General features: G+C 70.4%; 43 protein-coding genes and 3 tRNA genes (1 of these 46 running past the window's edge). 29 read left to right on the top strand and 17 right to left on the bottom strand.

The genetic code is table 11. From position 1 onward, the window contains the following. Both H590_RS15855 and H590_RS17940 read right to left on the bottom strand, forming a co-directional pair. Positions 1-3,346, bottom strand: the 5' portion of a protein-coding gene (locus tag H590_RS15855) for a UvrD-helicase domain-containing protein (protein WP_084149405.1). It extends 122 nt beyond the left edge of the window; 3,346 of the gene's 3,468 nt are visible here — the first part of the coding sequence; its start codon is at positions 3,344-3,346; the stop codon falls past the left edge of the window. Continuing rightward, positions 3,343-6,663 carry an exodeoxyribonuclease V subunit gamma gene (locus H590_RS17940; RefSeq protein WP_084149400.1) on the bottom strand — a complete coding sequence of 1,107 codons (3,321 nt, stop codon included), beginning with the start codon at positions 6,661-6,663 and terminating at the stop codon, positions 3,343-3,345. The genes H590_RS15855 and H590_RS17940 overlap by 4 nt, the downstream gene beginning before the upstream one ends. A gap of 167 nt (positions 6,664-6,830) precedes the next feature. On the opposite strand from H590_RS17940, the gene H590_RS0109040 reads away from it, so the two are divergent. Next, entirely contained in the window at positions 6,831-8,924 is a 2,094-nt protein-coding gene (locus H590_RS0109040) for an ATP-dependent DNA helicase UvrD2 (RefSeq protein WP_028703299.1), read from the top strand. A 20-nt stretch (positions 8,925-8,944) separates the two neighbouring features. Here H590_RS0109040 and H590_RS0109035 read toward each other — a convergent pair whose 3' ends face one another. After that, complete coding sequence (locus H590_RS0109035; RefSeq protein ID WP_028703298.1) at positions 8,945-9,736, bottom strand: hypothetical protein; 792 nt, start codon at positions 9,734-9,736, stop codon at positions 8,945-8,947. Between the two features lie 330 nt (positions 9,737-10,066). Here H590_RS0109035 and H590_RS15850 point away from each other — a divergent pair, with 330 nt between their 5' ends. Then, the gene (locus tag H590_RS15850) at positions 10,067-10,723 is read left to right on the top strand and encodes a M48 metallopeptidase family protein (protein ID WP_084149399.1); all 657 of its coding nucleotides are present in this window, start codon (positions 10,067-10,069) and stop codon (positions 10,721-10,723) included. 123 nt (positions 10,724-10,846) lie between these two features. Here H590_RS15850 and H590_RS0109025 read toward each other — a convergent pair whose 3' ends face one another. After that, positions 10,847-12,253 carry a zinc-dependent metalloprotease gene (locus H590_RS0109025; protein ID WP_028703297.1) on the bottom strand — a complete coding sequence of 469 codons (1,407 nt, stop codon included), beginning with the start codon at positions 12,251-12,253 and terminating at the stop codon, positions 10,847-10,849. Between the two features lie 130 nt (positions 12,254-12,383). Here H590_RS0109025 and H590_RS0109020 point away from each other — a divergent pair, with 130 nt between their 5' ends. From H590_RS0109020 to H590_RS0109005, 4 genes are all read left to right on the top strand, one after another. Beyond that, positions 12,384-13,550, top strand: a complete 1,167-nt coding sequence (locus tag H590_RS0109020; RefSeq protein WP_414973637.1) for a YlbL family protein — start codon at positions 12,384-12,386, stop codon at positions 13,548-13,550. 98 nt (positions 13,551-13,648) lie between these two features. Then, positions 13,649-14,269 carry a PPA1309 family protein gene (locus tag H590_RS15845; protein ID WP_232021121.1) on the top strand — a complete coding sequence of 207 codons (621 nt, stop codon included), beginning with the start codon at positions 13,649-13,651 and terminating at the stop codon, positions 14,267-14,269. Further along, positions 14,266-17,256 (top strand): UPF0182 family membrane protein, encoded by a 2,991-nt coding sequence (locus tag H590_RS0109010; protein WP_232020983.1) that lies wholly within the window; start codon positions 14,266-14,268, stop codon positions 17,254-17,256. Before H590_RS15845 ends, H590_RS0109010 begins: the two co-directional genes overlap by 4 nt. Positions 17,257-17,319: 63 nt before the next feature. Further along, positions 17,320-19,752 carry a glycoside hydrolase family 3 C-terminal domain-containing protein gene (locus H590_RS0109005; protein ID WP_028703294.1) on the top strand — a complete coding sequence of 811 codons (2,433 nt, stop codon included), beginning with the start codon at positions 17,320-17,322 and terminating at the stop codon, positions 19,750-19,752. A 134-nt stretch (positions 19,753-19,886) separates the two neighbouring features. Here H590_RS0109005 and H590_RS0109000 read toward each other — a convergent pair. Continuing rightward, a tRNA-Met gene (locus tag H590_RS0109000) sits at positions 19,887-19,960 on the bottom strand. 144 nt (positions 19,961-20,104) lie between these two features. Then, positions 20,105-20,178 (bottom strand) — tRNA-Met (locus H590_RS0108995). A 103-nt stretch (positions 20,179-20,281) separates the two neighbouring features. On the opposite strand from H590_RS0108995, the gene H590_RS0108990 reads away from it, so the two are divergent. The 7 genes from H590_RS0108990 to serA all read left to right on the top strand — a co-directional run bounded on the left by H590_RS0108990 (position 20,282) and on the right by serA (position 27,506). Further along, positions 20,282-21,025, top strand: a complete 744-nt coding sequence (locus H590_RS0108990; RefSeq protein WP_028703293.1) for a M50 family metallopeptidase — start codon at positions 20,282-20,284, stop codon at positions 21,023-21,025. A 205-nt stretch (positions 21,026-21,230) separates the two neighbouring features. Next, a complete protein-coding gene (locus tag H590_RS0108985; protein WP_028703292.1) occupies positions 21,231-22,724 on the top strand; it encodes an ABC transporter substrate-binding protein in 1,494 nt (497 codons plus the stop codon). Then, on the top strand, positions 22,721-23,695 hold the full coding sequence (locus H590_RS0108980; RefSeq protein ID WP_028703291.1) for an ABC transporter permease: 975 nt from the start codon (positions 22,721-22,723) through the stop codon (positions 23,693-23,695). Before H590_RS0108985 ends, H590_RS0108980 begins: the two co-directional genes overlap by 4 nt. After that, positions 23,692-24,504: an ABC transporter permease gene (locus H590_RS0108975; RefSeq protein WP_028703290.1), complete on the top strand. Its 813-nt coding sequence runs from the start codon at positions 23,692-23,694 to the stop codon at positions 24,502-24,504. The genes H590_RS0108980 and H590_RS0108975 overlap by 4 nt, the downstream gene beginning before the upstream one ends. Continuing rightward, a complete protein-coding gene (locus tag H590_RS0108970; RefSeq protein WP_084149397.1) occupies positions 24,501-25,379 on the top strand; it encodes an ABC transporter ATP-binding protein in 879 nt (292 codons plus the stop codon). The genes H590_RS0108975 and H590_RS0108970 overlap by 4 nt, the downstream gene beginning before the upstream one ends. After that, entirely contained in the window at positions 25,376-26,197 is an 822-nt protein-coding gene (locus H590_RS0108965; RefSeq protein WP_051238361.1) for an ABC transporter ATP-binding protein, read from the top strand. Before H590_RS0108970 ends, H590_RS0108965 begins: the two co-directional genes overlap by 4 nt. A 118-nt stretch (positions 26,198-26,315) precedes the next feature. Then, complete coding sequence (serA, locus tag H590_RS0108960) at positions 26,316-27,506, top strand: phosphoglycerate dehydrogenase (protein WP_028703287.1); 1,191 nt, start codon at positions 26,316-26,318, stop codon at positions 27,504-27,506. 99 nt (positions 27,507-27,605) lie between these two features. Here serA and H590_RS0108955 read toward each other — a convergent pair whose 3' ends face one another. Then, on the bottom strand, positions 27,606-28,400 hold the full coding sequence (locus H590_RS0108955) for an inositol monophosphatase family protein (RefSeq protein ID WP_028703286.1): 795 nt from the start codon (positions 28,398-28,400) through the stop codon (positions 27,606-27,608). A 29-nt stretch (positions 28,401-28,429) separates the two neighbouring features. On the opposite strand from H590_RS0108955, the gene H590_RS15840 reads away from it, so the two are divergent. Then, a complete protein-coding gene (locus tag H590_RS15840) occupies positions 28,430-29,911 on the top strand; it encodes a S10 family peptidase (RefSeq protein WP_084149396.1) in 1,482 nt (493 codons plus the stop codon). Between the two features lie 57 nt (positions 29,912-29,968). On the opposite strand, the gene rsgA is transcribed toward H590_RS15840, so the two are convergent. From rsgA to H590_RS0108935, 3 genes are read right to left on the bottom strand one after another with little or no spacing between them, the layout of a single operon-like run. Next, a complete protein-coding gene (gene rsgA, locus H590_RS0108945) occupies positions 29,969-31,036 on the bottom strand; it encodes a ribosome small subunit-dependent GTPase A (RefSeq protein WP_028703285.1) in 1,068 nt (355 codons plus the stop codon). Continuing rightward, complete coding sequence (aroA, locus tag H590_RS0108940) at positions 31,033-32,316, bottom strand: 3-phosphoshikimate 1-carboxyvinyltransferase (protein ID WP_028703284.1); 1,284 nt, start codon at positions 32,314-32,316, stop codon at positions 31,033-31,035. The genes rsgA and aroA overlap by 4 nt, the downstream gene beginning before the upstream one ends. Next, positions 32,309-32,881, bottom strand: a complete 573-nt coding sequence (locus tag H590_RS0108935) for a DoxX family protein (protein WP_028703283.1) — start codon at positions 32,879-32,881, stop codon at positions 32,309-32,311. The genes aroA and H590_RS0108935 overlap by 8 nt, the downstream gene beginning before the upstream one ends. Positions 32,882-33,137: 256 nt before the next feature. Here H590_RS0108935 and H590_RS0108930 point away from each other — a divergent pair, with 256 nt between their 5' ends. Both H590_RS0108930 and H590_RS0108925 read left to right on the top strand, forming a co-directional pair. After that, positions 33,138-33,803, top strand: coding sequence for a sigma-70 family RNA polymerase sigma factor (locus H590_RS0108930; RefSeq protein WP_051238359.1), 666 nt, complete (start codon positions 33,138-33,140; stop codon positions 33,801-33,803). Further along, the gene (locus H590_RS0108925) at positions 33,800-34,072 is read left to right on the top strand and encodes a zf-HC2 domain-containing protein (RefSeq protein WP_028703281.1); all 273 of its coding nucleotides are present in this window, start codon (positions 33,800-33,802) and stop codon (positions 34,070-34,072) included. Before H590_RS0108930 ends, H590_RS0108925 begins: the two co-directional genes overlap by 4 nt. Before the next feature lie 129 nt (positions 34,073-34,201). On the opposite strand, the gene H590_RS19425 is transcribed toward H590_RS0108925, so the two are convergent. After that, positions 34,202-34,276, bottom strand: coding sequence for a 50S ribosomal protein bL37 (locus tag H590_RS19425; protein ID WP_373887156.1), 75 nt, complete (start codon positions 34,274-34,276; stop codon positions 34,202-34,204). A gap of 213 nt (positions 34,277-34,489) precedes the next feature. On the opposite strand from H590_RS19425, the gene H590_RS0108920 reads away from it, so the two are divergent. Next, the gene (locus H590_RS0108920; RefSeq protein WP_028703280.1) at positions 34,490-35,980 is read left to right on the top strand and encodes a sensor histidine kinase; all 1,491 of its coding nucleotides are present in this window, start codon (positions 34,490-34,492) and stop codon (positions 35,978-35,980) included. A 9-nt stretch (positions 35,981-35,989) separates the two neighbouring features. Here the strand turns inward: H590_RS0108920 and H590_RS0108915 are convergent, their stop codons facing one another. After that, entirely contained in the window at positions 35,990-36,241 is a 252-nt protein-coding gene (locus H590_RS0108915) for a WhiB family transcriptional regulator (protein ID WP_028703279.1), read from the bottom strand. A 329-nt stretch (positions 36,242-36,570) separates the two neighbouring features. Here H590_RS0108915 and H590_RS15835 point away from each other — a divergent pair, with 329 nt between their 5' ends. Then, a complete protein-coding gene (locus tag H590_RS15835; protein WP_051238356.1) occupies positions 36,571-36,975 on the top strand; it encodes a hypothetical protein in 405 nt (134 codons plus the stop codon). 119 nt (positions 36,976-37,094) lie between these two features. On the opposite strand, the gene H590_RS15830 is transcribed toward H590_RS15835, so the two are convergent. The 4 genes from H590_RS15830 to H590_RS0108890 form a co-directional block, all read right to left on the bottom strand. Next, positions 37,095-40,847, bottom strand: coding sequence for a multifunctional oxoglutarate decarboxylase/oxoglutarate dehydrogenase thiamine pyrophosphate-binding subunit/dihydrolipoyllysine-residue succinyltransferase subunit (locus H590_RS15830; RefSeq protein ID WP_245569818.1), 3,753 nt, complete (start codon positions 40,845-40,847; stop codon positions 37,095-37,097). 181 nt (positions 40,848-41,028) lie between these two features. Then, positions 41,029-42,267 (bottom strand): glycosyltransferase 87 family protein, encoded by a 1,239-nt coding sequence (locus tag H590_RS15825; RefSeq protein ID WP_084149403.1) that lies wholly within the window; start codon positions 42,265-42,267, stop codon positions 41,029-41,031. A gap of 234 nt (positions 42,268-42,501) precedes the next feature. Continuing rightward, complete coding sequence (locus H590_RS0108895; protein ID WP_028703278.1) at positions 42,502-43,563, bottom strand: LOG family protein; 1,062 nt, start codon at positions 43,561-43,563, stop codon at positions 42,502-42,504. A 46-nt stretch (positions 43,564-43,609) separates the two neighbouring features. Then, positions 43,610-43,681: transfer RNA gene (locus H590_RS0108890), tRNA-Arg, on the bottom strand. A 131-nt stretch (positions 43,682-43,812) separates the two neighbouring features. On the opposite strand from H590_RS0108890, the gene lysA reads away from it, so the two are divergent. The 10 genes from lysA to H590_RS0108840 all read left to right on the top strand — a co-directional run bounded on the left by lysA (position 43,813) and on the right by H590_RS0108840 (position 55,822). Continuing rightward, entirely contained in the window at positions 43,813-45,237 is a 1,425-nt protein-coding gene (gene lysA / locus H590_RS0108885; RefSeq protein WP_028703277.1) for a diaminopimelate decarboxylase, read from the top strand. A gap of 97 nt (positions 45,238-45,334) precedes the next feature. After that, complete coding sequence (locus H590_RS0108880; protein ID WP_084149394.1) at positions 45,335-46,699, top strand: homoserine dehydrogenase; 1,365 nt, start codon at positions 45,335-45,337, stop codon at positions 46,697-46,699. A gap of 4 nt (positions 46,700-46,703) precedes the next feature. Next, a complete protein-coding gene (thrB, locus tag H590_RS15820) occupies positions 46,704-47,666 on the top strand; it encodes a homoserine kinase (RefSeq protein WP_084149393.1) in 963 nt (320 codons plus the stop codon). A gap of 284 nt (positions 47,667-47,950) precedes the next feature. After that, positions 47,951-49,963, top strand: a complete 2,013-nt coding sequence (gene rho, locus H590_RS17635; protein WP_071161732.1) for a transcription termination factor Rho — start codon at positions 47,951-47,953, stop codon at positions 49,961-49,963. Positions 49,964-50,138: 175 nt separating this feature from the next. Continuing rightward, complete coding sequence (rpmE, locus tag H590_RS0108865) at positions 50,139-50,357, top strand: 50S ribosomal protein L31 (RefSeq protein WP_028703275.1); 219 nt, start codon at positions 50,139-50,141, stop codon at positions 50,355-50,357. Positions 50,358-50,550: 193 nt separating this feature from the next. After that, positions 50,551-51,600, top strand: a complete 1,050-nt coding sequence (prfA, locus tag H590_RS0108860) for a peptide chain release factor 1 (protein ID WP_414973647.1) — start codon at positions 50,551-50,553, stop codon at positions 51,598-51,600. Then, on the top strand, positions 51,597-52,499 hold the full coding sequence (gene prmC, locus H590_RS0108855; RefSeq protein WP_051238350.1) for a peptide chain release factor N(5)-glutamine methyltransferase: 903 nt from the start codon (positions 51,597-51,599) through the stop codon (positions 52,497-52,499). The genes prfA and prmC overlap by 4 nt, the downstream gene beginning before the upstream one ends. 5 nt (positions 52,500-52,504) lie before the next feature. After that, a complete protein-coding gene (locus H590_RS15810; RefSeq protein ID WP_414973636.1) occupies positions 52,505-53,338 on the top strand; it encodes an L-threonylcarbamoyladenylate synthase in 834 nt (277 codons plus the stop codon). Continuing rightward, positions 53,339-54,454, top strand: a complete 1,116-nt coding sequence (locus H590_RS0108845; RefSeq protein ID WP_028703272.1) for an MraY family glycosyltransferase — start codon at positions 53,339-53,341, stop codon at positions 54,452-54,454. Between the two features lie 132 nt (positions 54,455-54,586). Further along, positions 54,587-55,822 (top strand): rhamnosyltransferase WsaF family glycosyltransferase, encoded by a 1,236-nt coding sequence (locus H590_RS0108840; protein WP_028703271.1) that lies wholly within the window; start codon positions 54,587-54,589, stop codon positions 55,820-55,822. Here H590_RS0108840 and H590_RS15805 read toward each other — a convergent pair. Continuing rightward, on the bottom strand, positions 55,819-57,282 hold the full coding sequence (locus tag H590_RS15805) for a lipopolysaccharide biosynthesis protein (protein WP_051238344.1): 1,464 nt from the start codon (positions 57,280-57,282) through the stop codon (positions 55,819-55,821). The genes H590_RS0108840 and H590_RS15805 overlap by 4 nt on opposite strands. Before the next feature lie 149 nt (positions 57,283-57,431). Between H590_RS15805 and H590_RS15800 the strand changes: the two genes are divergently transcribed. Next, positions 57,432-57,671 (top strand): leucine zipper domain-containing protein (locus H590_RS15800; protein ID WP_154655317.1); only part of this gene is annotated, 240 nt, incomplete at its 3' end.

Below are 57,671 nucleotides of genomic sequence, written 5' to 3'. Positions count from 1 at the left end.
TGGGGGTGTCCCGGGCCGAGTCGCCCTGGAGCGAGCTGCCCGAGGTTGAGCTGCCCTGAACAGAGCCGCCCAGCACCGGGGCTGCCGGTGCAGGGGTGTCGCCGGTCATTCCCCGGACGAACAGATAGCCCACCCCGCCGAGGTGGCGCGCGGGATCGTACCCGGGCAGTCGGGCCGCCAGGAAGCGGTGCAGCGCGGCGCTGTAGAGGATCGCCTGGAGGGGATAGTGCGAGTCGATCATCATCTGCGTCATCGTCGCGTGGCCGTAGTGCCGAGGCTCCAGCGACTCCCCGGGAGGCAGCGGGACCCGGTTCGTCTTGTAGTCGACGACGACATGGCGCTGGTCGGGCAGTCTCAGCACGGCGTCCAGGGAGCCGGTGAGGAATCCGGCCAGGACCCGGTCGGAGGCGGGGGAGTCGGCCAGCACGCGTCCGTAGTCGGCCAGCGGATCCTCGGGGGACACCAGACCGGGGTCGTTCAGGGCGGCCGCGATGTCGGCCAGCACCGAGGCGTGCCGGGAGTCGGGCGCCATCGCCAACTCGAAGCCGAGCTCGGCGAGCCGGTTCCCCTCGCCGATGTCGCACAGTCTCAGGCCCGAGGTGAGCTCGCCCAGCGGGGTGCGCATCACGTCGACCAGGCCCCGGGCGAGATCCTCGGGGCTCACCCCCGGAAGGGGGGTCTGGGCCAGAGCCGCCGAGGTCTGGTCCGCAACATCGGCGGACAGCCCCTCGCCGACCGGACGGACCCGCTCCAGAATGGCGTGCACCAGGGTGCCGAAGGCGGTTCCGCCGGGCATCGCGCACAGCCCCGACCCCGGGTCCTGCCCGCCGATGGCCTCGGTCGTCTGCGTCGAGGTCTCGGCCTCCTGCGGCTCATCGGTGCCTGCCGGTCGGTCCGCACCACTGGCCCGGGGATCGACACCGAAGGTGTGCAGACCGTCCGTCAGACCGGAGTAGGAGGTGCGTCCCCAGGAGCGGTCGATCCGTCGGTCCAGGCTGCGAGGAGCCGCCACCGCGGACTCCGCCGCCCGGTCATGGCGGGTCAGCAGCATCTGGCGAGGCACCTGGGCCACCTCGATGAGGGAGGGATCGAGCCAGCTCAGCCGGGCCGGATCGACGTCCTGCTGGCCGGGGCCGGGGGTCTGCACCGACAGGTGGTCGAAGGCGAGCAGCCGGTGCAGCGGCGAACCACGGTGCTGTCGCCGGTCCGGGGCCCACCACAGCCGCAGGGCGGACCGGGCCCGGGTGAGTCCGACGTAGAGGGTGCGCAGGTCCTCGGCCCGCTGGTCGGCCAGATGCGACTCCCACGCCTGCTCCCGGCGGTGGCCCTGGCCTCCTCCCAGGTCGAGGACCCGTCGGGCCCCGTCATGCCAGACCAGCGGCTCGTCCCTGTCCCTCATGGGCCAGCTGCGGGCCGCGTCGGGCAGCAGGACGACCGGGAAACCCAGCCCCTTGGCCTGATGAATGGTCATGATCGTCACCGCCCGCCGATCGGTCTCCAGGCGTCGCGGGGACTCCACCGAGGCCGAGTCCCGTTGGTCCCGCAGCCACCCGGCGAGCTCGGCCGGGCCTGGCCGGCCGGCTCCCTCGGGGCCGGCTAGGGAGCCGTCCGCCCGGTCCCGGGACTCGGTGGCCGACAACTGGGCCGCCTGGCGCAGGTCGGTGAGATACCGCTCGCCGCGAGGATCGGAGAGCATCGAGGGCATCACCCCGGGTCGTCGCACCGCCTCGTCGACCAGCCCCCAGGGGCCCAGCTGGTCCCAGCGCCGGGCCCACGATCCGATCGACACCGCGAGATCGGGCCTGACCCGTGAGTCGGGACGCACCATCTCCTCGGGACGACCCCCACCCAGTGGCGACAGGGCCAGTCGTGCCATCACCGCCGGTTCGGGTCGCGACAGAGCGTCCAGCAGGTCGATCAGGTCCGCGGTGGCGGCACTGCTCCACACCGACTCGTCCCCGCTGAAGACGGCCGGCTGGCCGACCGAGGCCAGCGCCGCCCGGATCTGGGAACCCCGCCGTCGGGTGCGCACCAGAACGGCGATGTCGGGGGCGCTCAGGGGACGCACCCGGCCGTCGTCATCGGTCCAGGTGGAGCCTCCCTCCAGCATCATCACCACCTGGTTGGCCAGGTCCTCGGCGATCCGCCGGTCGGCGGTGGCACCGTCCATCGAGCCCCGCTCTGACCGGATGCAGCGCAGCTGAACCGGTCGCTCCCAGCTGTAGCGGTGTCCATCGGTGGCCCGGCATCCCAGCCGGCTGCCGGTGTGCCAGGCCTCCACCGGTTCCAGGCGGATCCTGGAGTCGCCCAGCAGGGCCGGGCCGAAGAGGTGCGAGATGCCGGCCACCACCGGCTGGTCGGCGCGCCTGTTGACCCTCAGCGCCAGCACCCGGTCGACCCGTTCGGTGGCCTCCAGGTAGGAGTGGATGTCGGCTCCCCGGAAGGCGTAGATGGACTGCTTGGGGTCGCCGATCAGCCACAGGTCGACCCTGCCCCGGAAAGCCAGGTCGAGGGCCGCCCACTGGAGCGGGTCGGTGTCCTGGAACTCGTCGACCATCACCAGGCAGAAGCGCGTCGACAGCGTCCGGACCGCCGCCGGACCGCGGTCCGGATCGGCCAGTGCGTGGGCCAGGTCGGCGATCAGGTCGTCGAAGGTGTGCCAGCCCTGAGCCCTGCTGCGCCGGTCCACCTCGGCCCGCACCGCCCGGGCCCACCGCGTCCGGTCCAGGGATCGGGGGGTCCCCGAGGGTTCTGCGATCTCCACCTCGCGGTACTGGACGGCGACCTGTCGGGCCAGTCGAAGAGAGGGTGCGGGGGAGGGCGGCCTGTCCTGGTCCAGATTCGCCCTCAGGTACAGGTCGGCGGCCACCTGGTCGGTGAGAGGTCCCGCGTCGGCCAGCAGCCGTGAGGACCGGTCGTGGTCGGCCAGCACCCCCAGCTCGTCGAGCATCCTCGAGGCGAACTCGTGGGTGGTGGTGATGGTGGCGTCCTCGAAGGCGTCCAGACCCGCCCGCAGCCGGTCCGCCATCTGGGCGCGCTCGCCGTCGGGTCGCGACGCCAGGACGGTGTCCAGTTCGTCTGCGGCGTCCCGCCCCCCGGTGAGCAGCCGGTGGGCCGAGACCAGTCTCGCGTGGACCCGCGACCTCAGCTGTCGCGCCGCCGACCGGTTGAAGGTCACCAGCAGCACCCGGTCCATGCTCACCTGACCGGAGGCGACCGCGCGGGCCACCACAGCGGCGATCGCCCAGGTCTTCCCGGTGCCGGCACTGGCCTGGAGAAGGGTGGTGCCGTGGGGCAGGTCGGCGGTGATGTCGAAGGGTCGGCCCGTCTGAGGGATGTCCGTCATCGAGACCCCCCGGGAGAGCCGACGGCAGGGCGACCGGAGGCGGCCTGGACGGGTTCGAAGAGCCACCGGCCAAGATCCTCCGCGGTCGTTCCGCGGGCCAGGCAGGTGGCCCGGAGGCTCTGCTCGTCCTCGTCGAGGAAGACGGCCCAGTCGTCGTCGAACTCACGGGCCCACTGGACGCCCACCCCGGACCTCTCGGTGGCCCACTCGGCACGGGGGCCGCGGGTCAGGCCACCGATCACCGCCATCGTGCGCAGCGGCAGGGGCACCAGCTGCTGTGTCGACCACCACGCCAGTCGGGCGAGCCCGGCGAGCAGGTCGGCGGCCCGCTGCGGGTCGGGCGCCGCCAGGATCCAGGGCTGGGAGTTCGACGCCAGCACAGCCCGCCACTGGCCGGGCCGCCCGTCCGCAACGCACAACAGCTCGATCCAGCTCCTCAGCAGGTCCCGGGCCGAGGCGCGCGAGGGACTGGCGTGCACCACCGCGTCGCCCCACACCGGGACCCGACCGGCGACCCGCAGCCGGCGATCCGGCTCGGTGAGGGCGCCCTGGGGCCATGACAGCGGAGGAAGATCGCCGCCGGACAGCGCCACATCGACGTCGACCAGCTGCTCGGAGCCCGCCGCGCGGGCGCGTTGGGCGGTGGCCCGGATCGCGGTGGCCCGGTCGAGCTCGGTGGCCAGCGCATCCAGGCCGATCCGGCCCGGCGGGGTGGAACCGCGCAGCCGCTCGGCGGTCCGGGCGTCCTCGGGACTGGCGCCCCGTTCCAGATCGGCCAGCAGCCGGGCGCGCACCCCGTAGCTGTCCAGCGGCCCCAGGTCCAGCGGGAGCTCGTCGGCGGGCTCCTCGCGCCAGCTGCGGGTGTCGGTGCCCAGCCGGGCGCGCAGCAGGGCCCTCGCCGGGTTGAGCAGCACACCGGCGAGATCGGCGGGCGACCACACGCCGGCGCCCACCGAGGCGGGAGCCGGCAGCAGCGGGGCGATGCGCGGTTCGGCGGTGATGACGCCGGGGGCCAGGCACGAGGCGGTGGCTCCGGCTGCACACGCCGGGTCGAAACTACGGCGCTGCCGGTCAGGGTCGAACTCCGTGCGGGAGAAGGGTTGCAGACCGTGGTCGAGATGAACGGCGGCCGCATCGACGCCCAGCCGGTCGATGGCGGCGTCCAGGGTGGCGGAGAAGGGGCCGGGAAGGACCGGCGCGTTGGTCACCGGGTCGTGGGCCTGCCGCACCACCACCAGACGCTGCCGGGCGGAGGCCACCGCGTCGAACAGCAGCTGGCGGGCCAGGGCGCCGGGGTCGCGCTCGGGATCGCCGGGATCGCGCAGCCCGCGCAGCTCGTCGGGCGGCTCGCCGCCGCCGTCGGGGTCGAGCAGGATCACGACCCGGTGGGCGATCCCGTCCAGGTCTCTCGGTCCGCACACGTGGGTGCTGCCGTCGAACCAGATCGGGGGTCGGGCCGCCGGGACCCGATCCTCCAGCAGCGCGATGACCTCGGTGACGCCCAGTCGGACCTCGGGGCCCGCGGCCAGTCGTGCCAGGGTGCCGACCGTGGCCGGCCCCTGCCAGGCTCCGGCGGCTGGTGAGGCGGTGAGCTCGGCCACCATCCGGGCGATCCGACCGGTCCACTGCTCGACGGTGGCGGGCTGCGTGCTGTCCAGGACGGCGCGCCGCACCCGCGAGATGAGCTCGGCGAGCCGCCCGACCAGGTCGATGTCGGCCGATCCGACCCCCTCCACCGGGGTGACGGTGGCCAGCCATCCCGGCGGGGTCGATGACATCGCCGCCCCGAGCAGCATCCGCTCCACCCCTGCCAGCCAGGTCGACTGCCGGACCTGCGGCAGCCCGGCGCGGGCCCGCGACCCGGCGTCCAACCCCCATCGGATCCCGGCATCGGTGACCAGCCGGGCGATCTCGGCGAGCTCGTCGGGGGAGAAGGAGAACCTCCGTGCGACCGCCGGCATGGCGCACAGCTGGATCAGTCCCGAACCGCCGGCCCTGGCCGATCCCAGTCCCAACACCCGCACCACCGCCTCGGCGACCGGATTGGTCGTCTGGTGGGCGGGACCCTGAACGCGCAGGCTGCGCGCCGGATGGGCGCCCTCGGCCGCCGGGTCGGCCGGGCAGACCAGGGCCGCCAGCATCTGCTCGACCTGGGGATCGGGGCAGACGACGACGATGTCCCGCGGCTCCAGGCCGGGCAGTTCGGCGATCGCCTCGCACAGCACGTCGCGAACCACCTCGACCTGTCGGTCCGGGCCGTGGCAGTCGTGGATGCGCACGGTGCCGTCGGGCGCGGGTCGTTCCCCGGTCGAGCCGCCGACCAGGGCCGCGAGCAGAGTGGTGGGGCCACCCGCCCCTGCGCTCGCTCCCGGTCCCTCCTCGGAGCCTGAATCGGGTCCTGAATCCGCTCCGGTGTCGGACCCGGTGCCGGGACGGGGACCGGTCGTCGCCGGCTGGCCGTCGAGGCGACGCTGCCAGGCCGTGCGGGAGGCTGTCCTGACGCGGTTGAAGGATCCCCAGGCACCATCGGTGGTGGGAAGTGTCTGGTCCCCGACAGTGCGGCAGGCGGTGTCCAGATGGATCACCCGGCAGCCGAGACGCCGTCCCAGGTTCGCCGCCAGATCGCGATCGGCCGGGGTGCTGGAGGGTCCGGTCAGCCAGGCGCAGCGCGACCATGGCAGCACGGTCGACGGATCGGCCAGGGCGTCGGCCAGCAGGTCGCGACGGCGGGCGGGGTCCGGGACGTCGTGATCCTGGTCCAGCAGCCTGCGCCACAGCGGCGCCCACCAGGCGTGGGCCGGGTCCAGCGGGCGTCCGGCGGCGTCGACATCCTCTCCGCGGGCCCAGCTGGTGAGGATCTGGGGCCACTGCCCCGCCACCGTCTCGAGATCGGCGGCGGTGCGCCTGGCAAGATCCCAGGCCGGACTGGGCACCCCACTGGTCACCAGGGCGGTCAGGTGCTGGCGGACCGGCAGCGCCCACGGCTGATCGACGTCGTCGAGGACCCCGGCGATGCGCAGGGCCAGAGCCGCTCCGCGCCAGGGGTCGTCGGCGGTGTGCAGACCCAGCAGCAGGCTCTCCAGATCGGTGCGCAGCCGAGCCGGCGTCACCCCTCCGATGCCCGCCGCGATCCCGTCGCGGAGGGCCAACTGCTGGGCGATGGCCCGGCCGTGGGCCCGCGACGGAGCCACCAGCAGAGGGAGCCGGAAGGGGTCGACGTCGGGATCGGCGGGCGGCTGCAGGGCGTCCAGGACCTCCCGGACGGCACACTCCCATGAGTCGACGACCGTCACGGTCGCGCTCCGCTGAGTGCTCATCTGCTGGCCTCCCGTCCTGGCCAGACCATATCGTCACGCTCCCGGTGGACCGGTCCCGACGGGCCGTTGCATCCGGGTCCGGCAGGGACTGCCGATCGGGGGCGGTGGGACCGTCGCAGACCCGGCGGGCTGGGAAACCGTCGTGGGCCGCGCCTAGTGTTCACCCCGTGACACCCGATGAGACTGCCGACCGGATACTCGACGCCCTGGATCCCGAGCAGCGCCAGGTCGCCACCACCTTCGGCGCCCCGGTCTGCGTGGTGGCCGGGGCGGGGACCGGCAAGACGCGGGCGATCACCCACCGGATCGCCTGGGCGGCCGCCACCGGGCGGGCCGACCCGCACCGGACCCTGGCGGTGACCTTCACCACCCGGGCCGCCGGCACGATGAGGGGCAGGCTCGCAGCCTTGGGAGTGCGGGGAGTGCAGGCGCGAACCATCCACTCGGCCGCACTGCGTCAGGTGCGGTACTTCTGGCCGAGCGCCTACGGCTGCGAGTTGCCGCGAGTCTCCGACGCCCGGTTCCGGATGCTCGCCGAGGCCTCCCGCAGAGTCGGCCTGGGGGTGGACACCGCCCTGCTGCGCGACCTGTCGGCCGAGGTCTCCTGGGCCAAGGTCTCCAACGTCGGAACGGAGCAGTACCCGGCACTGGCCAGGGCCGAGGGACGAGTCGTCGCCGGGGCCTCGGCGGCGGTCGTGGGCCGGGTGCTGTCGGGATATGAGGCCGTCAAGAGGGAGACCGGGGTGATCGATCTCGACGACATCCTGCTGTGCGCGGTCGGCCTGCTCACCGACCATCCCGAGATCGCCGCCCGGGTGCACGACCAGTACCGCCACTTCGTGGTCGACGAGTACCAGGACGTCTCCCCGATCCAGCACACCCTGCTGGAGCTGTGGTTCGGGGGACGCGACGACGTGTGCGTGGTGGGGGACCCGCACCAGTCCATCCACGCCTTCGCCGGAGCCAGGGCCGAGTACCTCACCGGCTTCCTCGCCGAGCATCCCGGCGCCACCCGGATAGAACTGATGCGCAACTACCGCTCCACCCCGCAGATCGTGGCCCTGGCGAACACCGTGCTGCACCATGGCGGGAAGAAGGACAACCAGATCGGCGAGGACCAGGGGGTGCGTCTCGTCGCCCAGGCCGAGGACGGCCCGCAGCCGCGCTTCGCAGCCTTCGCCGACCAGGTTGCGGAGGCCGCCGGGGTGGCCGCCTGGCTGAGCGAGCTGCACGGCAGGGGGATCGGCTGGGCAGATCTGGCCGTGCTGCACCGGGTCAACTCCCAGGCCCCGGCCCTGGAGACCGCGCTCACCGAGGCCGGGATCCCCTACCTCATCAAGGGGGCCGAGAGGTTCTACGACCGTGCCGAGGTTCGCCAGACCCTGGCGGCGGTCTCCCGGCGCGTCGAGCAGGGTCCGGGGGAGGCCGGCCTGGGACTCCAGGACGCCGAGGAGGTGCTCGCCGGGCTGGGCTGGACGGCCCAGGCCCCGGAGGGCCAGGGCAGCGTGCGGCAGCGGTGGGAGTCTCTCCAGGCCCTCCACGACCTGGCCGGCACGGTGATGACCGGGGACTCCCAGGCCCGTCTGGCCGATGTCGACCGGGCCTTCCAGCAGGCGGCCGCACTGCAGCAGGCCCCGGCTGTGGACGGGGTCACGATCTCCACGATGCACGCCGCCAAGGGGCTGGAGTGGCGCGGGGTGGCGTTGATCGGCGTCTCGGACGCGATGGTGCCCTTCGTGATGGCCACCCGGCCCGAGGAACTGGCCGAGGAGAGGCGCCTTCTTCACGTCGCGGTGACCCGTGCCTGCCGGCACCTGTACATCACCTTCGCCCGCAACAGCACCGCCAAGGGCCGGTACGGCATCTCGCGCTACCTCAAGGGGCTTCCGGGCACCCCGGACGCCGCCACGACGTCGACCTCGGGGCGACCCGCCAGACACCGCACTGTCAAGTTGCTGGACTGCCGGGTCTGCGGGGGTCCCCTCACCGCCGCCGCCGACCGGAAACTGGGTCATCACATGGCCTGCGAGGTCGACGTCGACCCGGCCGTGGTGGACCGGCTTCGCGCCTGGCGGCTGGACCGTGCGCACCGCGACAAGGTGCCCGCCTTCGTGGTGCTCACCGACGCCACCCTGCTGGCCGTGGCCGAGCAGATGCCCTCGGGACCCGATGATCTGCGACAGATCTCGGGGATCGGCCCCAGCAAGATCAAGCGGTACGCCGACGAGCTGCTCGCCACTCTCGACGAGGTGCGCAGCTGAGGCGGCGTCGGGGGTCCCGGTCATGCTGCTCGTGGGGCCGGTGAGTGTCGGTGCGGGCGGCACCGCGGGCAGTCGGGAAGCGGGTCGAGGATTGCGGTGTGATGGTGCTCGCTCGTCCAGGACGACCAGGAGGGTGTGATCCAGTCGGCTCCCCGTGATCCCTGGTCGACCAGACGGGAGATCTGTTGGGCCACCCACTGGCGCGGCCCCCACGCCGATGACGAGCCTGCCAGAGCCGCTGCGGTATGGGCCCACAGCGGGTCCCGCCGGGCCATTCCGGTGTCCAGGCAGTCCTGGCAGCCCGGTCGGGTCGGCAGGGCGACGGGTCCCAACCAGGCGCCGGAGGTACCTGCCCAGCCCACCACCACCGGAATCCCGCGGTCCTGACACAGTTGCACCGGCTCCCGCAGACCCAGCGGGTCTTGGGGGCAGACCACCGTCAGGCCGGGGCTGAGCCGAGATCCCGGGTCCGCCAGGATGGACCAGTGTCCCGAGGAGCTGCGCCGACCGGTGCCCTCGCCCAACTCCACCACCAGTGCCCCGCAGACCGACTGGACCGCCTCGCGGACGGCGGCGGCCAGGGAGCCGGAACCCACCACCGCCACGGTGATCGGCGTTCGGTCCACCACGAGACCCAGGGTGGCCATGGTCTGCAGGATCGCATCGGGAAGGCGGCCCTCCACCAGCTTCTCGACGGTGGTGCCGCGCAGCAGGAAGGATCGGCCGTCGGGGCACAGCAGCCGGACACCGTGGGGCACCTGGACGATCTCACAGGCCAGGTCCGGATGGGCCGGGGGAAGAAGAGCTGTCATGGCACAGATCCTGACCGACCGCCCCCGCCGCGGCCAGAGGTCGAGGGCAACGGGAGACACCAGGGCCCGAACGGACAACACATCGAACGGCCGGGCAACACCTGTGACAACACCGAACCCGATCCCGGCAACACCTACAACCCTGACAGCGCCGACATCCCTGACAGCGCCGACAACCCCGACAGCACAGACAACCCAGGAGATCTCGACAACGCCGGACACCCGGACAGCACGGGTCCGGGGCGAGAGCTCTGTCGGTCAGCCGGACGCCGCGAGCACAGAACTGGCGGCGTGCACAGAACTGTCAGTGGTCACCGCCATGATGGTGTCATGACTCACCAGCCCGCCATCTTCGACGAGTCCGGCCTCGCCGAGGCGCCGGACCTTCCCACCGGGATCCCTGCGGACTCCCGACCGGTCGACCTGGGCGTTGCGCCCAGGGTGATCATCCGACGCAGCGCCCGTCGTCGGCGGACTCTGGCCGCCAGGCGCGAGGGGGACGCCATCCTCGTGATGGTGCCCGACCAGATGGATCCGCAGAGCGAGCAGCGTCAGGTCGATGCGCTGGTCGGCAAGCTGCTGGCCAGGGAAAACCGGGACCACCACGGCACCGGGCCGGTCGACCTGACACGCCGGGCCAGAGCACTTGCCCGGCAGTACATCGAACCGAGGGTCGGCTACGCCCTCGGGCTCGACTCCGTGCGCTGGGTGGGCAATCAGCAGCACCGCTGGGCCTCGTGCACCCCGGCCAGCGGCCAGATCAGGGTGTCGGACCGGATGATCGGGTTCCCACCCTGGGTGATCGACCACGTCCTCATTCACGAGCTGTGCCACCTGGTGCACGCCAACCACGGCCCGGCGTTCCGCGCCCTGGCCGGCTGCCTTCCCAGAGCCCAGGAGGCCGACGGCTTCCTGCTGGGATGGAGCTGGGCCACTCAGCGGACCCACGACCAGAACAGTCTGGACGACGACCTGGCCGAGGACTGACCGGGAGCCGGCCCCTCGCTGCACGGCGGGGGAGCGATGCGCCGTCCAGTCGGAACCCGGCGTGCCGTCGAGTCGGATCCCGGTGTGCTGTCGAGTCAGATCCGGGCGGCTGCGGACTGGAACTCAGTCGTCCTCGCCCTCGGCGCGCAGCAACTCCTCGAGCTCGGCGTCCAGGTCGGCGGTGATCTCGTCGCCGTTGTGGACCGACTCCCCGGAGACATAGCCCAGCGGGTCGTCCAGATCGGCGGCGGTCGGCATCAGATCGGGGTGGTGCCACACGGCGTCACGTCCGACCGTGCCGCGGCCGTCGCGCAGTGCCGCCCACAGATTCGCGGCGTCGCGCACCCTCCGGGGGCTCAACTGCAGTCCGAGTAGGGAGGAGAAGAAGGCCTCGGCGGGACTGGAGGTGGCCCGACGCCGACGGACGGCCTCCTCCAGCTGGGCGTGCTGAGGCATCCACAGCCCGGCCACCTGACTGGTGACCTCGTCCACCCACCCCTCGATCAGCGCCAGCAGGGTCTCCAGGCGGGACAGCACCCCCTCCTGCTCGGGGGTGCGGGTCGGCTCGAAGAGCCGGCCCTGAAGGCGTCGCGACAGCTCCTGGATCTTGTCCGGGGTGAGCTGTGACAGATCGTCGACGTCGACGGCGTCCTCGATGGCCGAGGAGTCGATCCGGATCCCTCGCGCGTAGTGCTCCACCAGGGCCAGCAGCTGTGGTCCCAGCCATCCCACGGCATTGAACAGCCGCTGGCGGGCGGCCTCGCGCAGCACGAGGTAGATCTCGATGTCGCGTGGGTCCAGGTCCAGGTCGTTCCAGGCGGCCGCGATGTTGGACGGCAGTAGCACCACCTGGGCCTGAGGCAGCACCTGGAGGCCGATCTCGGTGCCGCTGACGGTGGTGACGGCCAGATCGGCGAGTCCCTCCGCCAGCTGCGAACCGTAGAGCATCGACGCCATCTGACGCAGGACGGGGCCCATCATCGCGCCCAGGGCCGCCATCGGATCCTGAGGATTCTCCCCGGAGTCGGGGACCAGCAGGTTCGTCATCGCCGAGGTCAACGAGGTCAGCACCGGTTCGACAACCTTCTGCCAGGCGCCGAAGGTGTTCTCGATCCACTCCGCGCGGCTCCAGGCCTCGGGCTGTGCCGCCACCTGGGCGAACTCACAGGCCTGGTCCAGCCAGTTCTCGGCCAGCCGCGAGGCGTCCAGCAGAGCCTCCCGGTCGCCTCTGCCCGGGGTCGGGTCCGGACCCTTGGTGGCGGCGACATGACGGGCCAGGTCCTTGATCCGGTTCCAGTCCAGCGCGCCGGCGCGGCCCGGTTGCTGGCCGGGGGCCTGGAAGCCGACCGGGGCGCCCGTGCCGGGAACCGACATGCCCTGAAGCATCTGGGACAGCTGGGACATGAAGTCGGCGGGGTCTCCCTGCATCGGGAGGCCGAACTGCTGCATCATCTTGCGGAACTGTTCGGCCATGTCGTCGGGATCGGGCTGGCCCGGATCGGGGGTCGAGTCGTGCGGACCGTCGTTCATGCCCATCTCCTGAGGTGTGATTCCTGGGGTCCACCCAGTCTAGAGAGCCGGTGGCACCACCCATAGTGGTCCCTGGGGTGCAATCGGCCCCCGACACGGACTGTCGGTCCATCGGGGGGTCGCGGGTAGCATGACGGCCATGTCCGCTCCTGCTCCCGATCGCGCTCCCGCTGGGCGCAGCACCCTCAGCGTGGAGGACTGGCGGTGGCCCGGGAGTCGCAGCCCGCGGACCCGCAGGGATCCCGGGCAGGGTGGCTACCGGGCCACCGCCCTCATCTCCGCGGTCGTGGTCCTGATTCTCATCATCGCGATGTCCTTCGTCCCGGTGCCCTTCGTGAGCTGGGCCCCCGGTCGCACGGTCAATGTGCTGGCCTCCACCGATCAGGGACGACCCCTCATCCAGGTTCAGGGACTGCCGACCCGCACCTCCCGGGCCGAGCTGCGGATGACCACCGTCTCCATGACGACCGTCGACGGTCGTCTCAGCCTTGTGGAGGCCCTCGTCGCCTACTGGCTGCCGCACCGCGATGTCATCCAGCGCGACGCGATATACCCGGCCGGCCAGTCCGCCGACGAGGTCAAGGCCTCCGAGGTCCAGAGCATGGACACCTCCCAGCGCGACGCCGTGGTCGCCGCCCTGAGGGCCGCCGGTCAGCCCGTCACCGAGATGCCGATGATCGATGCGGTCACGGTGGGCGGGCCCTCCTACAACACCCTCGTCCCCGGTGATCTGATCCAGAAGGTCGACGGCACGGCCGTCCAGTCGGTGGCCGACGTCCAGCGGGCGATCCGTCGCCACCGGGTGGGAGACACGGTCGCGATGGCCGTGCTGCGCGGCGGCGCCGCCAGGAACGTCCAGGTGGTCAGTTCAGCCTCCCGCAGCGACCCCCGGACCCCGCTGATCGGGGTCAGCCTGTCGACCGGCTACCGCTACGCCCCGACCGTGACCTTCGGGGTGCCCAGCAGCATCACCGGGCCCAGCGCCGGTCTGGTGCTCTCGCTGGGGGTCTACCAGACGATCGCCAGCACAGATCTGCTCGGCACCCTCAACGTCGCCGGCACCGGTGAGATCTCTCCCGACGGCACCATCGGGGCCATCGGCGGCATCCAGGAGAAGATTGCCGGAGCCCAGCGCGACGGCGCCCGCATCTTCCTGGTGCCCTCCGCCAACTGCCGCGACGTCCAGGGGGTTTCCACCCGGATGACGCTGGTCAAGGTCTCGACCCTCAAGGACGCCATCTCGGCCCTGCAGAAGCTGCGCCAGGGCACCGACGCCAAGGAGATCCCGCATTGCTGAGCGACGACACCCGCCAGGCCGGTGCCCGCACCGCGGCCGGCGGCACCACGGACGACTGCGGCACTGAGGCCGACTGCGGCAGCAGGGCCGATTCCAACATCACGCGCGATTGCAACAGCACCGCCCGCTGCGGCAGAAGTGCCGACCACCGGTCCGACCCGCTGGTGGCGGCTCTCACCGAGATCGACCGGTTCCTCGGCGCGGAGGGCTGGGGGCTGCCGGCCCGGCTGTTCGCCCTGGTGCCCACCGCAGATCTGCTGGCCGCCGAGCCCAGTCTTGTGGGCCAGCTGTCGGCGGGATCTCCCGACTCCCTGTCCAGCGTCGAGCAGGAGGACTTCCACGGCGGCGACCACCTGGAGCAGACACTGTCGGCCATCGCCTGGCCGCCGACCGTCCAGGGCGTCGCGGTGAGCGTCGAACGCGTCTTCCTGCCCGATGACGAGGAGGCCTCCATCCCCGAGGACCCCGACCGGGCCGCCGAGTACGTGGCAGGCCATCCCCGCCGTCAGGACCTGAGGGTGGTCAGCGGGGCGATGCGCGACGGGAGCCATTTCTCGGTCGCCCGGGTGCTCGGTCATCCCGACGAGCTGTTGGGAGCGGCCAACCTGGTTCCCTCCCTGGAGGCCGCACTGCTGAGCACCCTCGACGACTCCGGGACCGACGACCTCCCCGGACCCGATGATGCACAACCCGACCACTCAGGGATGGAGCCACAGTGAGCACCACTCGACCGATGCCCAGGATCGTCGGCGGATCCGCGCCCCGAGGGAGGTCGCGAGTGCTGCTCATCGTGGCGGCTGCGGTGGTCGGGCTCCTGATCGCCTGGTCGATCGCCTCGACCATCACCACCGATCTCCTGTGGTACTCCGCGGTCGGCTACCGGGACGTCTATCTGGTGCGGCTGCTGGCCGCCGCCGGACTCTTCGTGGCCGGAATGGTGCTGGTGAGCGGTGGCACCGCCATCAACATGGTGATCGCCTTCCGGATGTCGCGCCGGAAGGCCTCGCAGCGGCCCGAACCCGCCGGGAGGGCCGGTGACCCGGAGCACCCCTCCGGCTCCGGGGGGACCGGACGGCCCGGCGGCCGGCGCAAAACCACCGGTTCACGCGGGCGCACCGACCAGGGATTCCTGGAGAGCCACCGTCGCACCGCGATCCTGGTGCCCTCGCTCTTCGTCGGTCTGCTTGCCGGATTCTCGGCGGCCGCCGAGACCCCCACCATGCTCGCCTGGTGGAATCGCACCCCGACCGGGACCAGGGACCCCTACTTCGGGATCGACGTGTCCTTCTACCTGTTCACCTACCCCTGGCTGCGCTTCCTGGTGAACATGGGCATCACCGCCGTCGTGCTCGCCCTGATCGGCGCACTGGCGGTCTACCTCGCCAGGGGTGCGGTGACCATCCTCACCCCGGCGATCCTCACTCCTGGTGGGACGTCGCGGACCAGACGGGAGCACCAGCACCTCTTCAGTCCCCGGGCCCAGGCCCACCTGTCGGTGCTGGTGGCCGTCGGGCTGGTGCTGATCGGGCTGTCCAGCCTGCTGAGCCGCTACGGGCTGGCGGTGTCGCAGAGCCCGCTGTTCACCGGAATCGGGTACACCGCGGACCACTACCGGGTGACCGCCAAGGCCATCGTGGCGGTGATCTGCTTCCTGGTCGCGGCGCTGTTCTTGGTCAACGCCAAACTCCGCCACTGGGGTGTGCCCGGCGTCGGAATCGTCCTGATGCTGGTCGCCACGATCATCGTCCAGGGCATCTACCCGGCGTTCATGCAGCGCTTCTCGGTCTCTCCCGACGCACCCGACAAGGAACGCCCCTACATCGTCAACAACATCGCGGCGACCCGCGCGGCCTTCGGTGTGGCCGGCACCACGATCTCCGACTACTCGGCCAGGACCAGTGCCAGCGCCGGCCAGCTGAAGGCAGACGCCGAGGCCCTGCCGGCCATCCGGCTGATGGATCCGGCGGTGCTCGGACCCACCTTCGAGCAGCTCCAGCAGGTGCGCGGCTTCTACTCCTTCCCCGGCACCCTGGACGTCGACCGGTACCGGGTGGACGGAACCACGACCGACGCCGTGGTGGCCGCCCGCGAGATCGATCTGGCCGGTGTCACCGACAAGAGCTGGAACAACGTCCACACCGTCTACACCCATGGATACGGACTGGTGGCCGCCTACGGGAACAAGGGGCAGGTCTCCGGGGAGCCGCAGTGGCTGGCCCGGGACATCCCCACCGTCGGGGCCCTCAAGGAGACCCAGTCGCGGATCTACTACGGCGAGCGGTCCACCCAGTACGTGGTCGTGGGCGCCCGGCCGGGAGCCAGTCCCGTCGAGCTGGACACCCCCGGCGGCGGCCAGGGGGCCACCGGCTCGGAGAGCAAGAGCACCTATGACGGGAAGGGGGGCGTGCGGGTCGGCAACCTGCTGGTCCGCGCGATGTACGCAACCAAGTTCGCCGACATCAACCTGATGCTCTCCGACCGCGTGCACTCCGACTCCAGGATCCTCTACGACCGCACCCCGTTGGACCGAGTGACCCGGGTCGCGCCCTGGCTCAAGGTCGACAGCGACGCCCTGCCCAGTCTGGTCAACGGACGTCTGGTGTGGATCGTCGACGGGTACACCACCTCCGGGAACTACCCGAACTCCACGCGGGTGGACCTGCGCCAGGCCAGCAGCGACTCGAACTCCCAACAGCGCCAGGCGCAGCCCGACGAGCAGGTCAACTACATCCGGAACTCCGTCAAGGCGGTCGTCGACGCCTATGACGGCACGGTCCAGCTGTACGCCTGGAACCAGAGCGACCCGATCCTCAAGTCCTGGCAGAAGGTCTACCCGGGTCTGGTCAAGCCGCGGACGGCGATGTCGGCGGACCTTCTCCAGCACGTCCGGTACCCGCAGGACCTGTTCAAGGTCCAACGGCAGATCCTGGGTCGCTACCACACCACCGATCCCGACACCTGGTACCAGCGCAATGACCTGTGGGAGGCTCCCGAGGACCCGGTGCGCAGCAACCAGGGCACCGAACCGCCCTACTACCTCACCATTCGCTGGCCGGGGGAGAGCACCCCGGTCTTCCGCAGCACCGCGGCGATGGTGCCCAACAAGAGGGAGAACCTGGCCGCCTACATGGCCGTCGGCTCGGACGCCACGAAACCGGACTACGGGAAGATCCGCGTGCTGCGGATGTCCAGCTCCACCCAGATCGACGGCCCCAACCAGACGGCCAGCGCCATCAACTCTGACACGAATGTCTCGGCGAAGCTGCTGCCCTACCAGAACAAGGGATCGGCCAGCGCCACCCTGGGCAACCTGCTGACCCTGCCGGTCGGCGGCGGGCTGCTGTACGTCCAGCCGATCTACGCCCAGCGGCAGACCGGTTCGGGCGGGTATCCGGTACTGCGGTTCGTGGCGGTTCGTTTCGGCACCCATGTCGGTATCGGCGGCACCCTCCAGGAGGCGCTCAACCAGGTCTTCGGGGGAGACGCCGGGGCCCAGACCGCCGAGAACCAGGACTCCGGGTCCGGCTCCTCGGGCGGCTCTGCGCCGCCCGCCACCTCCGCCCAGGCCAGACAGCTGCTCAGCCAGGCCCAGGCCGCCTTCACCGCGGCCGACAAGGCCCTGTCGGCCGGCGACCTGGCCGGCTACCAGAAGGAGGTCGAGAAGGCCCGCCAGCTGGTCACCCGGGCGCTGGGACAGGTGAGGTGAGGACGCCGGGGTATCGGCCCTGAGGACCGCTCCCGGGCACCGCACGGCGCATAGGGTGGGGCCATGACATCGGCTGACGTCCATGACCTGCCCCTCACCGACCAGATCCGGCTGCTGTCGGGAGCCGACGACTGGCACACCGAGGCGTCCACCGGGACCGGACTGCGGCCGCTGCGACTGTCCGACGGGCCGGGCGGTCTGCGGGTGCCCGATCAGGAGGGCGGGTCGCTGCCGGCGACCTGCTTCCCGACCGCGGTGGTGCTCGGATCCAGCTGGGACCGGGATCTGGCGGCGGAGATCGGTGGCGCCCTGGCCGTGGAGGCCGGTGTGCGAGGGGTCGATGTGATCCTGGGGCCGGGGATCAACATCAAGCGCCATCCCCTCGGTGGGCGCAACTTCGAGTACCTCTCGGAGGACCCGGTGGTGGCCGGCGAGTTGGCCGCCGCGGTCATCGGCGGCATCCAGGGCCGAGGGGTCGGCGCCTGCGTCAAGCACTTCGCGGTCAACAACCAGGAGACCATGCGGTTGTGCGTGGACGCCGTGGTCGACGAGCGGACCCTTCACGAGATCTATCTGGCGGCCTTCGAGACCGTCGTGCGGCGGGCCAGGCCGGCCGCCGTGATGGCCTCCTACAACCAGATCAACGGCACCGCGGCGACCACCGACGCGGCCCTGCTGACCGACACCCTTCGCCGAGAGTGGGGATTCGACGGACTGGTGATGAGCGACTGGGGGGCGGTCTGGGACCGGGTCGCCGCCCTGGAGGCCGGCCTGGACCTGGAGATGCCCTCCAGCCACGGCGCATTCGACCGGTCGGTGGCCTCGGCCGTGCGATCGGGACGCCTGTCGGCCGAGGCGGTGGCCACCTCGGCCCAGCGGGTCGCCGATCTGGCCGACCGGGTGAGCCCGCCGCCGGTGACCGAGCTGCCGGTGGTCGAGCACGACCGTCTGGCCCGCCGGGCCGCGGCCGCCGGAACCGTGCTGGCCGCCAACGACGGCGTCCTTCCGCTGGCCCCCGGGGCCCGGGTCGCGCTGATCGGCGCCTTCGCGGCGCGCCCGCGGTTCCAGGGAGCGGGGTCCTCCCAGGTGAACCCCACCAGGGTCACCGGACTGCTGGAGGGGTTGAGGACCAAGAACCTCCAGGTGAGCTACGCGCGCGGATACGACCCCGACGACCATCGCACCGACGCGGTCCTGGTCGCCGAGGCCGCCGAACGGGCCGGTGACGCCGACGCCGCAGTGGTGGTCGTCGGGCTGCCCGAGGAGATGGAGTCGGAGGGATACGACCGCACCGGGCTGGACCTCCCCGCCCAGCACGACGCCCTGGTGCGCGCGGTGCTGGCCGCCAACCCGCACACCGCGGTGGTGGTCTGCTCCGGCTCTCCGGTCTCACTTCCCTGGGCGGACCGGGCCGGAGCCGTCGTGCTGGCAGGTCTGGGCGGTCAGGCCGGGGGAGCGGCGCTGGCCGATGTGCTGGTCGGCGACGTCGACCCGGGCGGCCGGTTGGCCGAGACCTGGCCCCATGATCTGTCCGAGGTGGCGTCCGACCGATGGTTCCCCGGGACCGGCCATCTGGTGCAGTACCGGGAGGGGCCTGCGGTCGGCTACCGGCACACCACCACCGAGTCGATCACCCCGGCATTCTGCTTCGGGCACGGGCTGTCCTACACCCACTTCGAGTGGCGGGAGGTCGCGCTGAGCGCCACCGACATCACCGCCGGGGAGGGTTTCTCGGTGAGCCTCGAGGTCGCCAACGTCGGTTCCCGGGCCGGCGACGACGTCGTGCAGGTGTATCTGGCCGACCGCACCGGGATCACCTCCCGTCCGAGACGATGGCTGGCCGGCTTCGCGAAGGTCCATCTGACCGCGGGGCAGACCCGGCGGGTGGAGGTGGGCGTCGAGGCCCGCGAGCTGGCCTTCTGGGACGTCGATGACCATGACTGGCGGGTCCCCTCGGGCGCCTTCAGCGTCGAGGTGGCGCGATCCTGCCAGCAGATCGTCGAGGTCCGCGAACTGCGGGTCACCGGAGGTGTCGACCACGCCGCCGAGAAGGCCTGGACGCCGCTGGTGGCGGCATCCGAGGAGGCCTTCGCCGCCCGGCTGGGCAGGCCGGTGCCGGCCGAGCCGCCCGCCCGTCCGTTCACCGCGACCTCGGTGCTGCGCGAGACCCGCAGCCATCCGGTGGGCGCTGCGATCCACGCGATGATCATGCGGCGGGTGGCGGCCAGCCAGCCCGACCCGAGGTTCCGCCGGATGATGGAGCACACCGTCGACGAGTTGCCGCTGAGGAATCTGCCCGCCCTGTCGGCGGGAGTGGTGCCGCCCGAGGCGGTTCCGGTTCTGGTCGATGTGCTCAACGGGGCGCCCGACGACATTCTTCGTCGCTCGGTGGGAGGGGCGGCCGGTCTCGGCCGGGACTTGGTCGACACCCTGATCGGTTCGGGCCGGAAGGTGTGGGACGAGATCGGCTCGAGGTGGGGGAGGTTCCAGCGCTGATCTGCGGCCGCTGGGCCCCGGCCGCTGACTTGCGGCCTGGGGACCGGCCTCCGGGTCCCGGGAGAGCGCCACGGAACGGCGGACATGCACAGGTCCCGGTGCCATCTCTGGCACCGGGACCTGTGTTCTCCTCGTAGCGGGGACAGGATTTGAACCTGTGACCTCTGGGTTATGAGCCCAGCGAGCTACCGAGCTGCTCCACCCCGCGTCGGCCCCGACATTGTTGCACGCGGGCCCTGCCCGACACAAACTCGCCGAGGCCGGGCGACCGGGACCACGAGTTCGACCACCACTGCGCCGAGACACAGATATCCCGGTGCCATCTCTGGCACCGGGATATCTGTCTTCCTCGTAGCGGGGACAGGATTTGAACCTGTGACCTCTGGGTTATGAGCCCAGCGAGCTACCGAGCTGCTCCACCCCGCGTCGCAAGAGGAAACACTACCGTCCGGGCACCACAAGGGCAAATCGTGGGCCCGGCGGACCCGACCTGTCCGGACCTGCCAGGTGCTCGCGCCATCATGGACGGGTGAACTGGAGAGGTCTGCTCGATGCGCTGCTGGTACGGCTGGGCGCCACGATCGGCGCCGGCCGGCCGGTGGTCCCGGGGTGGCCGCCCGGCGCCCTGGCGCTGGCCGTGCTGAGCGTCCTGGTGCCACCGGTCTGGCGGGTGATCCGGCCGGTCGTGACCCTGGTCCACGAGCTGGGCCACGCCGGGGTCGGTCTGCTGTGCGGGCGCCGCTTCTCGGGATTCGTCATCAGCCCCGACATGTCGGGACACACCGTCACCGTGGGACGACGCCACGGGCCTGCCGTGGTGCTCACCGCGGTGGCCGGCTACCCGATGCCCGCCCTGGTGGGTGCGGCAGCCATCCAGGCGGCGGTCGGCGGTCATGCCGGTGCGGTGCTGCTGGCGGTCCTGCTGATCCTCCTCGGCGTGCTGGTGCGGGTGCGCTCCCTGTTCACGATGGCCTGGGTGGTGGCCCTGGCCGCCGCCGTCGGCGCGCTGTGGTGGAGCGGAACCCCTCGGTGGTCGGCCGCCGCGGTGGTGTGGTTGGGCGCGGTGCTGGTGGTCGGCGCCTGGCGACACCTGGTGGCGGTGGCCGTGCACGGCGATCGCGACCAGGATCCGGGAGCGCTGGCCCGCCTCACCGGCGTCCCGGCGGCGCTGTGGTGCCTCGTCATGGCGGTGCCGGTGGCCGCATGCAGCTGGTGGGCCTGGCGCGCCCTGGCCGGACCCCTCGGTCCGCTGCTCGGTGGTGCGCTGCGGTGACGGACTCGCAGACCCTGTCCCTGGAAACGCGTTCCCTGCCGGGCCCGGTCCTCGGAGTCATTGTGGGAACCGACCAAGATCGGCGGCCGGTCTCGCAAGATTGCCGCCGTGCGCGATGAATGCGGTCCCTCGGGTGAGGACTCGGTCGGTGAAGGCCCACGGGATGCGTAGGCTCATGGCCCACCAGAACGGGAAGGAGGATGCCATGGGAAGACTGTTGCGGGCGGTCGCGGTGATCGGTGCCGCCGCGCTGGCACTGACCGGTCTGGCGGGCTGCTCCCCCGAGCGGCCGCAGAGCACCCTGGTGATCGGGGCAACGGCGGCCCCGGCGACCCTCGACCTGGTCTCCAACACCGCGGCGGCGATTCCCCAGGTGCTGCTCTACAACGTCTACGAGACCCTGGTGAGGGTCGACGACTCCGGCACCCTGCGACCCCTGCTCGCCCGGCAGTGGACGGTGAGCCCCGACGGGCTGACCTACACCTTCACCCTCGACGACCGGGCCCGGTTCGCCTCCGGAGCCCGGGTGGACGCCGCCGCGGTGGCGGCCTCCCTGAACCTGCTGCGCTCCAAGAAGTCCGGCCCGGTGCTCCAGACCCAGCTCTCGGCCATCCGGTCGATCGACGCCGAGGGGGAGCGGGTGGTGCTGAGACTGGCCCACCGCGACAACCTGCTGATCTACAACCTGGCGGGCAGCGCCGGGGTGGTCATCGACCTGGCCCACACCCGAGACCTCGCGGTCCACCCCGCCGGCTCGGGCCCCTACCGGGTCACCGGCTTCTCACCGGGCCAGGAGGTCGACCTCCAGGTCTCCCCGACGGCCTGGCACGAGCGCCCCCAGGTCCGCAGCATCCGGTTCAGCTACTACTCCGACCCCACCTCGCAGACCGCCGCCCTGCTGTCGGGGGATCTCGACGTCGTCACCGACCTGCCCACCCCCCAGGCCCTCTCCCGGTTCTCCGACCCCAGCAGGTTCACCGTGTGGCGCGGCACCACCAACGGCGAGGTGGTGCTCGGACTCAACAACTCCACCAGGGCGCTGTCGGACCGGCGGGTCCGCCAGGCGATCCTGATGGCCATCGACCGGCGGGGACTGATGGACGTCGTCTCCAACGGCCAGGGCACCCTGATCGGATCGATGGTGCCACCCACCGACCCCTGGTACACCGACCTGTCGACCCGCTGGCCCTACGATCCCGCCCGCGCCCGCGCCCTGCTCAAGCAGGCCGGATACGGCCACGGCCTCACCCTTCGACTGAGGGTCCCGAGCCTTCCCTACGCCACCGCCTCCACCCGGGTCATCACCTCGATGCTGGCCCGGATCGGGATCACGGTGGTCACCGACGAGCTGGAGTTCCCGGCCCGCTGGCTCGACGTCGTCTACACCCGCGCCGACTACGACATGACCGTCATCGCCCACGTCGAGCCCCGCGACATCGTCAACTGGGCCAGCCCCACCTACTACTGGCGATACCGCAACCCCGCCTTCAGCGCGTTGGTGAGCCAGGCGATCAGCGGCCCCGCCGACCAGTCGACCGCCAGGATGCGACAGGCCTCCGTCATGCTGGCCGACGACGCCGCCAGCGACTTCCTCTACCTGATGCCGAAGATCACCGTGACCCGCGCCGGAGTCACCGGGCTGCAGCACAACGCCGCCAGCCTGAGCTTCGACCTCACCTCGGTCCGGGAGTCCCGATGACTGTGCTGCGGCGCCTGGCCCGCCCCCTGGTCGAACTGCTGATCAGCCTGCTGATCGCCTCGGTCATCGTCTTCGCCCTGCTCAACCTGCTGCCCGGAGACGTCGCCCAGGTGATGCTGGGCACCAATGCCGACCCCGCGGCGGCGACCGCGCTGCGCCACCAGCTCGGCCTGGACCGACCCCTCACCGCCCGATACCTGGACTGGATGGGGCACCTGCTGAGCGGGAACCTGGGCGCCTCGGCGATCACCGGGGAACCGATCGCCCCTGAGATCGTCTCCCGACTGGCGGTGACCGGCTGGCTGGTCGTCGGGGCCATGGCGCTGGCGATCGCGGCCTGCATCCCGGTCGGGATCTACGCGGCCGTGCACCGGCGCAGGGTGCGTGGTCTGGTCGTCTCGGTGGCGTCCCAGATCCTCATGAGCGTCCCCGCCTTCCTGGCCGGGATCCTGCTGATCCTGCTCTTCTCGGTCACCCTCGGCTGGTTGCCGGCCGGCGGCTACACGCCGCTGCTGGACAGCCCCTGGCAGTGGTTCCGCCATCTCCTGCTGCCGGTCTGCGCCCTGGCGATCGTGCAGTCGGCGGTGCTGGCCCGGTACGTGCGCAGCGCCTTCATCGACATCCTCGCCGACGACCATCTGCGAACCGCCCGGGCGGTCGGCTGGCGACTGCGGCCCGCACTGATCCGGCACGGCCTGCGCAACGCCTCGATCAGCCTGGTGACGGTGGTCGGCCTGCAGCTGTCGACCCTGCTGGTCGGGGCGATCGTCGTGGAGCAGGTCTTCGTCATCCCCGGGCTGGGCTCCTACCTGCTGGACGCCGTCTCCCTGCGGGACCTCACCGTGGTCGCCGACGTCGTGATGATCCTGGTGGGGCTGGTGCTGCTCATCACCTTCCTGGTGGACACCCTGGTCATTCTCATCGACCCGCGGTTGCGGGTGTCCTCGGGCCTGGAGGGGGCGCAGTCATGAGACGTGCTGGACTGGTGATCGGATCGGTACTGATCGGCGTCATCCTGGTCGCGGCCGTGGTGTCGGTGTTCTGGACCCCCGTCGACCCCTCCCTGGTGGTGCCCGCCGAACGACTCCAGGGGCCGTCCCTGCACCACCTGCTGGGCACCGACGGGTTCGGCGCCGATATCGCCTCCAGACTGCTGGTGGGAGCCCGGATCGGCCTGCTGGTCGGCGTCGTCTCGGTGGTCATCGCCGCCGGGCTGGGAGTGCCCTGGGGAATCGCCTCGGCGATGCTCAACCGGCCCTGGTCACGGGTGGCCTCCCGGGCCTCCGACCTGCTCTACGCCTTCCCCGCCCTGCTGCTGGCCATCATTCTGGCCGCGGCGGTCGGCGGGTCGACGCTGACCGGAATGATCGCCATCGGGGTGTCCACCGTGCCGGTCTTCGCACGGATCACCCGATCGGCGACCTGGCAGGTGATGAGTCAGGATTACGTGCTGGCCGCCCGCTCCTCGGGGATCAGCTCCTGGGGCATCGCCCGCAGCCATGTGCTGCCCAACATCGCACCGCTGATCGGGGTCCAGGCCTCGGTCTCCTACGGGATGGCGATCCTCGCCGAGGCGGCGCTGAGCTACCTCGGCCTGGCCACCCCGGCCACCGTTCCCACCTGGGGCAGGATGCTGCGCGACAGCCAGACCTACCTGTTCAACAGCCCCGTCCAGACCCTGTGGCCCGGACTGGCGATCGCCGCCGCGGTGATGGGGTTCACCCTGCTGGGGGACGGCCTGAGGGACTTCCTCGATCCACGCCTGCGGGAGCTCAGATGACGACAGCCGGAGACGAGACAACCAGCCCGGTCGACCGGAGGACCACCGCGGCGTCCCCGAGGGAGGCGGGACTGCTGGCCGTGGACCATCTCAGCATCGACTTCGGACGACGCCACCGGCCGGCGGTCCGCGACATCGGGTTCACCATCGCACCGGGTCAGCGCCTCGGTCTGATCGGTGAGTCGGGGTCGGGCAAGTCGGTCACCGCCCTGGCCCTGATGGGCCTGCTGCCCGACAACGCCCACGTCAGCGGCTCGGTCCGCTGGCGGGGCCGCGAGCTGCTGGGCCTGGGCGACCGCGAGATGTCGCGGCTGCGCGGGGACCAGATGACGATGGTCTTCCAGGAGCCGATGACCGCCCTGGACCCCACCATGAAGGTCGGCCGGCAGGTCGCCGAGGCGCTCCGGCTCCACAACTCCTCGGCCTCCTCGGCGCGACAGGCCGTGGTGGAGATGCTCGAGCAGGTGGGTCTGACCGAGCCGCACCGGGTCGCCGAGTCCTACCCTCACCAGCTGTCGGGGGGCCAGCGGCAACGGGCCCTGATGGCGATGGCGCTGGTCAACAGCCCGGACCTGGTGATCTGCGACGAGCCCACCACCGCCCTGGACGTCACCGTCCAGGCGCGCGTGCTGAAGATCCTCGACGAGGTGCTGGACGCCGTCGGCGCGGCCTGCCTGTTCATCTCCCACGACCTGGCCGTGGTCTCCCAGGTGTGCGCCGATATCATGGTGATGCGCGACGGGTCCCTCGTCGAGAGCGGACCGGTCGACCGGGTGCTCAGCCACCCCGAGCATCCCTACACCCGCCGGCTGCTGCGGGCGGCCCAACTGGATCTGGTCGAGCCCGGCCAGCGGATCATCCTGGAGGACGAATGAGCGACTCCGCAGTTGCCGACTCCACTGCTCCCGAGCCTGTGCCCGAGCTGGAGGCCAGCCACCTCAGCCTGCATCTGGGACGCTCCCGCGGCGGCCTCCAGGTGCTGGACGATCTCAGTCTCAAGGTTCGAACCGGCCGCCGGATCGGACTGGTGGGTGAGTCCGGATCGGGCAAGTCCACCCTGCTGAGGGTGCTCGCCGGACTTCAGCGACCCGACTCCGGGCAGGTGAGGTTCCGTGGACGCTCGATCCTGGGCAGGCGTCCGGGACAGCTCGCCGACCTGCGTGCCGACGTCGCCCTGGTGCTGCAGGATCCGCGTTCCTCCCTGGATCCCCGGATGAGCGTGGCACGCACCATCACCGAGCCGCTGCGCTCCCCGGTGCTGAGCGGCGCGGCGGGTTCGCGGGAGCAGGTGCGCCAACGGCTGGTCCAGGTGATGACCGAGGTCGGTCTCGACCCTGCCACCGCGGGGCGCTTCCCCCACGAGTTCTCCGGGGGGCAGCGTCAGCGGATCGCGATCGCCCGGGCCCTGGTCACCCGTCCCGACGTTCTGCTGGCCGATGAACCGGTCTCGGCGCTGGACGTCTCGGTGCGCGCCCAGGTGCTCAACCTCCTCACAGAGTTGGTGAGTGCCCGCAACCTCACGATGGTCTTCGTCTCCCACGACCTCACCGTGGTGCGCCACCTGTGCGACGAGGTGGCGGTGATGCAGCACGGCGCGATCGTGGAGTCAGGCGATCTGGCGCGGGTCTACGCCGACCCCCAGCACCGGGTGACCCGGGAACTGCTGGCGGCGGTGCCACGCATCAGAACCTGAACTGGCCGCCGCGCACCCCGCCGCCGTGCACTCTGCCCCCGGGCGCCCCCATTACCACCCGGCGGCGCTGCTTCCATCGTGTGAGACGGCCATTTCAGACTCCCTAGACTAGGGCGACATGAAGGCACTCCTGCTCGAGAACATCCACGACGAGGCCGTCAGGACCCTACGATCCGAAGGCTACGAGGTGGAGAGGCTCAGCAAGGCTCTCGGGGAGGACGCGCTGATCGAGGCCCTGGACGGCGTCGACCTGCTGGGCATCCGATCGCGCACCGGCGTCACCAAGCGTGTCATCGAGGCCCGGGGGAGTTCGCTGACAGCCGTCGGGGCGTTCTGCATCGGCACGAACCAGATGGACCTGGACGCCCTGGCGGAGGCCGGTGTGGCGGCCTTCAACGCCCCCTACTCGAACACCCGGTCGGTGGTCGAACTGGTGATCGCCGAGATCATCGCGCTGGCCCGGCGACTGGGCGACCGCAACACCCAGATGCACCACGGGTCCTGGCGCAAGACCGCGGTCGGCTCCCACGAGATCCGCGGCCGCAAGCTCGGCATCGTCGGCTACGGCAATATCGGCTCGCAGCTGTCGGTCGTCGCCGAGGCGCTCGGCATGCAGGTGTGGTTCTACGACGTCGCCGACAAGCTGCCGATGGGCAATGCCCACAAGTGCGAGTCCCTGGAGGAACTGCTCCAGACCGTCGAGACGGTGAGCATCCACGTCGACGGACGTCCCGACAATGTCGGCATGTTCGGCGCCGCCGAGTTCGAGATGATGCGGCCCCGGTCGCTCTTCCTCAACCTGTCGCGCGGCAGTATCGTCGACATCGACGCGCTGGCCGAGAACCTGCGGACCGGACACATCGCCGGCGCGGCCCTCGACGTCTTCCCCAGCGAACCCAGGTCCGGCGACGAGCCCTTCGTCTCCCCGCTCACCACTCTCGACAACGTCATCCTCACCCCCCATGTCGGCGGATCGACCCAGGAGGCCCAGGTCGACATCGGCCGCTACGTCGCCAACAAGCTCATCGACTACACGGAGAACGCGTCGACGAGCATGAGCGTCAACCTGCCCGACATCTCCCCGGCGCCCAGGTCCGGGACCAGGATCGGACACCTGCACCACAACATCCCCGGGGTGATGGCCCACCTCAACCGGCTGGTCGCCGACTACGGCGGCAATGTCACCTACCAGGCCCTGGCCACCCGCGACGAGCTGGGCTACGCCGTCGTCGACATCGACGAGACCGACCGCGACCTGCTGTCCCAGGTGGCGCACCTGGAGGGCACCATCAGGGCCCGGGTGCTCTGAGCCCGCCCGACACAAGCAGACACAGGACACCGGGCCCCGCCGATCCGTGATCGGCGGGGCCCCTGCACGCCCGGGGCGAGGCGAGCCGCCCGCGACGACTCAGTCCGTCGGGTCGGCCCGCACCATCGCCAGGGCCTCGTCGTGCAGCAGCCCGTTGCTGGCCATCGCATTGGGCCCCCAGGGTCCGTCGGCCCCCTCCAGGGAGGTGAACCGGCCACCGGCCTCCCGCACGATGACGTCCAGGGCCGCCATGTCGTGGAGGTTCAGATCGGGCTCGCAGGCCAGATCGACCGACCCCTCGGCCACCAGCATGTAGGACCAGAAGTCGCCGAAGGCGCGGGTCCGCCACACCGTGCGCATCAGCTCGCCGAAACCGCGACCCCGACCGCTCTCCACCCAGCCGTGCAGGGAGGAGTAGGACAGGAAGGCGTCCTCCAGCCGGGCGACCCCCGAGACGTGCATGGGCCGGGCCTTGAGCAGGGAGGTCCCGGTCCACGCCCCCGATCCCTCGGCGGCCCACCAGCGGCGCCTCAGCGCAGGAGCCGAGACCACCGAGGCCACCACATGGTTCTCGACGCTCAACCCGATGAGGGTGGCCCACACCGGGACCCCGCGCACATAGTTGGCGGTGCCGTCGATCGGGTCGACGATCCAGCGACGCGGGCCCTGCCCGGAGTCGTCGCGCTCTTCGCCGTGGACGGCGTCGCGGGAGCGGCTCTTCGCCAGGGTGCGGCGCACCGAGTCCTCCACCGCCAGGTCGGCGTCGCTCACCTCGGTGTGGTCGGGCTTGGAGGAGACGTGCAGGTCCGCGGCACGGAAGCGGGCCATCGTGATGGAGTCGGCGTCGTCGGCCATCAGATGGGCCAGGCGCAGGTCATCGGTGTAGTCGGTCATGGCCCCACGCTAGTGAATAGAGTTGACCCATGCCCGACCTGTCCAGCGACCCGGCGACCACCCCCTCCGCGCAGACCCCAGGGAGCCCGCCCCCGGCCGACGAGCTGGTGACCACCCGCCACACCCTGGAGACCCCCGAGGGGACCCTCCACTACACCGCGGTCACCGGCCGGATCCTGGTCGGCACCGAGGAGATCGCCGACGGGGTGGCCAGGGGCACCGTCCCCACCGCACTGATGGGTGTCACCGGCTACACCCTCGACGACGCCGATGCGGCCACCCGTCCCATCACCTTCGTCTTCAACGGAGGGCCGGGATCGGCGTCGATGTGGCTGCACATGGGGCTGGTCGGTCCCCGGGTGGTCGACGCGGGCACCCCGAGCGCCCCCGCCGTCGCACCCTTCCGGCTCATCGACAACCCGCACACCCTGCTGCGCGGCAGCGACATCGTCGTCATCGACGCCATGTCGACCGGCTACTCGCGGGTGGTCGACGGAACCCGGCCGGGCCGCTGGCACGGCTGGAAGGCCGATGTCGAGCAGGTCGCCGAACTGATCCGGGTATGGTGCACCCGCAACGACCGGTGGACCAGCCCGATCTACCTGCTGGGGGAGTCCTACGGCACGGTGCGCGCGGTGAGCGTGGCCGAGCGCCTCCAGGAGGCCCACGGGATGTACCTGGCCGGCATCGTGCTGATCTCCAGTGTCCTGGACTTCGGCTCCCAGGACTTCGACAACCTGCGCTGGGACCAGGCCTGCATCCACTTCCTGCCCAGCTACGCGGCGATCGCCTGGTACCACGGCAGGCACCCCGGCCGCACCCTGGCGGAGGTGCTGGCCGAGGCCGAGGAGTTCGCCGACGGACGCTACCGGCTCGCCCTGGCGAAGGGGCGCCGGCTGGGGGCCGAGGAGCGCTCCCGGGTGGTGGCGGAGCTGGCCCGGATCGCCGGACTGTCACCCCAGTACGTCGACCGGTGCGACCTGAGGATCGAGCACATGCGGTTCTGCACCGAACTGCTGCGCTCCGAGGGACGGACCGTCGGCCGGATCGATGGCCGGTACACCGGCCCGTCGCGTTGCGGCACCGACGAGATGATGGACGCCGACCCCTCCGGCGATGCCACCCTGGGCGCCTTCACCGCCGCCACCCAGCACTACCTGCGCCATGAGCTCGGCAGTCGTTCGGAGGCGGAGTACCGGGTCTCCTCCGACCTGTGGAAGCACTGGAACTACCACGAGTTCGAGGGCCGGCCGGTCAATGTCACCGACAAGCTGGAGCGGGTGATGCGGGCCCAGCCCGGCCTGCGGCTGCGCATCGAGTACGGCCGCTATGACCTGGCCACCCCGTACTTCGCCGCCCAGGACATGGTCGACCACCTCCGCCTGCCCCAGCAGGCCTTCGACCGGATCGAGAACGCCTGGTTCGAGACCGGCCACATGCCCTATCTCACCGACCGTGCCGAGGAGGCCGACCAGATCTGCGCCTTCCTGGAGGGATTCGACCGGCACTGAGTCCTGGGTCGGAGTCCTGAGGTCGGGCTCGCAGAGGCCGGGGCCGCAGAGGTCTGATCACTGGGTCCGGGCGGCGTCCAGACGGCGGAAGGAGTCCAGTCTGGCCTCCGAGATCCGGCCGGCCGCCAGCGCCTCGTCGAGCCCGCACTCGGGGCTGCCGGCGGTGTGCGGGCAGCCGCGCGGGCAGTCGGCGGTGAACGGGTCCAGGTCGGGGAAGGCCGCCAGGACGTCGTCGGCGGTGACATGGGACAGCCCGAATGACCGCACCCCGGGGGTGTCGATGATCCATCCGCCCTCGGGCAGCGGCAGGGCGAGTGCCGAGGTGGAGGTGTGCCGACCCCGCCCGGTCACCTCGTTGACCTCGCCGGTGCGCCGGCTGACTCCGGGCACCAGGGCATTGATGAGCGTCGACTTGCCCACCCCGGAGTGTCCGACCAGCACGGTGACCCGATCGGTCAGCAGGTCGCGCAGCGGTGCCAGGTCCGAGCCGGGAGAGCTGGTGACCACCGGAACCCCGAGCGGCCGGTACATCGCGGCCAGCTCGTCGGCGGGCGCCAGATCGGCCTTGGTGAGGCACAGCACCGGCTCGGTGCCCGCCTCGTAGGCGGCCACCAGGATCCGGTCGATCATCCCGGTGCGCGGCGGCGGGTCGGCCAGTGCGGTGACGATGAAGATCTGGTCGGTGTTGGCGACGATCGGACGCTCGTAGGGGTCGGTGTCATCGGCGGTCCGGCGCAGCACATTGCGGCGCTTCTCGGTCTCGGCGATCCTCGCCAGGGTGCCCTCGGCCCCCGAGGTGTCGCCGTCCAGCCGGACCCGGTCCCCGACGATCACCGAGCGCCGACCCAGCCGCCGGGCCTTGGCGGCGACGACCTCCTGACCACTGGCAGGGATCGCGGCCCCCTGGTGGTCCCGGCGATGGGGGTGGTGCTTCTGCTGGTGGCCGTGGACCTGGTCGTCGAGCATGACCCGGTAGCGGCCCCGGTCGATCCCCAGCACGGTGCCCATCGGCAGGGTGGAGTAGTCGGGACGGTTCTTGGTCCTCGGCCGGGTACGCCGGGGCCGGTCGTAGGCGTCCTCGTCATTGGTGTCGATCCCCGAGGAGGCCAGCCGGCGGGGGCTCATCGGGGACCGATCATGTCGGACCACATCTGCGGGAAGTCGGGCATCGTCTTGGAGGTGCAGGAGACGTCGTCCAGCACGACGCCGGAGACCACCAGGCCGATCAGTGCGGCGGCGTGGGCCATCCGGTGGTCGTCGTGGCAGCGCAGAAGGGCGCCGTGCAGGGCGGCGGGGCCCCGACCCTCCACGACCAGGCCGTCGGGGGTCTGGCGGACCTCGGCTCCGACCGCCGACAGCTGCTCCTCCAGGGCGGCCAGCCGGTCGGTCTCGTGGCCGCGGATGTGGGCCACCCCGCTGATCCGGGTCCGGCCGTGGGCCAGGGCCGCCAGGGCGGCGACCACCGGGGTGAGTTCGCTGGCCTCGTGGAGGTCCACCTCGGCGCCGTGGAGCTGTTCGCCCCCGATGACGCTCAACCGGTCCCCGGATCGCGCGACCCGGGCGCCCATCGACCGGGCGACGTCCAGGAAGTCGACCCCGGGCTGGGTGGTGCGCTCCGGCCACCCCGGGATGGTCAGGCGGCCGGCGGTGACCATCGCGGCGGCCAGGAAGACCGCGGCGTTGGTGAGATCGGGCTCCACGGTGGCATCCATCGCGGCGATCGGGCCGGGGCGGACCCGCCAGTGATCCGGATCGGGGGTGCTCACCTCGACCCCCCGCTCGGCGAGCATCGTGCAGGTCATCGCGATGTGGGGGGCCGAGGGCACCGCCGGACCGCGATGGCGCAGGTCGATGCCGTGGGGGTAGCGGGCCCCCGACAGCAGCAGGGCGGAGACGAACTGGCTGGATCCCGAGGAGTCGATGGTCGCGCGGGGCCCGCCCAGACGGGCCGGCGGGTCGACGGTGAACGGCAGCCGGTCACCCTCGACCCGCACCCCGAGCTGGGACAGGCCCTCGAGGACCGGTGCCACCGGGCGTGCCGAGGCCGCCGGGTCGCCGATGAACCGGGTGGGTCCGGGAGCGGTCGCCGCGGCGGCCGGCAGGAAGCGCATCACGGTGCCGGCCAGCCCGCAGTCCACGGGCTTCTCGGCATGGTGCAGTCGGTCGGGTGGCAGGATCCTCAGGCGGCCGGGGCCCAGCTCCTGGAAGCCGACACCGAGGGCGGTCAGACCGGCCCTCATGAGCGTGGTGTCACGGCTGCGCAGTACCCCGTCGAGGGTGCTGGGGCCGTCGGCCAGACCGGCCAGCAGCAGGGCGCGATTGGTCTGGGACTTCGACCCGGGGACGACCACCTGGGCGTCCACCGGGCCCGGGGCAGTCGGCGCGGGCCAGCCGGACTCAGGCACGGACCTTCTTCTGGGCCTTGCGGGAGGCCTTCGCCAGCTTCTTCTGGCTCTTGCGGGCGGTCTTGGAGGCCTTGTCCTGGAGGTCCTGGGCGCCACTGCTGACGGCCTGTCGGCGCTGGTCGGCCCGCCAGGCGAGGCTGGGCCGTCCGGCGGTGTCGCGGGAGGCCATCATCGCGGCTCCCAGCAGGGCGACATTGCGCAGCAGGATGCGACGTCCGGCAGCCCTCTCCTCCTTGGACAGGGTCTTGTCGGGAACCGAGGCGATGACATGGGGAACCATCGTGAGGGCCACCGTGGCGGCGCCGACCCGGCGCAGCAGGCCGGTGGCCATCGCCAGCCCGCCGAGGGCCTGTGCCGCACCGCTGAGACGCACCAGGGACTTGGTGTCCTCGGGGATCCGGGCGCTCACCGACGGCGGCAGAGTCCGCTGGAGCAGCGGGACGAGGCGGTCGGCGACCGGTTCGGCGTCGGCCACGAAGGAGTCGGGCTTCACCGCGGAGTTGGTCCCGTTGACGATGAAGTAGCTTGCGAACAGGGTTCGGCCCAGGCCGCGAATGATGCTCATGCCTCTATTCCTACCGTCTCCGGGCGGTCGGCGGAAGCAGATCGTGCCAACGAAGTCGGTTTCCGCCCGGCGTCCGGGCCGGTCGGGGCGGCCAACGGGCCGGTCCGGGCGGGAATACCGTGCCGGTACAGGCGTTAGGTGCTGTATGGCTTGTGCAATGCTGTGCCGCGAGCGCACCGCTCCGGTCCCGGGTCGTCGGGCCGGTGGGCTGGTCGCCCCGGGACGTCGTGGGTCCGGTGGACTACGCTTGCAGCCGATGACCATCCCTGACACACCGACAGATGACGGGGCAGTCCCGGATCTGGCCGAGGAGACCGACGCGCAGCGGGCCGAACGGTTCGAGCGCGATGCGATGGGCTACCTCGACCAGCTCTACGGCGCCGCCCTGCGGATGACGCGCAATGCGGCTGACGCGGAGGACGTCGTCCAGGAGACCTACGCCAAGGCCTTCTCCTCGTTCAAGCAGTTCAGACCGGGCACCAACCTCAAGGCGTGGCTGTTCCGGATCCTCACGAACACCTACATCAACACCTACCGCAAGGCCCAGCGGCGTCCCCAGACCTCCGACGACGAGAATGTCGAGGACTGGCAGATCGCCCGCGCGGCCTCACACCAGGCGACCGGGCTGCGGTCGGCGGAGGTCGAGGCGCTGGACACGATGCCCGACGCCCAGGTGCTGAAGGCCCTCGAGGGGCTGTCGGACGACTTCCGTCAGGTCGTGATGCTGGCCGATGTCGAGGGCTTCTCGTACAAGGAGATCGCTCAGATCATGGGAACCCCGATCGGCACCGTGATGTCGCGACTCAACCGGGCCCGCAAGCAGTTGCGGGCCCAGCTGGTCGATGTGGCCGGCGCCCACGGGATCGGCCCGCTGGCCGGCAAGGTCGACCAGGAGACCCTGGATCAGGAGGTGCACTCATGAGCGCACAAGACGCCTTCTCCCCGGAACCCTCGCACTGTCCCGAGGAGGCGTGCGACTGGGCCCTGGGCCATCTCCAGGCCTTCCTGCACGGCGAACTCGACGAACAGGAGGCCGACACCTTCCGGCGTCACCTCGCCGCCTGCGAGTCCTGCCTGGACGAGGCCGATCTGGAGGCCGCTGTCAGCCGGGCACTGAGACGCTGCCACCACACGGTGCGCGCCTCCTCGTCGCTGCGGATGAGGGTCGTGCGGCTCCACATCGAGGGCTGAGACACCGCGAACAGATCCCGCGCACAGACAACCGCGTAAAGACGCGAACAGGGCTCCCGTCCTCGGACGGGAGCCCTGTTGCATCCCCGGTCACGGAGCCGGGGACGGCGCACCGGATGGTGCGTCAGATCAGGCGTTGGGACGCTTGCCGTGATTGGCGTTCTTCTTGCGACGCGCGCGACGCTTACGACCAGTCTTGCCCATGGCGCTCTCCTCAGCTCGGTCCACCCTCCCCACGGAGGGGCCGCGTGGATGCGCGGCAACGACCATATATTCTGCCCCACTGAGCCGCCTCGTCCAAATGGCCTGCCGCCACGCCCGGATCTCGCAGCCCTGTCCCGGACGGCGGTGGCCGATCGGGAGGCCGTGAGGGGCACCGGAGAGTGCGGACCGGGAACCGGGCCATAGAGTGTGACCATGCCCTCAATGGACCGTTTCATGGCGAGCCACAGCCGTCTCAACGCCGACGACGTCTCGTGGTTGGGCGAGGTCGTCGAGGAGTGGCAGATCCTCGCCGACATGTCCTTTTCCGACCTCATCCTCTGGCTCCCCGACGAGAACCCGCAGATCTACTGGGCGGCCGCCCAGATCCGTCCCGACACCGGACCCACCGCACTGGAGGACGACGTGGTGGGGGAGTCGATCGCCTACGACGACGAGAACCTCGTCACCGAGGCGTTCATGAGCGGCCAGATGTGCGAGACCAGCAACAACAAGCTGTCGGCCGGAATCCCGGTCGATGTCTGGGCCATTCCGGTGATCCGCCAAGGTGAGGTCATCGCGGTGGTGGAGAGGCACACCAACCAGATGGGGGTGCGGGCCCCCGGGTCGACCGAGGACAACTACCTGGAGATCGCTGGCATCCTCTCGGAGATGCTGCACCACGGCCAGTTCCCGCTCTTCCCCGGACACGACCGGGCCCTGGCGCCCGGGGTGACAGACGGCGTCCTGAGGGTCGCGACCACCGGAATGGTGACCTATGCCAGCCCCAACGCGATGTCGGCCTTCCGCAAGCTCGGACTGTCGGGGGATCTGGACGGGGAGTACCTCATCCCGGTGGTGCGGGAACTGTGCCCCAATCTGCGCGACGTCGGCCAGACCGTGGGGATGGACCTGGAGGGTCGCTCGCTGCGGGAGACCGACATCGAGAACGCCGAGGCGACGCTGAGGGCACGGGTGATGCCACTGCGCACCTGGCTTGACGACTTCGAGGTGCCCGCGGGCACCCTCATCCTGGTGCGCGACCTCACCGAGCTGCGCACCAGGGACCGGCAGCTGGTGACCAAGGACGCCACCATCCGGGAGATCCATCACCGGGTCAAGAACAACCTGCAGACGGTGGCGGCCCTGCTGCGGCTGCAGTCGCGGCGAATGACCAATGACGACGCCAGACTCGCCCTCAAGCAGGCGATGGCCAGAGTCTCGGCGATCGCGGTGGTGCACGAGATCCTGTCCCAGAACTTCGATGACGTCGTCGAGTTCGACGACGTCATCGACCGGATCCTGCGAATGGTCGGCGACGTCGCGGCCTCCTCGGGCCGGGTGGTCGCGCGGCGGGAGGGGAGCTTCGGAAAGGTCCGCGCCGATGTCGCGACGGCCCTGTCACTGGCCACCACCGAGCTGTGCCAGAACGCGATCGAGCACAGTCTGGCCTCCTCCTCGGGAGAGGTGGTGGTCCACCCCTACCGCAGGGCGGGACTGCTCATCGTGGAGATCTGGAATGACGGAAAACCGCTTCCGGAAGGATTCAGCCTCTCGGACCACCGCAAGTCCCTGGGACTGTCGATCGTCACGACTCTGGTCCAGGACCTCGGTGGCACCTTCACCCTCGAGAACAATCCCGACGGGAGAGGTACCCGGGCCACCATCAGCGCCAGGGTCGATCAGCCGGGAACGCAGATCGGCTGATCGACGACGTCAGGCCCGCCGGACCCGGGAACGGGACTGGCGGCGCTTGATGGCTCGACGCTCGTCCTCGCTCATGCCGCCCCAGACGCCGTGATCCTGGCCGGCCTCGAGGGCCCAGGTGAGGCACTCGGTGCGCACCTCGCACCGCGCGCAGACTTTCTTGGCCTCCGCGATCTGTGCCAGAGCGGGACCGGTGTTACCGATCGGGAAGAACAGCTCCGGGTCCTCATCGAGGCAGGCAGCCTTGTGGCGCCAGTCCATGCGTATGTCACTCCTTCTCTGCCCACCTGGGGTGGGTGGAAACTCACGATGTCCGGTGGTCCGCGGGACGGTCCACGACCTCAACCCGGACGGTCGAACCGCAGGGGGTCAACGACCGCGTTATGGTCCGACCAATAAAGTCTGACAACAGGATCGGCCATTGGCAAGACCTTTTCCCGTATTGCGGACAGCTGGTCAGGGCCGGCGGTCAATCGTGCAGGCTCCCGACTGTCTGTCCAGTGCGAAACACCGCCCTTATGATATGCGAGGCGGACCGGTTCGGGAAGGGTTTTTCCGAGGGATGAGGTCCCGACACAAGGAGGCGGCTCGTGGCTCAACCCGGCGCAACAGGCGGGCACACCGTCCACCGCTCGGTGCGGTCGGCCACCGGGTGGGGTCTGCTGGCGGCCCTCGGCAGCTGGCTCTCGGCCCTGGTGATCGCCGGCGTCGCGGTGGCCGTGATGATCATCGGCCACGCCCTGTTCTCGGCCGGCGTCGGCGTGATGCTGCTGGTCTACGCCGGAATCCTCGGCCTCATCGGGTGGGCCGCCGCACGGGGCGTCGGGTGGGCGGACGGGCTGCTCATCGCGAGCTCCCTGGTCCACATCGCGGTGGTGGTCACCCTGGTCCGCTCGGGTGCACCGGCATGGTTCCTGGTCTTCCTGGTGCTGGGCGCCGTCGTCCTGCTGGCGGCCGTGATGCTGGCGGTCGGCCACCGCGGACCGACCGCCTGAGCGACCGAGCCGGTCACCCGAGTGGACCGATCACCAAGGGGATGCGCACAGCCCTGAGCAGGGATTCATTCCACTGCTCAGGGCTGTGCACGATCTTGCTCAGGCTGCACCTGATCTGCTCAGGGCTGTGCCAGGGCAGCGGTCAGCAGGTCCTCCTCCTCGGCCATGTGCACGCTGTGCTGGCCCACCGACGAGGCCGCCGACGGAGGCCTCGCCACCACGGTGAGGGTGTCCAGCAGGCCCGGCTCCAGGGAGGACACCGCCTCGCGGAGGTGGGCCTGCATGAACGGCCACGGGCCCTGGTTCGCCGGCTCCTCCTGAACCCATCGGACATCGTCGACGTGGCGGTAGGGGGCCAATGCCTCCACCAGCTGCCGGGTCGGCAGCGGGTAGAGCCGCTCCATCGAGATGATCGCCACCTTCTCGGTCAGGTGGGCCTGCTCGCGACGCCGAACCAGCTCCCAGCGCACCTTCCCGGTGCACAGGATGACCTGCCGGACACCCGAGGGATCGGAGATCGACTCATCGCTGATCACCGGACGCCAGTGACCCTCGGTGAAGTCCTCCACGGTGGAGGCGGCCGCCTTGTTGCGCAGCATCGACTTCGGGGTCGCGATGACCACCGGCCGGTGCAGATTCACGTAGGCGTGGTAGCGCAGCAGGTGGAAGTAGCTGGCTGCCGTCGAGGGCTGGCAGACCGCCATCGCCTCCTCGCTGCACAGCGAGAGGAACCTCTCCAGACGGGCCGAGGAGTGGTCGGGCCCCTGACCCTCGTAGCCGTGCGGCAGGAGCAGGACCACCCCCGACTTCTGCCCCCACTTGGATCCGGCCGAGGCGATGAACTCGTCGATGATGGTCTGGGCGACATTGGCGAAGTCGCCGAACTGCGCCTCCCAGAGCACCAGGGAGTCGGGCCGGGCCACCGAGTAGCCGTACTCGAAGCCCAGCGAGGCGTACTCGTTGAGGGGGGAGTCGTAGATGTCCAGGTGGCTCCTGGTTCCGGGGATGTGGTTCACCGGCACGTAGTGCTTGTTGGTGGCCCGGTCGACGATCGCGCCGAACCGCTGTGAGAAGGTGCCCCGGCGCGAGTCCTGTCCGGTGAGGCGCACGTGCAGCCCCTCGGCCACCAGCGATCCCAGGGCGAGCATCTCGGCCGAGGCCCAGTCGATCGGCCCCTGGCCGCGCAGCGCGCGGGCGCGCCTGGCCAGCTGGGGGGCGATCTTGGGGTGCGGGGTGAAGCTGGCGGGCAGCACCTCCTGGGCGGTGGCCACCCGGTCCATCATCTCGGCGCTGATGGCGGTGGGCCGGTCCTTGTTCTTCTTGCGCGGGTAGTCGGGCACCGAGTCGTAGGGCTGGGCCTTTGAGGTGGCGTTGCGAACCTCCTCGAAGGCGGTCTCGAGCTTCCTGCGGAAGCTCGTCATCGCCGCGTCGGCGTCCTCCAGGGTGATGTCCCCGCGGCCGATCAGGCTCTCGGTGTAGACCTTGCGGGTCGACCTCTTCTGGGTGATGAGGTCGTACATGTGCGGCTGGGTGAAGCTCGGGTCGTCGCCCTCGTTGTGACCGCGTCGCCGGTAGCAGACCAGGTCGATGACGACGTCGCCGTGGAAGGTCTGACGGTAGGCGAAGGCGATGTGCGCGGCGCGCACCACGGCCGCCGGGTCGTCCCCGTTGACGTGGATCACCGGCGCCGCGATCGACTTGGCCACCCCGGTGGCGTACTGGGAGGTGCGTCCCTCGGCCGGGGAGGTGGTGAACCCCACCTGGTTGTTGACCACCACGTGGATCGTGCCGCCGGTCCGGTAGGGCCGCAGCTGGCTCATCTGGAGGGTCTCGAAGACCACCCCCTGGCCGGCGAATGCGGCATCCCCGTGCATCAGGACGGGCAGCACCGGGAAGTGCGAGGAGTCCGCCAGAACGTCGAGCTTGGCCCGGCAGATTCCCTCCAGAACGGGGTCGACCGCCTCCAGGTGACTCGGGTTCGCGGCCACCGAGGCCTTGATGCTGTGCCCCGAGGGGGCGGTGAACCGGCCCTCGTCGCCGAGGTGGTACTTGACGTCGCCCGATCCCTGGGAGTTGGAGGGCTCGGCATTGCCCTCGAACTCCCGGAAGATCTGCCCGTAGGACTTGCCGATGATGTTGGCCAGAACGTTGAGCCGGCCGCGGTGCGGCATGCCGATGCACACCTCGTCGAGGCCCTGGTCGGCCGCCTGGGTGAAGATCGCAGCCAGCAGCACGATGGCGGACTCCCCGCCCTCCAGGCTGAACCGCTTCTGGCCGACGTACTTGGTCTGCAGGAAGGTCTCGAAGACCTCGGCGTCGGTGAGCTGATCGAGGATCCGCAGGTGCACATCGCGCGACAGCGGGGTGTGCACCCGCTCGAACCGGTCCTGGAACCAGCGTCGCTGCTCGTGGTCGGTGATGTGCATGTACTCGATGCCCATCGTGGAGGCGTAGGAGTCGCGCAGGATTTCCAGGATCTCGCGCAGCGTGAGGTTGGCGCGCTTCATGCCGCCGAAGTTGTTGACCGGGAAGGACCGGTCGAGGTCCCACAGGGTCAGGCCGTGGCTGTTGAGCATCAGGTCGTGGTGGTACCGCGGCTTGTACTCGAGAGGGTCCAGGTCAGCCGACATGTGGCCGAACTGCCGCCAGGCGTCGATGAGGGTGATGACGCGGACCTGTTTGCTCACCTGGTCGGGGCGGCTGGCCATCCGGTCGGGGGCCCACTGGACGGGCGCGTAGGGGATCCGCAGGGACTCGAAGATCTCCTCGTAGAATCGGTCGGCCCCCAGCAGCAGCTTGTGGATGCGGCGCAGGAACTCCCCGGACTGGGCGCCCTGGATGATCCGGTGGTCGTAGGTCGAGGTGAGGGTGGTCACCTTCGAGATGCCGAGCTCGGCGAGCCGGGTCGGGCTGCCGCCCTGCCAGCCGGCCGGGTAGTCGATCGATCCCATCCCCAGGATCATCCCCTGACCGGGCATCAGACGGGGCACCGAGTGGTTGGTGCCGATCCCGCCGGGGTTGGTGAGGGATGCGGTGACTCCCTTGAAGTCCTCGACGGTCAGGGTGTTCTTGCGGCCTTTCGCGACGATCTGCTCGTAGGCCGCCCAGAACTGGCTGAAGTCCATCGCCTCGGCGGCTCTGATGGCCGGCACCACGAGCTTGCGGGTGCCGTCGGCACCGACCACGTCGATCGCCAGCCCGAGATTGACCGAGGGGTTCTCGATGATGTGGGGCTTGCCGTCGATCTCGGCGTAGGCATTGTTCATCGCCGGGACGTCCTTGAGGGCCCGGACCATCGCGAAGCCGAGAATGTGGGTGAAGGAGACCTTGCCGCCCTTGTTCTGGCTCAGGAAACGGTTGATCATCAGGCGGTTCTCGATGACCAGCTTCATCGGGATGTCGCGGACCGAGGTCGCTGTCGGCATCGACAGCGAGGTCTCCATGTTCTTGGCGGTGCGCATCGGGGCGCCGCGCAACCGTTCGGTGCGGGGCTCCGCCGGGGCTGCGGCGGGCGGCTCGTGGACCGGCTGGTCCGCCGACACCGGCGCCCGGTGCGGGGCGCCTGCCGGAGTTGACGGGGCGGGAGACGGGGCTGACGGGGCGGGGGAGGGTGCGGCCGAGGCCCTCGGGGCCGGTTCGGCCGGGGGAGCCGAGGGTTCCTCCCGCTGAGCGCGTCGGGGCTGGGGCGGGGTCGTCGTCGCGGTGGGGTCCGGTTGCGGGACCGGGTCTGCCTCGCGGGGGGCCGGGGCGGCGGACTCCGGGGCTCGCGGCGTCTCGGGGCTGCGGGGGGCCGACGTCCTCTCCTCGGCCTGGAAGAAGGTGACCCACTCGGGACCGACCGAGTCGGGGTCCCGTTGGAACTGCTCGCGCATCTCGTCTATCAGCCAGTCATTGGCCCCGAACTCCGCACTGGTCGGGGAGCTGGTGTGTCCGGCAGTACCTGATGCCACCTCTGCGCCTTCTTCCGTGGTCGATCACGGCACTGGGGTGCAGTTCGCCCTGTCCAGCGCCATTGCTCGTGACCCCGGTGCAGGGGCCGTCCTTGTCATGATGCTAGCGAGTCTCGGCAACCCGGCGGAGTTTCACCAGGGGCGAGATCGCCGATGAGCTGCGGGGGTGTCCGTCCCCGGTCCGCAGCGAGACGACCAGTGCCCACACGCACAGTCCGAGGGTGAGGATCGACATGGCGTTGCGGGTGGTGAGCAGGAGGATTCCCCAGCTGGTGGGTACGGGGGAGATGATCTGTCCGTAGCTCAACGGGTAGATGCACTGGGTGAGCACGGCGGTGACGAACAGCGCCCCGGCGATCATCAGGGTCAGGGGTCCCAGCCGTGCCGGTGCCCGACCCGGTCGGTCCGACTCGCCGGGCAGGCGGTCGAGCATCACCGCGACCGGTGCCCCCCACCACACGAAGTACTGGGGCGACAGGGTCTTGTTGCTCACGATCAGGGCGCCGATGATGACCGTCGCCGCCAGGATCGCCTGGCGGTGGCCGAGTCCACCGCGCCGCCAGGTGAGCCATCCGATCATCGCGGCGGCCGCCACCGCGATCATCATCAGCACCGAGGAGACCGCGACCCAGGTGTCGACACCGGGTCCGCTGATCTCATAGGCGTTGAACGGGGACATCCCCACCAGGTACTGGGCGCCATGGGAGAGCGCGTGCCGGATCATCGGGATGGTGGCCGGCACCGCCTCGACCTGAAGGCCGCGATCGGACTGCCAGCTCAGGGGAGAGACGGTGCGCGTCCAGCCGGTCAGCAGCAGCGAGGCCAGGGCCAGGCCGCCACCGGTGACGGCGAAGGTGACCAGGCGACGCACCGCCAGCCGGCTGCGTCCGATCATCGGCAGGATGAGCAGGGCCGGCCACAGCTTGATGGCCGCGCCGACCGCCACGGCCACCCCGCAGGCGCCCGGGTGACGGTGGAACCACAGCACGGCCAGTCCGATGCACACGGCGGGGACCATGTCGAAGCGGAACCACATCAGGGGTCCCATCGCCATCACGAAGAGGATCCACCACACCGTGCCGACACGGTGCCCGCTGTGCCACAGGGACATCGTCATGACGGCGTCCACGGTGATCATGGTGGCGGCGAAGAGGGGTATGAAGTAGCTCTCCTGGGCGCTGTCCGAGGCCCATGCAAGGACCTTCATCCCCCACACGACCGGCACCGGGTACTCGCGCATCACCTGTTCGATCGGCATCCGGCTGGAGGTCAGCCACCACCGGTAGTACTTGACGTCGCCGGTGATGTAGCTGCTGTTGGGCAGAGTGAACACCCGCAGCATCAGCAGTCGGGTGATGATCCACAGGGCCGTCACCGCGGATCCGGCCAGGAACTGGGCGCGGGCACGGTTGACTGATTGCTTCACCGGGTGGTCGGACACGACCCCCGACCTTACCGGCCGGCCGCTGTGACGGCACTGTGCCAGCGCTCGGGGCGGGAATAGACGCAGGAGCTCGGGGCGGGGCCCGGCACGGTGGGACGCGACGGGGCCGTCGTCAGCGCAACGGGACCGTCATCAGTGCAGCTGCTCGGGACGCGCGGCGTCCGGTGCGCTGTCCAGGTTGTTGAGGGCGCGGATGAGTCGGTACAGCGAGCCGACCTTGAAGGGGTCGAAACGGCAGACCAGACGCGGCAGGCCGAGGTGATCGTCGTCCCTGATCTCGCGGTGCAGTGGACCGCGGGAGCGGAATCCGCCGGATGTCAGCAGGTCGCCGAACCGCTCGTCCAGGTCGGCGATCTCGGCGGCGGTCGGCTCGGCCCTCAGTCGCAGCACGAGCCGGTCGTCCGCCCATCGCAGGGAGTCGTAGTTGCGCCAGAAGCCGGTGATCTCGTCGGCGGCGGCGGTCACCGAGTCGGTGAGCAGGACGCGGTCGAAGTCGTCGGGGGAGATCACCCCGGCGGGCAGCAGCTGTCCCTCGGCGAAGTCGCGCAGGCCGTGCCACAGCCGCCCACCGGGCTCGTCGAGAAGGACGATGGGAGTGGGTTCGGCCTTTCCGGTCTGCTGGAGGGTGAGCAGCTCGAACAGCTCGTCGAGAGTTCCGAACCCGCCGGGCACGTAGACGAATCCGTGCGACTCCTTGACCAGCATCAACTTGCGGGTGAAGAAGTACTTCATCGCGACATTGCGACTGCCCTCGATCGAGGAGTTGGGCTTCTCCTCGAAGGGCAGACGGATGGACACGCCCAAGGAACTTCGGGACCCCGCTCCCTCTGCGGCGGCCTGCATGATTCCCGGTCCGGCACCGGTGACGACCATCCAACCGCGCTCCGCGAGGGCGGCGGAGACGTGCCTGGTCTGCTGGTACGCCGGGCTGTCCGGCCTGGCGCGCGCCGATCCGAAGATCGTGACCTTCGGGGTCCGGGCGAAAGGGGCGAACAGTGCGAACGCGTCCCGCATCTCGGTGAGGGCGGCACTGGCGATCTTGAGGTCGAGGCGAGTGGTGCGATCGACTCCCAGACCTATTCCGGTCTCCAGGAGGCGTCTCACGAGCTTCTTGTTGTCGCTGACTCCGGCCTCGGTGAGGATGGCTCGGAGCTTCTCGGTGACCTCGGGTGGCACAACCTCTGAATTGGTCATGACCCCAGCCTCGCACAGCGACAGACCGGCAGGTTCTTCCGTACTGCGCCCCCGGCGCGATTCGAACGCGCGCTCCCGCCTCCGGAGGGCGGTGCTCTATCCCCTGAGCTACGGGGGCCGGGCCCACATCGGCGGGCCAGAAACAGACTCTAGCGCCTGCGGGCCGCAGGCGGCAATCTGACCCCTGCGCACCGTCTCCGGGGATGGACCCCCGAGCAGGCGCGACGCCGGGAATGGCAGGCTAGTGCCATGACCCACATGCACGTGGCCGGCTCGGTCCACGCCGACGTCGCCGCAGCCGCTCCCCAGTGGCTCTCCGTCCCGACCGATGTCAACGCACTCGATCCCGCGCTGTGGAGCTCCACGGTGCGACGGCGTCCCGACGGCGCTCTGGAGGTCGGCGGCATCGATGTGCGCACCCTCGTCGACGAGGTCGGTACCCCGGTCTACGTCATCGACGAGCAGGACTTCCGGCAGCGAGCCCGGGCCTTCCGGTCCGCCTTCGCCGGGTGGGACGTCTACTACGCCGGCAAGGCCTTCCTCACCCGCACCATCGCGGGCTGGGTGCACGAGGAGGGACTCTTCCTGGACGTGTGCACCGAGGGTGAGCTCCGGGTGGCCCTCGAGGGCGGGTTCGATCCCGCCCGGATCGGGATGCACGGCAACAACAAGTCGCGCCGGGAGCTGGAGATGGCCCTGCGCTCCGGGGTGGGGCGGATCATCGTCGACTCCCTCGACGAGATCGATCGCATCGAGGAGCTGTGCCGCCGCCACGAGGTGAGGGCACGGGTGATGGTGCGGGTCACCCCCGGTGTGGAGGCGCACACCCACGAGTACATCGCCACCGCTCACGAGGACCAGAAGTTCGGCTTCTCGATCACCAATGGCGCCGCCATGGTGGCCATGGTGCGCTGCCACGCCAGCCCCGTCATCGATCTGCTGGGGATCCACTCGCACATCGGCTCCCAGATCTTCGACACCGGCGGCTTCGAGGTCGCGGCCCGGCGCACCATGAAACTGCTCTCCCAGTTCCAGCAGGCCACCGGGATCGTGCTGTCCGAGCTCGATCTCGGCGGTGGCTTCGGGATCGCCTACACCTCCCAGGACTCGCCCTCCTCCCCGGAGGACCTGGCGACCGACCTGCGGGACATCGTCGAGACCGAGGCCAGGGCCCACCAGATGCCCGCCCCCCATGTCTCCCTGGAACCGGGCCGGGCCATCGTCGGACCGGCCGGGATGGCCGTCTACGAGGTGGGCACCGTCAAGCCGGTGGACCTGGACGGCGGGGCCCAGCGGGTCTACGTGTCGGTGGACGGCGGGATGAGCGACAACATCCGGCCCGCCCTCTACGGGGCCGAGTACTCCGCCACCCTGGCCAATCGCACCTCCGCCGAGGTCGGGGCGCTGTGCCGGGTGGTCGGCAAGCACTGCGAGGGGGGCGACATCCTGGTCCGCGACGAGTACCTGCCCGCCGACATCCACCCCGGAGACCTCATCGCGGTGCCCGCATCGGGCGCCTACTCGCGGTCCATGGCCAGCAACTACAACCACGTGCCGCGTCCCCCCGTGGTGGCCGTGGATCAGGCACAATGGACGACGCTGCTGCGTCGGGAGACCCTCGACGACCTGGTCGGTCTGGACCAGGGCCAGGTCGTGGGCACCATCCCGCAGTGACCGACCAGCACAGCAGGCGCCGCGGCGACCGCGGCGCACCAGCACCCCGTCGGACACCCACCAGTACCCGATGACTCGAGTTGAAGGACCAGCACACATGACCCCCACCAGCGCCCATCAGGGCCCCGCGTCCACCCAGGCAGGCGACCAGACCACCGAGTCCAGCACTCCGCTGCGGGTCGGTCTGCTCGGCTGCGGAGTGGTCGGCTCGCAGGTGGCCAGGATGATCCTGTCGGGTGCCGACGACGTCCGCGCCCGCGTCGGACGCCCCGTCGAACTGGCCGGGATCGCCGTGGCGCATCCCGACCGGCCCCGCGCCCGCCTGCCCCAGGATCTGTTCACCGCCGATGCGCAGGCCCTGGTCGCCCGCGACGACATCGACATCATCATCGAGGTGATCGGCGGAATCGAGCCCGCCTACCACCTCATCATGTCCGCGATCGAGCACGGCTCCTCGGTGGTCACCGCCAACAAGGCGCTGCTGGCCGCCCACGGACACGAGATCTACGCCGCCGCGGACGCCCACGGCGTCGACGTCTACTACGAGGCGGCGGTGGCCGGAGCCATTCCGATCGTGCGACCGCTGAGGGAGTCCCTGGTCGGTGACGAGATCCGTCGGGTGATGGGGATCGTCAACGGCACCACGAACTACATCCTGGACAAGATGACGACCGAGGGAGTCGGGTTCGACCGGGCCCTCGCCGAGGCGCAGCGGCTGGGCTTCGCCGAGTCCGACCCGACCGCCGATGTCGAGGGGTTCGACGCGGCCGCCAAGGCCGCGATCCTCGCCTCGCTGGCCTTCCACACCAGGATCCGCGGCAGTCAGGTGTACCGCGAGGGGATCACCGACATCACCCCCGAGGACATCCGTGCCGCTCGGGGAATGGGCTGTGTCATCAAACTGCTGGCGATCTGCGAGATGGAACCGGAAGGGGTCTCGGCGCGGGTGCACCCCGCCCTGGTGCCCGAGGACCATCCGCTGGGAGTCATCCGCGGGGCCAACAACGCCATCTTCGTGGAGGCCCGGGAGGCGGGCCACCTGATGTTCATGGGGCCCGGTGCCGGTGGATCCCCGACCGCCTCGGCGATCATGGGTGATCTGGTCACGGTGGCCCGCAACCGCACCCGCGGAGTGGCCGGTCCGCCCCAGTCGATCTTCGGAGACGTCCCGGTGGCCGGTATCGGCACCGTGCACACCCGCTTCCACCTGAGCATCCAGGTGCGCGACCAACCGGGCATCCTCTCCCAGGTCGCCTCGGTCTTCGCCCGGCACGGGGTCTCTCTCCAGACCGTCCAGCAGTCCGCTCTGGAGGGGGCCTCCAAGGAGGACGGCTGGTCGGCCAGCCTCCGGATGGTGGTCCACCGCACCCGCGAGTCCGACTTCGAGGCCTGCCTGGCCGAGCTGAGCCAGTCGCCCATCGTCAACGGCGACCCCCGGTTCATCCGGGTGGAGGGGATGTGAGCCGATGATCGGCGCCGGACAACGGGTCAGCGTCCAGGTTCCCGCCACCTCGGCGAACCTCGGACCGGGGTTCGACTGCATGGGTGTCAGCCTGAGCATGTGGGACCACGTGACGGTCACCACCCGGGAGCAGCCCGGACTGCTCATCCAGGTGGCGGGGGAGGGCCACGACACCGTCCCCCGTGACGAGTCCCACCTCGTGGTGGCAACCCTGCGTCAGGGACTGGTCGACCTGGGCCATCCGCATCCCGACATCGGCCTGGAGCTGTCGGCCCGCAATCACACCCCCCAGAGCCGTGGCCTGGGCTCCTCGGCCTCGGCGATCGTCTCGGGCCTGTGCCTGGCGTGGGGGCTGGCGCGTCCCGGCGAGCCGCTGGACCGCGACCACCTCCTCACCATGGCCACCGCCATCGAGGGGCATCCCGACAATGCCGCACCGGCCATCCTCGGCGGTGCCCAGGTCGCCTGGTTGCAGGACGGCGAGGTGCACCACATCGGCCTGGACGTCCACCCCGCGATCCGGTTCCGCGCCTATGTGCCCAACCGGCACGTGCCCACCGCGCTGGCCCGCCACGTGCTGCCGAAGATGATTCCTCGCAGTGACGCCGTCCACCAGGTGCTCGCCTCCACCCTGCTGGTGACGGCTCTCACAAGCGCACCCGATCGCCTGCTGGCCGCCACCCAGGACTGGATCCACCAGCCCTACCGGCGTCCCCTGATGCCCGAGTCCGGAGCGCTGATCGACCGGCTCCGGCGGGCCGGTGTTCCCGCCGTGATCTCAGGGGCGGGCCCGACGGTGCTGGCACTGGGGACCTCCGAGATGCTGTCGGGAGCCGACGAGATCGAGGCCGACGGCTTCCTGGTGCTGGATCTCGAACTGGCCGGCGGAGCCCGGCTTCTGGCGCCCGAGAAACGGGCCGGCCAGGAGCAGCCGCCATTCCCGCAACCCCGGGAACCACTGCTATAGTGGTCGGCAACGCGTCACCGACGCGTTTCCCCCCAACATGATGCGCGAGACTCTCTGCGCGGATGTTCTGTTCGGCACGGTGTGATGCCGGGCGCTCAGGACAGCCATGACGTTGCAGCAGTACAGCGCAGCACAGTGTGCTCCCGCCACCATCACCGGGGTCCTTCTCGGCAGACAGCCTCCCTCTCGGTCCATGAATGGGCGAGAGGTGAGATGCCTGGCCATCAGACATTCCTGCCTCCCGGGCGGATCATCCCGGGTCCGGGCAGTTCGAAGGGAAATACGTGACACAGTCCACACACGGGGCCGCCTCGACCGGGGCGTCCCAGGGCACCGACCTGTCGGCCAGACTCCTGCCGGAGCTGCGCGCGATCGGGTCCCAGATGGGCATCAAGGGAGCCCGCACGATGCGCAAGGCCGACCTGGTCGTAGCGATCAGGGAGGGCGGGTTCTCCCCGGCCTCCGCCGGCTCCACCGCCGCCCCCGCCAGCGCGAAGGCCGCCGGCGGCCACGAGTCCGGCAGCGCTCCGTCGAGCGCCGACCAGGCCTCGAACGACCAGGCCGGCAGCGTCGAGCAGGCCAGTGGCGTCGAGCAGGCACCGCGTCGGCGTCGTGGTCGGGAGGGCGGCCAGCGCCGCTCCGAGGATCAGTCCCGCCCCGACCAGAACACGGCCGATCAGAACACGGCCGATCAGAACAGGGACGACCAGAGCAGGGACGATCAGAGCAGGGCCGAGCGGCCCCGTTCCGATCAGCGCCGTTCGCGGGACCAGAACCGTCCTGAGCAGAACCGCTCCGAGCAGGGTCGTTCGGAGCGTCATCAGGACCGGCAGTCCCAGAACGGCCAGAACCGTGGTGAGGAGCGGTCCCGGCGCCGCCGGGCAAACCCCCAGCGGACGGCTCAGGAGGACGGTCCGGAGCTGTCCACCAGCCAGGTGAGCGACGAGGTGGGGGCCCGCCTGGACGCCCTGTCCCATCATCAGGGCGGCCACCAGGACACCGCCGAGCACGAGCATCAGGAGTCGTCTGTGACATCGTCGGGCGAGGATGACTACAACGGCGGTCGGCGCTCTCGTCGGCGCCGCCAGCGCGATCGTCAGAACAGGCGCAAGCGCGGCGGGGACCACGGCGGCGGCAACGAGCCTGAACTCAGCGTCCGCGAGGACGACGTCCTCGTCCCGTGCTCCGGAATCCTCGACATCCGCGACCAGTACGCCTTCGTGCGGACCAGCGGCTACCTGCCCGGTCCCAGCGACGCCTATGTGGCGATGAACCTGGTGCGCAAGCAGGGGCTGCGCAAGGGAGACGTCATCACCGGCGCGATGCGCGCCAAGCGAGAGGGGGAGAGGCGCGAGAAGTTCGCCCCTCTGGTCCGTCTCGACACCGTCAACGGCGCCGACCCCGAGCAGATGCGCAGCCGCGCAGAGTTCTCCCGGCTCACCCCTCTCTACCCTCAGGAGAGGCTGCGGCTGGAGACCGACGCGAAGAACATGACCGGCCGGATCATCGACCTGGTCAGCCCGATCGGCAAGGGTCAGCGCGGTCTCATCGTCTCCCCGCCGAAGGCCGGCAAGACGATGATCATGCAGTCCATCGCGAACTCCATCACCCAGAACAACCCCGAGGTCCACCTCATGGTCGTCCTGGTCGACGAGCGTCCCGAGGAGGTCACCGACTTCCAGCGGACCGTCTCGGGGGAGGTCATCGCCTCGACCTTCGACCGCCCGGCCGATGACCACACCCAGCTCGCCGAGCTGGCCATCGAGCGCGCCAAGCGGCTGGTGGAGCTCGGCCACGACGTCGTCATCCTGCTGGACGGGATCACCCGGCTGGGACGCGCCTACAACCTGGCGGCCCCGGCCTCGGGCCGGATCCTGTCCGGCGGCGTCGACTCGGCGGCCCTCTACCCGCCGAAGAGGTTCTTCGGCGCCGCCCGCAACATCGAGGACGGCGGGTCGCTCACCATTCTGGCCACCGCCCTGGTGGAGACCGGCTCCAAGATGGATGAGGTGATCTTCGAGGAGTTCAAGGGCACCGGCAACTCCGAGCTGCGGCTGCGCCGCGAGTTCGCCAACAAGCGGCTCTTCCCCGCTATCGACGTCGACGCCTCCGGTACCCGTCGCGAGGAGCTGCTGCTGTCCCGCGAGGAGACCGCGATCATGTGGAAGCTGCGTCGAGTGCTCTCGGGTCTGGACGGTTCCCAGGCCCTGGAGATGCTGCTGTCCAAGCTGCGCAAGACGCAGACCAACACGGAATTCCTGTTCACGATCGCCAAGACCACCCCCGGATCCGACTGAGTCCCTGCGGGTCTCCTCCCCGCGGGGAGGAGACCCGCCGGGCAGCCGTCCTCGGACTCTTCCGAGACTTGATCGGGGTGGGTCGATGGGGAACAATGGTGCGCCGCTGCCGGTTCACGCCCCGGAGATCTGCTCCTCGGCGACCCGGCACCGTGACGAGTCAAGGAGTTTCTCGATGAAGCAGGATACCCACCCCCAGTACCACCAGACCACGGTCGTGTGCACCTGTGGCAACACCTTCACCACGCGCAGCACGGCCCCCACGGGCACCCTGAGCGCCGATGTGTGCGCCACGTGCCATCCCTTCTACACGGGCAAGCAGAAGATTCTGGACACCGGTGGCCGGGTGGCCCGTTTCCAGCGCCGCTACGGCAAGGTTGCGGCACAGCACTGAGCCGGGTTCTCGGGAGACCGGGTCCGCCGTGCGGAACTGAGGACGCCGGGCGCACCGCCCGGCGTCCTGTCATGTCATCACCGGCATCGAGGAGATGCGTGCATTGTCGTCATCACAGTCGGCCCCGTCATCACAGTCGGGGAACGGCCCGACCGTCCCAGCGGTCCTGGCGGAGCACGAGGTCGTCGACCAGATGCGGACCCGGCGGAGCGAGATCGACTCCGCCCTGTCGACCCCGAGCGTGATCGCCGACCCCTCGGCGGTCCGACGGCTGTCCCGGGAGAGGGCCAGACTCAGCAGGGTGCTCAGCCACGCCGACGCCGTCTCCGCACTGGCCGATGACACCGCCGCGGCGGCCGAACTGGCCGCCGAGGACGACAGCTTCGCCGCCGAGCACGACCGGCTGGCCGCCGACCTGGCCCGGGGGCGGGCCGAGCTCACCGAGCTGCTCATCCCCTCCGACCCGATCGACGACGAGGACGCGCTGCTGGAGATCCACTCGGGCGAGGGCGGTGAGGAGTCCGCCCTGTTCGCCGCCGATCTGCTGAGGATGTACCAGCACTACGGCGAGTCCCTCGGGTGGCGACTGGAGATCCTGGACGCCCAGCTCACCGATCTGGGGGGCTACCGCTCCGTGACGGTCGCCGTCCGGGGCACCGCCGACAGACCGGCCTACGGCACCCTCAAGTTCGAGGCCGGGGTGCACCGGGTGCAGCGGATCCCGGTCACCGAGTCCCAGGGCAGGGTGCACACCTCGGCGGTCGGGGTGCTGGTGATGCCCGATGTCGACGCCGGTCAGGTCGATCTGGACCCCGTAGACATCCGGGTCGACGTGTTCCGCTCCTCGGGCCCCGGCGGCCAGGGGGTCAACACCACCGACTCCGCGGTCCGCCTCACCCACATCCCCACCGGGATCGTGGTGAGTTGTCAGAACGAGCGCAGCCAGCTCCAGAACAAGGAGCAGGCGATGCGCCTGCTGAGGGCCAACCTGATGGCCCTGGCCGCCGAGGAGGCCGCCGACGAGAGCACCCGGATGCGTCGCGAACAGGTGCGCTCGGTGGACCGCTCGGCACGCATCCGCACCTACAACTTCCCGGAGAACCGACTCACCGACCACCGGATCGGCTTCAAGTCCCATCGCCTCGACGAGATCCTGAACGGGCGACTGGACGAGTTGGAGGCGGCCCTGCACGCCGATGAGGTCTCCCGGCGGATGACGGCCGTGCGTCGGGAGAACCGTTGACCTCCCGCCCCGCGGACCGTCGGCGTCCCGGCCTCTCCGGGCTGCTCGGCCAGGGCTCGCAACGCCTGGCTCGGGCCGGAGACGAGTCTGCGGCCGCGACGGCACGGATCCTGCTGTGCCACGCCCTGGATGTCGAACCCGCCAGGCTGATTCTCTGCCCGGACCCGGGCCCCGATCAGGAGCAGCGGTACCGCGACCTGATCGACGCCTGCGCCGCCGGGCGTCCCGCCCAGTACCTCACCGGTCGCGCCTGGTTCCGGTCGGTGCGCCTGGCCGTCGGGCCCGGGGTCCTCATCCCGCGCCCGGAGACGGAACTGGTGGTGGGCGAGGCGGTCCAGGCCTGTCGAGACCTGGTGGCCCGGGGCATCCGCCCGGTGGTGGTCGATCTGTGCACCGGCTCGGGGGCGATGGCCGCGTCACTGGTCTGCGAGGTGCCCACCGCCCGGGTGCACGCCGTGGAGCTCGAGCCCGAGGCCCTGCGATGGGCCAGACGCAACCTGTTGGGAACCGGCGTCCAGCTGCACCCCGGAGATGCCCGGACGGTTCCCGCCGGGATGGACGGCCGGGTCGACGTCGTGATGACCAACCCCCCCTACCTGCCCGAGGCCCTGGCCGACGAGGTCCAGGACGAGGTGCTGGCCAACGAACCGGGATCCGCGTTGTTCTCCGGGGCGGACGGGCTGGATCTGGTCAGGGACCTGGTTCCGCGAGCCGCTCGGCTGCTTCGGGCCGGCGGGATCCTGGTGATGGAGCACGATCCCAGCCAGCAGCACAGTCTGCCCGCCCTGCTGACCGCGGACGGGCACTGGGACCGGATCCGCGATCACGCCGATCTGACCGGACGGTCGCGCTTCGTCACGGCCGTCCGCCGGGATGAGGGCGAAGTGGTGGAAGGATGACAGGCATGGATGCGAGCGAACACATCGACTCCGACCCGACAGGATCGGAGTCGCCCCAGCAGGATCTCGAGCCGGGCCTGACCCCGGAGATCGTCGACATCACCGACCCTCAGCAGCGGCCGGAGGCGCTGCGACGCGCGGCCGCCCTGCTCAAGGAGGGGGAGTGCGTCGTGCTGCCGACCGACACCGTCTACGGGATCGGCGCGGACGCGCTGGATCCGATAGCCGTCCAGCGGCTGCTGATGGCCAAGGGTCGCGGACGCGACATGCCCCCGCCGGTCCTCATCGGCGACGCCGCCGTGCTGCCGGCGCTGTGCGACCGGGTGCCCGATGCGGCGAAGGCTCTTGCCGACGCCCACTGGCCGGGCGGGTTGACCCTCATCTTCCATGCCCAGCAGGACCTCACGATGGACCTGGGTGAGACCAACGGGACCATCGCGGTGCGGGTCCCCGACCAGGACGCGACCCGCCAGCTGCTGCGCATCACCGGACCGCTGGCGGTCAGCAGCGCCAACAAGTCCGGGTCACCCGCGGCGCTGACCGCTCAGAACGCCGCCGACCAGCTCGGCATCTCGGTGGCTCTCTACCTCGATGGTGGCCCCTCGCGCATCGGGGAGGCCTCGACGATCATCGACTTCGCCTCCGGTGACGAGGGAAAGGTGCTGCGCCAGGGCGCGCTGTCCATCGAGGACATCCACCTCATCGCACCCGATGTCGTCCCCCTCGCCCAGCCCGAGACGCCGGACCCGGCACCGGAGACCGACCCGGAACCCGCTGACGGGCCGAGCCAGGACGCCGACCCGGTCACCACCGACCAGCCCACCGGCTCGACCGAGTAGATGCGCGAGTATCTGCTGGTCATGCTCGTCTCCGGGCTGACCACCTACCTGCTTGCCGGCCTGTGCCGGCAGGTGGCGCTGCGCGTCGGAGCGGTCGCGCCGGTGCGATCGCGCGACGTGCACACCGTCCCCATCCCGTACTTCGGCGGGGTGGCGATGCTGGGAGGGGTGGCCCTGTCGTGCCTGCTGGCCGACAACCTGCCCTTCCTCGGACGCCACCCTCTGGTCGGCGACGACGCGTTCACCATCTGCATCGCCGGGATGACGATCTGCGCCGTCGGGGTGGTCGACGACATCCTCGATCTGCCCGCCCTGGCGAAGGCGGCCGGTCAGGTCCTGGCGGCCGGGATCGTGGTGACCGGTGGGGTGCGCCTGTTCTGGATCCCGCTGCCGAACTCGATCATCGCCTTGGGGACACCCACCTCGATCCTGGTGACGGTGCTCATCATCGTGCTGTGCGCCAACGCCGTGAACTTCGTCGACGGGCTGGACGGACTGGCGTCGGGGGTGGTGGCGATCGGCTCGCTGGCATTCTTCGTGTACACGTATCTGCTGGCCTACGAGCAGGACTTCGTGGTCGCCACCACGGCCTCCCTCATCACCGCGGTGACCGCGGGCGCGTGCCTGGGCTTCCTGCCCCACAACTGGCATCCCGCCCGGATGTTCATGGGTGACTCGGGAGCCCTGCTGCTCGGTCTGCTGCTGGCCTCATCGACCATTTCGCTGACCGGTCAGGTGGACTCCAGTGCACTGGTGGCCAGTGACGGCGGCCTGGTCCCGGCCTCGCTGCCGATCATCCTGCCGGTGGTGATCCTCTGCCTTCCGCTGCTGGACCTGGTGATGGGTTATGTCCGGCGCACCCTGCACGGCACCTGGTTCTTCGTCGCCGACAAGAAGCATCTTCACCATCGGCTGCTGGCCCGTGGCCACTCCCATGTGCGCGCCGTGCTGCTGATGTACCTGTGGTCGGCGGTGCTGTCCTTCGGCGTGGTGACGATGGGGCTGGCCCGCAGCCTGTGGTCGGTGCTGGTCTTCCTGGCCGGCCTGGGGGTCACGATCCTGCTGACCCTGGCCAACAATCACGCCGGGTCCAGGCGGTCGGGAACCGAAGGCTGAGAGGCCGACAAGCGGCCTCCACGGGTTCGGGAGTTCCCCGTTTCGCCGGTCCGCCCACCGGCCATGGGGAAGAATGACGGACATGACTTCGACACTCCTGGCCGTGGGCCGGTTCGACCTGGGGAGCCTGGGATGAGCGCCGTGCGCGAGCTCTCCGGGGCCGGTGGGAAACTCGTGAGCAGGGCCGGCAGAGCCGCCAGGGTGTTGCGCCAGGAGGGGCCGATCGGTCTGGCCCGTCGCGGGGTGCGGGCGGCCTACCGTTCTCTGGGGGCGGCGGTGCTGGACGAACCGCTGCTCAATGCCGACATCGCAGATCCCACCGCGCTGGATCTTCAGGTGCCCGCCGAGCGGCCGTCCCGGGACCGCCCGATGGAGGTGGGATGGGTGACCACCCCGCCGGCCGCCGGGTCGGGAGGGCACACCACCCTGCTGCGGATGGTCGAGGCGACCGAGCGCGCCGGCCACCACTGCACCCTCTTCCTCTACGACCGCTACGGCGGGGACCTCGCCCAGCAGGAGGCCGTGATCCGCCAGTGGTGGCCCGGCGTGCGCGCCACAGTGCGCAGTGTCGAGGACGGGATCAGCGGGGTCGACGCCTGCGTCGCCTCCTCCTGGGAGTCGGCCCACGTGCTGGCCACCCGGGGGACCGAGGCGATGCGCCGGTTGTACTTCATCCAGGACTTCGAGCCCTACTTCTACCCCAGGGGATCTCTCTACTCGCTGGCCGAGGACACCTACCGGTTCGGATTCCGCTGCATCGCCCTGGGAGCGATGGTCGCCCGGCTGCTGCGCTCGGAGATCGGCATCGAACCCGATGTCACCGAGTTCGGGTGCGACACCACCGTCTACCGACTGCTGGACCCGCGTCCCCGTACTGGCGTCGTCCTCTATGCCAAGCCCGACGTGCCGAGGCGGGGGTACTGGTTGGCGCGGATGGCCCTGGAACGGTTCCACCGGGCCCATCCCGAGGCCGACATCCACTACTACGGTGAGACGGTGGCCGACCTGCCCTTCCCCGCAACCCAGCACGGTCGACTGACACCGGTAGAGTTGAACGAGCTGTACAACTCATGCCGGGTCGGTCTGGCGATGTCCTTCACCAACATCTCCCTGGTGCCCGAGGAGATGCTGGCAGCCGGCGTCGTGGCGGTCGCCAACGACGAGCCCGACGCCCGGGCGATCCTCACCAATGACCATGTCAGGTGGGCCGCCCCCAACCCGGCATGCCTGGCCGAGGCACTCGGCCAGGCCTATGAACGGCCGAGCGGCGACGAGGCCGCGATCGCCGCCTCGGTGAGTCAGGTCGGCTGGACCAGGGCGCAGGCCGATGTCGTGCGCATCCTCGAGGAGGAGGTCTACGGAGGCTAACCGGCCTGGGGCCCGCGGACCTGGCGGACGCGGGCCAGCAGCCACCGTCCCATCACCGCCAGATAGACCGCGACCGCGCCGGCTCCTCCCACCAGCAGGGCGATCACGGGGGCGCTGATGAGGTGGCAGGCCGCCAGTGCGGCCAGGCAGGCCGGCACGGTGGCGAGGGTCGGGCGCAGGCAGGCCCTGGCGAGGGCGCCCAGTCGGACGCCGGTGGCGCGGATGATCCCCAGATAGCCGGGCAGGATGAAGATCACCGAGGCGCCGACATGGACCCATGCGGCACCCACGATGCCGTGCCGGGTCGTCATGAGGATCATTCCCGTGGTGAGCACCACGATGGTGAGCACCTGGAGCCACAGCACTCCGCGGCTGCGTCCCAGGGCGTACAGGTAGGCGGCGAACAGGTCGAAGATCACCCTCAGCGAGCCGTAGAGGCCCAGGGCGGCGAGAACCGGCACCGAGGGGGCCCACTTCGCCCCGTAGATGACGTGGACCAGAGGGTCGGCGAGGGCTGCCAGGGTGACGCCGGCGGGCAGGGCCATCGCCCAGATCACCGAGGTGAGCATCGGCAGCGCCCCGGCGGAGTCCTTGACCCGGGAGACGTAGGGCATCGCGATCGAGCGGACCATCTGCGACAGTGCGCTCATCGGCCAGTTGGCGATGTTGAATCCCAGCACGTAGAAGCCGAGGGCGGTGGCCCCGGCCAGACGTGCGATGACGACATTGTCGACGTTGAGCAGGATCCAGGTGAACAGGTTGGCGCCGGCGATGGGCAGGCTGAAGGCCAGCACCGCGCGCCACCGGGTGCGGTCCAGACCGAATCTCGGCCGGACCCTTGCGGCCATGAACTGGAGGGTGCTGGAGACCGCCTGGGCCGCCACCCGACCGATCGCCAGGGAGAGCACGCCCAGCCCGGCGGCGATCAGGATGAATGTCACCGCGGTGGAGACGATGAGGTCGACCAGGCTGATGAGGAACAGCTCGCGCTGCTGGAACCGGCGAAGCATCAGGCCGTAGGGCACGATCGAGACGCCTGCCAGCAGCAGCGTGAGCGACAGCACCGCGATGGCGCTGCCCGCCCGGTGGTCACCGAGCAGGGTCGCCAGTGGTCCACTGAGCGCGACGGTGGCCACCGTCAGGCTCGTCCCGCTGATCAGTCCGAAGGTGGCGACCGTCGGGGCGACCCGCTCGGGCTCCTCGGAACGGATGATCTCGGCGGACAGTCCGAGGTCCGCCACGGTCATCAGGATCCCCTGGACGGTCAGGGCGACGGCGTACAGACCGAACTGGTCGGGGGAGAGGATACGGGCCAGGACCACCCCGACGAGCACGCTGCCCAACCGCAGGATGACCGTGCTGACGCCGCTCCAGACAGCTCCCCTGGCCGCGGTCGCCCCCAGGCTCGGGGAGCCCGGGTCCGAGGTGTCATCGGCGGCGGTTCGAGGAAGCAGTCCCATCGTCGAGCCCTCTCGTCGTCGCCTGCCGCAGCACCGTGTGGGGGAGTCTAGCTGTACTTCCCCGGGACGTTGTGAACAGTTGAGCTGAGGGGGGAGGCCTCCGGCAGGATGTGGGTTACCACACACGCATCCAGGAACCGGAGGCCTCTGTGACCCACGCTAACGCACCCCTGACCCCCGCTGGAAGGCTCCGGCTGGCCGCCTGCATCGTCGACGACGGCTGGCCCCTGAGACGGGCTGCTGAGCGCTTCCAGGTGAGTCCGGCCACCGCGAAACGCTGGGCCGATCGCTATCGTGCCGGCCAGCCGCTGATCGATCACTCCTCCCGGCCGGCTCACAGCCCCAACCGGTTGTCGCGGAGCACCGAGCACCGGATCGTCGGGCTGCGG

The sequence above is a fragment of the Acidipropionibacterium jensenii DSM 20535 genome (assembly GCF_000425285.1).
Lineage (GTDB): Bacteria > Actinomycetota > Actinomycetes > Propionibacteriales > Propionibacteriaceae > Acidipropionibacterium > Acidipropionibacterium jensenii.
This window is presented reverse-complemented; position numbering and strand designations above follow the sequence as displayed.

What these genes read in the sequence shown, in the direction of transcription:
- H590_RS17940 (WP_084149400.1), bottom strand. Translation starts at nt 6,663, where the DNA reads ATGAGCACTCAGCGGAGCGCGACCGTGACGGTCGTCGACTCATGGGAG.
- H590_RS0109035 (WP_028703298.1), bottom strand. Translation starts at nt 9,736, where the DNA reads ATGACAGCTCTTCTTCCCCCGGCCCATCCGGACCTGGCCTGTGAGATC.
- H590_RS15850 (WP_084149399.1), top strand. Translation starts at nt 10,067, where the DNA reads ATGACTCACCAGCCCGCCATCTTCGACGAGTCCGGCCTCGCCGAGGCG.
- H590_RS0109025 (WP_028703297.1), bottom strand. Translation starts at nt 12,253, where the DNA reads ATGAACGACGGTCCGCACGACTCGACCCCCGATCCGGGCCAGCCCGAT.
- H590_RS0109020 (WP_414973637.1), top strand. Translation starts at nt 12,384, where the DNA reads ATGACGGCCATGTCCGCTCCTGCTCCCGATCGCGCTCCCGCTGGGCGC.
- H590_RS0109005 (WP_028703294.1), top strand. Translation starts at nt 17,320, where the DNA reads ATGACATCGGCTGACGTCCATGACCTGCCCCTCACCGACCAGATCCGG.
- H590_RS0108985 (WP_028703292.1), top strand. Translation starts at nt 21,231, where the DNA reads ATGGGAAGACTGTTGCGGGCGGTCGCGGTGATCGGTGCCGCCGCGCTG.
- H590_RS0108980 (WP_028703291.1), top strand. Translation starts at nt 22,721, where the DNA reads ATGACTGTGCTGCGGCGCCTGGCCCGCCCCCTGGTCGAACTGCTGATC.
- H590_RS0108975 (WP_028703290.1), top strand. Translation starts at nt 23,692, where the DNA reads ATGAGACGTGCTGGACTGGTGATCGGATCGGTACTGATCGGCGTCATC.
- H590_RS0108970 (WP_084149397.1), top strand. Translation starts at nt 24,501, where the DNA reads ATGACGACAGCCGGAGACGAGACAACCAGCCCGGTCGACCGGAGGACC.
- H590_RS0108965 (WP_051238361.1), top strand. Translation starts at nt 25,376, where the DNA reads ATGAGCGACTCCGCAGTTGCCGACTCCACTGCTCCCGAGCCTGTGCCC.
- serA (WP_028703287.1), top strand. Translation starts at nt 26,316, where the DNA reads ATGAAGGCACTCCTGCTCGAGAACATCCACGACGAGGCCGTCAGGACC.
- H590_RS0108955 (WP_028703286.1), bottom strand. Translation starts at nt 28,400, where the DNA reads ATGACCGACTACACCGATGACCTGCGCCTGGCCCATCTGATGGCCGAC.
- H590_RS15840 (WP_084149396.1), top strand. Translation starts at nt 28,430, where the DNA reads ATGCCCGACCTGTCCAGCGACCCGGCGACCACCCCCTCCGCGCAGACC.
- rsgA (WP_028703285.1), bottom strand. Translation starts at nt 31,036, where the DNA reads ATGAGCCCCCGCCGGCTGGCCTCCTCGGGGATCGACACCAATGACGAG.
- H590_RS0108935 (WP_028703283.1), bottom strand. Translation starts at nt 32,881, where the DNA reads ATGAGCATCATTCGCGGCCTGGGCCGAACCCTGTTCGCAAGCTACTTC.
- H590_RS0108930 (WP_051238359.1), top strand. Translation starts at nt 33,138, where the DNA reads ATGACCATCCCTGACACACCGACAGATGACGGGGCAGTCCCGGATCTG.
- H590_RS0108925 (WP_028703281.1), top strand. Translation starts at nt 33,800, where the DNA reads ATGAGCGCACAAGACGCCTTCTCCCCGGAACCCTCGCACTGTCCCGAG.
- H590_RS0108920 (WP_028703280.1), top strand. Translation starts at nt 34,490, where the DNA reads ATGCCCTCAATGGACCGTTTCATGGCGAGCCACAGCCGTCTCAACGCC.
- H590_RS0108915 (WP_028703279.1), bottom strand. Translation starts at nt 36,241, where the DNA reads ATGGACTGGCGCCACAAGGCTGCCTGCCTCGATGAGGACCCGGAGCTG.
- H590_RS15830 (WP_245569818.1), bottom strand. Translation starts at nt 40,847, where the DNA reads ATGCGCGAGCAGTTCCAACGGGACCCCGACTCGGTCGGTCCCGAGTGG.
- H590_RS15825 (WP_084149403.1), bottom strand. Translation starts at nt 42,267, where the DNA reads ATGCTGCGGGTGTTCACTCTGCCCAACAGCAGCTACATCACCGGCGAC.
- H590_RS0108895 (WP_028703278.1), bottom strand. Translation starts at nt 43,563, where the DNA reads ATGACCAATTCAGAGGTTGTGCCACCCGAGGTCACCGAGAAGCTCCGA.
- lysA (WP_028703277.1), top strand. Translation starts at nt 43,813, where the DNA reads ATGACCCACATGCACGTGGCCGGCTCGGTCCACGCCGACGTCGCCGCA.
- H590_RS0108880 (WP_084149394.1), top strand. Translation starts at nt 45,335, where the DNA reads ATGACCCCCACCAGCGCCCATCAGGGCCCCGCGTCCACCCAGGCAGGC.
- thrB (WP_084149393.1), top strand. Translation starts at nt 46,704, where the DNA reads ATGATCGGCGCCGGACAACGGGTCAGCGTCCAGGTTCCCGCCACCTCG.
- rpmE (WP_028703275.1), top strand. Translation starts at nt 50,139, where the DNA reads ATGAAGCAGGATACCCACCCCCAGTACCACCAGACCACGGTCGTGTGC.
- prfA (WP_414973647.1), top strand. Translation starts at nt 50,551, where the DNA reads ATGCGGACCCGGCGGAGCGAGATCGACTCCGCCCTGTCGACCCCGAGC.
- H590_RS15810 (WP_414973636.1), top strand. Translation starts at nt 52,505, where the DNA reads ATGGATGCGAGCGAACACATCGACTCCGACCCGACAGGATCGGAGTCG.
- H590_RS0108845 (WP_028703272.1), top strand. Translation starts at nt 53,339, where the DNA reads ATGCGCGAGTATCTGCTGGTCATGCTCGTCTCCGGGCTGACCACCTAC.
- H590_RS0108840 (WP_028703271.1), top strand. Translation starts at nt 54,587, where the DNA reads ATGAGCGCCGTGCGCGAGCTCTCCGGGGCCGGTGGGAAACTCGTGAGC.
- H590_RS15805 (WP_051238344.1), bottom strand. Translation starts at nt 57,282, where the DNA reads ATGGGACTGCTTCCTCGAACCGCCGCCGATGACACCTCGGACCCGGGC.